Here is a 43,327-nt window from a genome sequence, read left to right as displayed (position 1 = left end):
CAAACGGAACGTCTTGACCTGTTTTGTCTGTCGCGGAAACGAAGTTATCTTCTGCTTCCCATTTATCACCCACATAAATTGTTGTATCTTTGACCTCTAACTGACTGTCATCACGGACATGAACGATTGCTTTCGCTTCTTTTGTGCCATTTTTATAGACAATTTCATAATCGCCTATTTTATCAACATTTACTGTTCCCTGAACATCAATTTTTTCAAACGGAACGTCTTGACCTGTTTTGTCTGTCGCTGAAACGAAATTATCTTCTGGTTTCCACGAATCACCAACATAAATCGTTGTATCTTTGACCTCTAACTTAGATTGGTCGGGTTTGACGGTCACATGGGCTGTTTCTTCTTTACCTTCGTAACTGTAAACGATTGGATAAACGCCTGCTTTGCTAGTATCAACTTGACCTGAAACAGTGATTTTTTCAAACGGAACGTCTTGGCCTGTTTTGTCTGTTGCTGAAACGAAATTATCTTCTGGTTTCCATTTATCGCCGACATAAATCGTTGAATCTTTGACTTGTAAACGACTGTGATCAATTGTTTTAGTTAATGGAATTTTTAGTTGGTTGTCTCCTTTGACCAGCTTAATGGCTTTTCCTGTCAAATACTCTTCATCCACGGAATATTCCTGCGGTACATTCGTTACTCGCAAAGTATAATCACCTGTCATGATGGCATCAAAGAAGTATTGACCTTTTTCATCTGTTGTAAATTCGGTTGCTGTATGCGTGACATTATCAATTAGTTCAAAAGAAACCTTCGCAATTGCTTGGTTTTCATCCTCTATGTTATGCGTATAGAATGTGGCAGTTGCTAAATAAACAATACCTTCCGCATCGCCTTCTGAGAATTTCAATGTGATTGGTGCAGTGGTGACTTTTTTCTTGTTAGCAGACATCTGGTCCAATGTTTCAGAGTCGATTGTTGTTTCTGTATAGATTTGGCCAGCGTTTGCAGAGACAGTATTGTATTCAATCGTAATGTTTTCTGTCAATGTATAGTCTTTAAAAATGACTTTCGCACCGTTTGTAGTCTTCTCTAATGAATAAGCATCTTCTGGCACGCCTTTCACGGTAATAGAATTCAAATCGATTTGAGCATTGGTTGTGCCTTTTGGTGTTAATTCAATCGTTGGATTTTTCACACGATGTGTTTTATTATCAATATTTTTTGTTGTTACTGTTGTTTTTGTTACATTTTTTAATGTTGGATTCGCCGCTTGTGTTGCACTCAAAATGTCTAACGCTTCATTTTGAACAGAAACCGAAGCAGACATTTCATTATTATTCGATTGTGGTTCTTTAGCTGTCCCTGTTATATAAAGAGTTGGCACGTCGATCCAGCCATTGGCGTTTTTATACTCAATAATGTAACGTTTGTTGGTTTTTCCAAAATCAAACGTGTAACTATTGGTATTTTCGTCAAAAGTAATCGTTGGATATCCAGGGCTGTTTGGTGTCATTGGTTTATCAAAGTATTGACCGCGGTCCCAGTATTGTGGATAAATTGAATCTACCTGATCGTTTGAAACATCATAAATGTCAAAAAGAACATCGGCGCCAGCTGGAATTTTTGTACGGACGCTTAGTGAGTCAAAAGAATCATTTCGTGCATTGACAAGGAATTGATTTTTACTACTTTGAAGTGTTCGTTCAGAACCACGCTTACTATTAGTAGTTACTGTCGTATCAACTGGAGTTAAACCTTCAGCACTCATTGTTATCGGTATCGTATCGACTGGGATACTTTTATCTTTTGGCAAACTATCTGGCACATAATTAAAACCTATTGGAATTTGGATTTCATTGGTTATTGGCGTAGTGAACTTAATAACTGAGCCATCTGACGTTGGCGTTACTGTATAATCCGTTCCTAACTTGTAATAAAAATAAATTTCTTTTGTAGCTCGTAATGAAAGATAGTTAGGATGCTTTACTTTAATTTCTAAATTTTGAATCGGTGTCTCTTTGCTTCCCATAACTGAGACAGTTGTTCTTGATGAATAGGCACCATTTTGATCATAATTACCCCAAGCAGTTTCAGCATTCAAAGGATTAACAACACTAATTGGTTCAATATATTGATCAGATACTAATTGAATGGCTTTATTGGGACCAATTACAGGTGTACTTAATGATAGATTGATATCTTTCTTGTCAAAATCCATTGTTAAGTCAGAAATATTTATTCTTAAATAGCTATCTTTTGTGGCCGTTAAGGTAAGCTTGCCACCTTCAGTTTTAATATCAAAATAGTCTTCCAATTTTACATTTTCATATAAAGGACCATACGCCGTAAATTTAGGATTCTTAATTTCTTGACCGTTGGTACTCTCTAATACGATTTGTTGACCCACTTTTGTTTCTGTTAACGTGCCATAAATTGTTACATAATATTTCCCTTTGCTTTGAAAACTGATATAGGACATACTACGCATTTCACGATCAGCAATTACTTTACTTGTTTGACTCGTCTTAGCAGTAAAATCGGTTGTTTGTTTAGTTCCTGTCGTACTTTTCAAAGAAATTGACCCAATTTTTGTTGTTGGATACTGCTGCGAATATAAGTAGTTATAGTCCGAAGCACTCTCTAAATAAATTGTTCGATTAATCGATAAAGAATAGGCTTTTTGTTGATTCATGTTTGGAACAGTTACAGCAATCCGCCCGAGTGAATTATCGCTTAATGTATAATCTTTGCCAGGTGTTAACAGGGTTTGCGTTTCTGGTAAAATTTGACCATTAATGTCGACATCGTAACTGAAAACTTGAGGTTCCAAGTTATCTTGTTTTCCAAAGACAGCGCCTGGCGTCTCTGTTGTTAATAATTCTAATGTTTGATTGCCAGTTAACGTCCGGTCTAAATTATAAAAAATTTCGCCATCTAACCCCGTCGTTCTGGTTCGTTCGTTATATTGAATTGGTTCCACTTGTTCATATAAATCAAACGAGTAGGTTTTTTTATTTTTTCCTGGAGTTTCAATTTTGATTAATGGTTCCGAATCTGTTGTTAGATAACTTTTTAGTTCTACTTTAAAGGAGGTATCCGAAACTCGCTGATTAAACGTAATACTTAATGTTTTGGTCGCCGCATCGACTGCCCAAGTTGCGCCAATGCCCGTCACATCTCCGCTAACAGTTGAATAACCTAAATGTTCTGGTAATTGAACTGTATAAACTGATCCAGGTGCATAACCTGTGTTTCCAACAGCAAATTGGAACGTAGCGGTTACCGGTGTTGTATTTAATTCGCGGTGAACCTCTGTTTGGCTGTATTCTGTTCCACCAATCGGCGCAAGACTCATACTGTCAAGTAGTTCATCTGTAATTGGCGCTTGAACATCTGGTAGGGCTTTTTCATTAAGTGAGGTGTCCTTGTCCTCCGTTGTTTGTTGTTCAGATGGTGTAGCAGCATCACTGGAAGCTGTTGTGCTCGCCTCTGTGGTTTGCGATTCAGTTGTTGCAGTTGGTTGATTCATTTCTGAAGTAGTCGTTGTTGCTAAAGGTAAAGATGGTGTTGAGTTCGATAACTCTGCCTCTTTTTTTGCTGTATCAGTGGTCTCTGTTTGTGCTTCTGTCGTTGTTACAGCATAGGCATTTACGGCAAACCCGAAATTTTGTGCGAGAAGTATACTCAACATCACAAAAGAAAAAGTTTTTTTCTTCATACTAATCCCCTTTCAATAAAATTCATATAACCTAATAATAGCTTGTTAAAAATGAAACAATTGATTAATTTTTTTTGAATCTTCGAAAAAAAAAAACAGCTTTTCATAAAAAAATACTTGGAAAATCAGCCACAATCACTGTTTTTCCAAGTATTTTTTTATGAATATTTGTAAATTATCGTTTCTTTTGGCGAAAAACGACCACGAAATAAACTGCAATAAACAATAACACTAAGAGCGAGTTACTATTTTTAATGAAAGTTAAAAATTGACTTGTTTGCATTGAAATGCCTTTGCCGCCAGTCAATTCTAATAAAAATTGTGTCGTACCACCTTTGCCTACTACAGTGACTAACATAAGCGCCATCAAAATAAATTGATGGAATAAACTCCCTTTTGTTTGTGTTGTATATTTGATAAGGATGCGGCTATCTTTAGGCAAATCTGTCTCTTGATAATATCGCCTAGCTAAAAAGCTGTTCAATGTGCTTTTGAAAAAACTCAAGAGAAACAGGCCTAAAATAGTCCACGAAGTAAGAAGTAATATTCCCAAACTTCCCGCCAGACCAATCATTGGTATGTTGTTTGACCATTGTTTCGTTTTACTAGCTGCAATCATTGCAAAAATCATCCCTAAAACATAAGGTAAATAGAGATAGATGCCCATATGAGCTCTGCCGTAAACCCCTGCAACATAAATGGAACCAAATAAAAATAAATAGTTCCCCACAATCCCGTTAATCAAGGTCGCAAGATTCATTTCTAATGATACTTTATATGCGCCGCGTTTGCCATAATGACTAACGAAAAGGACAGCCACCACAAAGAAACAGCAGGCGCCAACAATCGCATAATCAAATTCCACCGCATTCGTTAATAAGCGACCACTTCTTAATAAAAGTAATAACACAAAAAAGATAACAAACAGAATTAATTCTTTTCGTGAAACTTCTGCTGATTCTTCTTCTAGCTCGTTTAATGAAACAGGATAGCTCTTGATTGCTACTAAAGCAACCAGAAAATAGAGCGCGTACACCAATAACGCCAGTCCAATCTCAGTCGCTTTAAAAAATAAAGCGCCAAATAAAACAGCGGTCAATAAGACTGTCGTTAAAAGATTGCTGTGACTAATTTTTTGACCTTCTTCTTTCAAGAAAAAGCGAATTGATTGATTACTTGGTGGCAACAACGCCCCACTAAGTCCTAACAACATTCCTGAAATACTATAAAGCGGGAAAGAAAAAGCGCCGGCGATCCCAATTAAGGAGCCTGCCAAGCCTAACAATAGAGAAATCTTTAGTAGACCTAGACTAGTTAAAGACAAATTAATTCCTCGAACCAGAAAAATGCCTGTCATACGCAATGTATAAAATAAGACAAATGGTAAAATTGTTAGAAGGTTGTGTCCATCACTCAATTGAATGTAAAGTAAATAAGGCACAACAATAATCGTATTACTTAGTAAACTTAATGCTGTATTACCAAGACTTTCAATTTTTTTATTCATTTTGACCTCTTCTTTTATCTTTCATTTTCTATTATTTTTAGGGTAGCATTGTTTACTTTTTTTGTCCATAAAATAACAGATGTAGCAATTTCCTAATGTCTATTTTCCACTGTTACGTATAATAGTTAATGACGACTGCTTGGACTTTCTCTGTTCCGTTATTTATATACGTGTGTACTTGATTAGCATCAAAATACATAGCAGCGTCTTTTGGAAGAAGATATCTCTGACCGCCCACTTCAATAGCTAATGTTCCTTGAATAACCATGACATATTCTGTCGAACGTTTTGAATGCCCAACAGCTTGATACTTTTTCCCTGGATCTAATTCAAACTGAAAGAGTTCAAAATTTCTTTCCTGGTTGTCTGAGTAGTAATTAAAGACTCGATAGGAGTGATCTTCAGAATGTTGTGTTACCGTCTCAGTTTTTTTTACCACGGGATTTTCTTTAACATAGTCATCTTCTAATAAATACGTATACGGAACATTGAGTCCATTACTTATTTTCCAAATTGTATTTATGGTAGGATTAGTGGTTCCTTTTTCAATCTGCGAAAGCATCCCTTTACTCACTCCGGTTATCCCAGCTAGTTCATCTAACGTAAGTTTTTTTTCTTGTCTAATTTTTTTTAAATTATTGCCAATAATTGTATTAATCTCCAAAATAGTTGCTCCTTCTGTTTCTTTTTATTATCTAAAAGTTTAATATATTGAACAAAAGTATTCTTTATTGTATTATACAATATATATCTTAGTTGTTCAAAAGGAGTGGTTAATAATGAAAACGCTCATTCGCTCGTTGTGTCTCATTATCGAAGGTCTAGATTTTCAGACACACGTGTTTAAATTTTATACAGAAAGAAGGAAAAAAAGAGAATGAACCACCAATTAGATGCACGCACTGGCATTCGTGAAGCCTTGCCAACGGTTTTTGGCTATATTGGTATTGGCATTGCTTTTGGTATCGTAGGACAAGCAGCAGGTTTTTCCCCTCTTATTGTTAGTGCGATGTCGTTTTTTATTTTTGCAGGATCTGCTCAGTTTGTAACAGTTAGTATGTTGACTGGTGGCAGCCCTATCTTATCTATTGTGTTAGCGACTTTCTTAGTAAATGCGCGTATGATTCTTATGGGAATGACCATTGCGCCTTACTTTAAAGCCGAATCTCTCGGTAAAAATCTCTGGTTGGGAACCTTACTGACGGATGAAAGTTTTGCACTAGGAATGAATAAATTAAACCACACCAAAGGACGTTTAAGTTTTGAGTGGTTTAATGCTGCCAATTTGATTTCCTATGCGACTTGGTTTTTTTCGACGATCATCGGTGCCTATCTAGGGCGCTTTATTGCAAATCCTCAAGCATTAGGTCTTGAGTTTGCGGTCGTGGCTATGTTCATTGGTTTACTCTATCTGCAGATAATTAGTGATCGTTCCATGAAAATTGCTTTACAACTCATCATGGTCCTGATTACTTTTGGGTTGATGTCTATTGGTCTAATTTTTATTCCCAGTAATTTAATTGTCTTAGTTGTCACGTTAATCGGTTGTGGAATAGGAGTGATGATAAAACATGCCTTCTTCTGAGTATCTCTTTTTAACAATTTTAGGCTGTACCGTTGCAACCTGGCTTTCAAGAATACTGCCATTTTTACTTTTAAAAAAAATCAGTCTGCCGCAGAAATTATTAGAATATCTAAGTTTTGTTCCCATTGTGATTATGTCCGCCTTATGGTTTAGTAGCTTATTTGAACAAAGAATAGGGCATTTACCAAGCCTCAATCTTCCTTATTTATTCGCTTCATTTCCTACCATTTTAGCCGCAATACTCTCTAAAAACTTATTGATTATTGTACTGGTAGGCATTGCTTCATTTGCACTAATCCAAAATTTCATCTAAAAAAACAGACAGGCACTACCAGATGGTAGTGCCTGTCTGTTTTTTAGATGCCAGCTGCAGGGATCGAACCTGTGACCTACGCGTTACGAGTGCGTTGCTCTACCAACTGAGCTAAGCTGGCCTGAAACAAATCTATTATAGGACTTTCTACTTTATTTGTAAAGTCTGTTTGTTATTTATTTATACAAAATCTCTTTAAAATAAGCCAAATAGCGACTTTACAAACTTTTTTCTGAAAATGTGGTATAATAGAGATATCAAGAAAGGATGGTTTTTTGTATGTCAAATTTTAATGGTATGGTTACTCCTGTTGTTCCATCGGATGCTGGTAAGGATTTCGCCGTTGACACCCATGTTACTTTTCTTGTTCACGGACAGCCACAAACAGGCGTTGTTACGAAACAATTAAAAAATGCCGCTGTCGTCGAAATTGACGAAACGCAAAAAAACAATCACTTAATGGTGCATAGCAATGGTGTGATTGTTATTAATTACAAACAATTGAAAAAGATTTAATTCTTCAAGCGTGGGAAATTTCCCCCGCTCTTTTTTATGTACAGAATTGGAATACTTTCCAATTCGTCGGAAACTATAATGCTGTAATAAAAGCAAAAAAACCAAAAATAATTCCGGGAACATTAGCAAAAATAATGGACTTATCTCGTGTTTCTCCATCGTCTCCATATAACCCATGAATCGTCCAAAAAATACAATTAATCATTGCCACTAATGGTTGCGTCGGATTGCCTTTTTCCCCATGTAAATTTCCATAAATTTGTGGAATATATGAAACATACATCAAAACTGACATCACACTAGCAATCACAGCGATAGCGTGTAAGACTTTTTTATTCTTTTTCATAGCTCCTCCTTTGTTTTTTTATTTTTTATTATACACCTAGAAAAGTTCTTTAAGCAAAAGAAAACCGTTAGTAACCATAATCGGTTATCTAACGGTTTTTTGTTATTATTTTGTTCCGAATAAACGGTCACCAGCATCCCCTAAACCAGGAACGATATAGCCGTCTTCGTTTAAGCGCTCATCTAAAGCTGCTGTATAAATATCTACATCTGGGTGCGCTTCTTGTAAAGCTTTCACACCTTCTGGAACGGCCACTAGACATACAAATTTAATGTTGCTAGCACCACGTTCTTTTAATGAATCGATGGCCATAATTGCGGAACCACCTGTTGCTAGCATTGGGTCAACAACAAATAATTGACGACTTGCAATGTCTTCAGGTAATTTCACGAAGTATTCATGTGGTTGCAACGTTTCTTCATCACGGTAAAGTCCAACGTGTCCAACTTTCGCTGCTGGAATTAATTCTAAAATCCCATCAACCATGCCAATGCCGGCACGTAAAATAGGAATGATTGCTACTTTTTTCCCTGAAAGTGTTTTTTGTGTTGATTTACCCATCGGTGTTTCGATGACAACATCCTCTAAAGGCATATCCCGTGATACTTCATAAGCCATTAACATAGCAATTTCGTTGACAACTTCGCGGAAAACCTTTGTCCCACAGTTCTTTTCGCGAATCATTGTTAGTTTGTGTTGAATTAGCGGATGATCAATTACTTGAAATTTTCCCATATCTATTCTCCTTCATTATTTTATTCTTTCTTATTGTAAAACAAAAGAGCCTAGGACACAAGTTGAATTCCTTAAATCCTAAGCTCCGACTCTTATTTGTACAGAGAATCGCGCTTCAGCTATCCCTGATGTTAGTTATATAATGGATATTTTTTAGTTAGCGCTGCTACAGCTGCTTTGACTTCATCATGAACTGCTGTATTTTCTGGATCTTTTAAGACTTGAACGATTAATTTAGCAACTTCTACCGCATCTTCTTCTTTAAAACCACGTGAAGTAATCGCAGGCGTTCCAATACGGATACCACTTGTTTTAAATGGACTTAATTGTTCAAACGGAATTGAATTTTTATTGACAGTAATATTTACACTATCTAAAATAGCTTCTGCTTCTTTTCCATTTAAACCAAAACCTGTCACTTCAATCAGTAATAAGTGGTTGTCTGTTGCCCCACTAATTAAACGAGCTTCTGGCGCTTGATTGAAAACTTTCGTCATCGCTTGCGCATTTGCAATCACTTGCTGACTATATTCAGCAAAACTTGGATCCAATGCTTCTTTAAAAGCTGCGGCTTTTCCGGCAATCACATGTTCCAACGGGCCACCTTGAATGCCTGGGAAAATACTACTATTTACTTTTTTCGCCAATTCTTCGCTATTTGTCAAAATTAAACCGCCACGAGGACCACGCAATGTTTTATGGGTCGTACTTGTTACGATATCAGCATACGGAACTGGATTTGGGTGCAACCCTGAAGCTACCAAGCCTGCAATATGCGCCATATCAACCATTAACTTGGCATCTACTTCATCAGCGATTTCACGGAAACGTTTGAAGTCAATCGTTCGTGAATACGCACTTGCGCCTGCAACGATTAGTTTTGGACGATGTTCTCTTGCTAAAATTCGCACGACATCGTAATCGATTACTTCTGTTGAAGGATCCACTCCATAACTGACAAAATTATAGGTTTTGCCACTAAAGTTAACGGGCGAACCATGTGTTAAGTGACCACCAGCTGATAAATCCATCCCCAAAATGGTATCACCTGGTTCAACCAATGAAAGGTATGCCGCTGTATTGGCTTGAGAACCTGAATGGGCTTGTACATTCGCGAATTTTGCACCAAATAATTCTTTGGCACGATCGATAGCTAAATTTTCTACGATATCGATAAATTCACAACCACCATAGTACCGTTTGCCAGGGTAACCTTCTGCGTATTTATTCGTTAAAATACTTCCTTGGGCAGCCATAACTGCTTTTGACACAACATTCTCAGATGCGATTAGTTCCAAGTTATTTTCTTGGCGCTCTTCTTCTCTTGCAATTGCATTCCATAAATCTGGGTCATACGTTTTGTAATCCATTCAAACAACACTCCATTTTGTTTTCTTTTGTCTGATTGTATCATACTTCTGTGTCAGCTTCGTTACAAATACCTCTTATTTTTCAAAAAATTTTTGATTAGCTGATTTTTTCAAGCGATTCATGTAAGCAGTGCCTAAACCAGTTTCTGCAAATCCTTGCGCAAAAATCGTGGTAGCTCCTTGCTCATCTAACGCTCTTAACCCTGCAAATAGTTCTTTTGTGGCATTTTCAACCGTTTCTGCACCATAAGAATAAACAAATACATTTTCTGTATCTAGTTGTGCTGCCTGTTTATCACTTAAAAATAAGCCGATTTTTTCCTGTTGTTCTTTTGCTTGCTGAATCGCCGCTTGCCATTCTGCTGTTTGACCGCTTATAATCCAAACTTCCGCATCAGGAGAATAGTGTTTGTATTTCATCCCTGGCGCTTTGGGTGCTGCAGTTTCACTAATCAAATGTGTATCGATTTTCACTTGAGGAATAATGCTTTCCAACTGCTCTTTGGTAATTGCTCCTGGTCGTAAAATAACTGGCACACCATCTTCCGCCGTTAAATCTAAGACCGTTGACTCCACCCCAATCTGCGTTGGGCCATCATCTAATATGGCAGCAATTTTCCCCTGCAAATCATGATAAACATGCTCTGCAGATGTTGGACTAGGCTTACCAGAAGTGTTCGCACTTGGTCCGACCAATGGAACATTGGCTTGTTCAATCAAAGCTAAGGTCGCTTGGTTATCTGGCATACGAAAAGCGACTGTCTCTAAACCACCTGTTACTGTTTTAGAAAATGTATCGCTAGGCACATTAAAAATTAAAGTTAATGGTCCCGGCCAAAAGGCAGACACCAATTTTGTAGCGACTTCTGGTAAGGTCGCCACGTATTTTTTGACCATCTCAACGTTGTTCACATGAACAATCAATGGATTATCACTGGGGCGGCCTTTTACTTGGTAAACTTTTTTTACTGCCGCTTCATTTAAGGCATCGGCACCTAAGCCATAAACAGTTTCTGTTGGAAAAGCCACTAGCTCGCCTGCTTGAATGGCTGCTGCTGCTTGGGCTATTTCTTGTTTGGTTAATTTTTTTGTTTCCATTGCAAATCGCTCCTTCTAGAAAAGTGGCGACGAAGAACCTTAGTTACTCGGCTATCGCGAGGCGATCGTTGCCAGATAAATCTTTTTCAATTTTAATTGTTTTTTGTGGATAGGCGGCGCTCAATAATTCTTGGAGGGCCGCGCCTTGTTGAAACCCTATTTCAAAATAAATTTTACCGTCTGCTTTAAGCATCGTTTGACTTTCATGAATTAATTGTTGGTATAAAGCCAAACCGTTATTTTCAGCGAATAAAGCGGTTTTAGGTTCATACGTTCGGACACTTGCATCCATTAAATGCCATTCTTGTTCACTAATATAGGGCGGATTAGAAATAAGCAGATCAATTTTTTCAGAAGCAACTGGCTGTAAGCCATTCCCATGATAAAATTCGATGTCAGCACCTAATACTTTCGCGTTTTGTTTAGCGACAGTCAACGCTTCCTCTGAAAGATCAATGGCAATAACTCGCCAGTTGGGCCGTGCCAGTTTCAAGCTAATCGCAATGACACCTGTCCCTGTTCCGACATCCACGACCGTCAAAGGAGTATCTGGGTTGGCTTTTAAGCAACGCTCGACTAATTCTTCTGTTTCTGGCCTAGGAATCAAAGTATGTTCATTAACAATAAAGGAATGTCCATAAAATTCAGCTTGTCCTAGTAAATATTGTGCTGGGTAATCTGTCAATAATTGGGCTAAATCCGTTTTTAATTGTTCCTCTTCTTCTTTAGGCATTTCTTCTTGCATATGCAGGAGCCACTGCGTTTTATCCCAACCTTTACGTTCTAAAAAAACATAGTGAATAGCATAGCCTTCTTTGCCTTGCGCCTCTAAAAAAGAAGAAGCCCAGTTAAGGACTTCAAAGTAACGTTTAGCCATTTTGCATCTCTTCTAATTTCGATGTTTGATCATATAAGACTAATGCATCAATGATTTCATCTAATTTACCAGCAAGAATCTGGTCTAGTTTTTGGATGGTTAAACCAATACGATGATCCGTTACTCGATTTTGTGGGAAGTTATACGTTCTGATTCGTTCTGAACGATCTCCGGTCCCCACCGCCGATTTACGGTTAGCATCATATTCACTTTGTGCTTCTTGTTGAATTTGGTCATACACACGAGCACGCAAAACTTTCATTGCTTTTTCACGGTTTTTTAGCTGTGAACGTTCATCTTGCATTGCGACCACGATTCCTGTTGGTAAATGGGTTAAACGAACAGCCGAAGCGGTTTTATTGACGTGCTGTCCACCAGCGCCACTTGCATGATAAATATCGACACGGATATCTTTATCAGCTAATTCGATTTCGACTTCTTCGGCTTCTGGCATAACTACAACGGTTGCTGTCGATGTATGAATCCGTCCTTGTGATTCTGTTGAAGGAACTCGTTGCACGCGGTGAGCGCCACTTTCATATTTTAATTTTGAAAAGACGTTATCTCCTGAAATCATCATAATTACTTCTTTATATCCACCGATTCCAGTGACGTTCGCTTCTAAAACTTCCACTTTCCACCCTTGTGCTTCTGCATATTTCTGGTACATATTAAATAAGTCGCCAGCAAAAAGTGCGGCTTCATCGCCACCGGCTGCACCACGGATTTCCATGATGATATTTTTATCATCATTTGGGTCTTTTGGTAATAATAAAATTTTAATGCGGTCTTCTAACACTTCTTTTTCTTTTTTCAAATCAGAAAGTTCTTCTTTCGCCATTTCGGCCATTTCCGCATCTAAGTTTTCACTTAAAAGTTCTTCGGCATCGCTAATCCCTTCAACAACTTGTTTATATCGGCGATAAACCTCAACCGTCTCACGTGTATTAGCTTCTTCCTTCGATAATTCCATGAAACGTTTTGTATCACTAATGACTGCTGGGTCACTTAATAATTCGCCCAATTCCTCATAGCGATCTTCAATAGATTGTAATTGATCGTACATAGTGTCTCTCCTTACTGTTCTTCATTCACTGTTTTTGGATGAAAATAATGTTTGCGACAAACAGGATAGTAGGCTTCATTCCCACCAATTTGGACTTGATCCCCTTCATAAACGGGTTTGCCATCAATATAGTGCAAGTTCATAGTTGCTTTTTTATGACAGAACCAGCAAATCGTTTTTAATTCTTCTAATTTGTCTGCATATAAAAGTAAATACTTTGAGCCTTCAAATAATTCATTTCTAAAATCATTCTTTAGCCCAAATGCCATTACTGGAATATCTAATTCGTCAACAATTCGTGCAAATTCAATGACATGATGCTTGTTTAAAAATTGACATTCATCGACTAATACGCAAAAAGGTTTGTAAGACAAATCATTAATCAAGTCAAAGACATTGGTTTCTTCAAAAATTGGAATAGCATCTCTGCGTAATCCGATGCGACTGGATACTTTCCCGACACCATCACGTGTATCTAGTCCACTGGTCATCAAAACAACTGGTTTGTCTTGTTCTTCGTAATTGTGTGCTACTTTTAAGATTTCAATGGTTTTACCACTGTTCATTGCGCCATACTTGAAAAATAATTGAGCCATGTTCACTACACCTTTCCGTTAGTTCCTTACGTATTTTACTATATTTTCAGCAAAAAAGCAGTATTTTTAGCTAAAATGGTCGTGCATTTTTCTGAAAAAAACAGAATCTACGCCAAAGTCATTTTAGCAGGGCTTTTTATGCTCCAACTAATGATCCTGCTAGTATGCAATAAAAAAGCCCGAAATTGTAGTTATTTGACTACAATTTCAGACTTTTTAATGCTAGTTATTTTTGAGCAGAGGCAAATTCTGCTGATTGCGTACCTGCTTGACGACCATAAATGATAATATCGGCGATGGCATTGCCTCCGATACGGTTTTGACCATGTAAGCCACCTGTTAATTCACCAGCAGCATATAGACCTTTAATTGGTGTGCCATCTTCACGTAAAACTTCTGTTTTCGTGTTGATTTTCACGCCACCCATTGTGTGGTGAATCCCTGGTGCAATTTTAATTGCGTAGTAAGGCGCTGTGCTTAAGTCAGCTTCCATGCCAGTTGTCCGGCCAAATTGTTTGTCATCTTTGGCATTAACATCTTGGTTCCAAGTATCAATCGTTGCTTTCAATGTATCGGCAGGCATGCCAATTTTTTCAGCTAATTCTTCAATCGTTTCACCTTTTTCCACGAAACCTTTTTGATCATAGAAATCAATGGCTTTTGCACGGTCGCGAACGCCTTGGTCAAAGACTAAATAAGCTGATTTTTCTGGTAAGGCATTGATTGCTGCAGAAACTTTGTCACGTGTATCTAACTCATTAACAAAACGTTCTCCTTTTTGAGAAGCCAAGATTGCGCCTTCTCCACGAACTGCTTCACCAATTAAGAAAGCATCGCTTTGTTGAACAGTTGGGTGAATTTGAATTTCTTTCATATCCACTAACGCACCGCCAACTTTTTGAATCATTTGGATACCGTCACCTGTTGTGCCTTCTTGGTTCGTTGTAACATAGTTTTTCAATTCTGGTTTGTATTGTGTAATTAATTTTTCGTTGGCACCGAAACCACCTGTTGTGACAACGACTGCTTTTGCTTTAACTGTTTTTTCTTTATCATCTTTCATTTTCACTTTTACGCCATCGATTTGACCGTTTTCTTCAACTAAGTCTGTCACGTCAGCATCAACAAACAATGGAATTTTTTCTTCGCGAACGTTACGTACTAAACCGTCAACTAGATAGCCCCCAATTGCTGATCCGTCAGCAGGTCGGTGTGTGCGTTTTTCGCTCATTCCACCTGTAATCGTTAAATTGCTCAATGTAATTCCTTTTGTATCTAACCAATCAATTGCTTCAGCTGAATGATCAACAAAATAACGTAGTAATTCTTGATCGTTGGTTCCTTTACCACCTTTTAGTGTTTCTTCAAAGAATTTATCGTTGCTATCTTTAATGCCTTCTTTTTCTTGGAATTTTGTTTGTGAAGCATTCATTCCTGAAGACGATTTAATTGTATTCCCACCTGCAACAGGCATTTTTTCTAAAATAACTGGATTCATGCCAGCTTCTTTGGCTTGTAATGCAGCGGTCATCCCCGCACCACCTGAACCAACAATAACAACATCATAACTGTCTTTTAGTTCACTTGGATCTGTATAACCATTAGCAGAGGCACCAGATGTTGCTTCTGTTTTTTCAGAAGATGCTTTTGTTTTACCAGCGGCTTTTTCTTGATCGCTTGTACAACCTGTTGCTGCACCTAATAATAACCCTAGGGAAAGAACTCCCATTAACACTTTTTTCATTGTTTTCCCACCTTATAAACTATTGATTTCTACCAACACAATTTTTTATTTTTCATTTGAATAAAAATAACAGTTTGTTACATAAAGTGAACACATTCACATATCAACCGAAATAAAAAAGCTACCACTACTTTTTAAAGTTGTATCGTTAGACAAACTGACCAATTATTAATAAGTTGTTTGGGGAACAACCTATTTTTCTATTCTTTCATAAAATATCATGTTCTCGCTTGTTTGTGGATGTTTTCCAATTATTTCTAACGAATTTCTTATTTTTATTTGTCATTTCAAGGATTTTCTGGCAGAATTATTCGTTTGAGGCGAAAAGTTTTGGTATACTTAGTTTAATTAGAATTGGGAGGTTATCTAGTGAACCATACACGTTTGCTGTGGCTGGCACAGCGAAAAAGCGATCGATTTATTCGCAAAAATTTTTCATCTATTCAAATCATCGTCGCTTATTACATATTAATGACGGTTATTTCTTATTTATTGTTTTGCCTCCCTATTTTCAGAGAACCTGACTCGCATGTTCCTTTTATTGATTTATTTTTCTTAGCAATCAGTACAGTCAGTGTTACTGGACTCACCACAGTCGATATTAATTCGGTTTTTAATGATCGTGGGATTGTCTTATTGGAGGTTCTTTTCCAAGTTGGTGGCTTAGGGATTATGATGATTTCAACGGTCTTTTTTATTTTATCAAAACGGCGCATCACATTAAAGCAACGTCAGTTAATTATGACTGACATGAATCAGCCACGACTGAGCGGAATTGTTCGACTGATCCGCACCACTTTTTTGATTTTAATTTGGTTCCAAGTAATCTTCGGCTCGCTCTTTTCGCTTTATTTTTATATAAGTGGTTATTATACAAACTGGCGAGATGCGATATTTTATGGATTTTATCAAGCTATTTCTGCAGTGACTAATTCAGGCTTTGATATTTCAGGTGATTCAATTATTCCTTTTGCTCATGATTATCTCTTTTTACTGGCAATTATGTTCTTAATTTTTATCGGCGGAATTGGATTTCCCGTTTTACTGGAAATTCATGAGTGGTTACATTTTAAGAAAAAGAACTTTCGTAAGAAGAAACGAGGCTTGCCTTTCCGCTTCTCATTGTTTAGTAAAATTGCTTTGCTAGCGTTTATTGTTCTGTTTATTGGTGGGACTATTTTGATTTACTTATTAGAAAAAGATCACCTATTTTTGACAATGAATGAAAGTGGCCGTTGGGTAAGTTCGATGTTTTATTCGATGACTACACGAAACGCTGGCCTCCAAATTAATGATTTAGGGGACTTCCAAATTACAACATTGATTATTTTCTCTGTGTTAATGTTTATTGGTTGTAGTCCTAGCTCTGTTGGTGGTGGTGTTCGAACAACGACTGTTGCGATTATTGGCTTGTATTTGTTAGCCTTTTTAAAAAGTGAAGATGATATTAGCGTCTTTAGCCGTAAAATAGATGACGATGATGTCAAAAAATCGATTGTCGTCTTCATGTTATCTTTGATTATGTGCTTTTTCGCTGTCGTCTTTTTGTCAGCAACTGAAAATCTGCCCTTGATTTCAATCATTGTGGAAGTCGCTTCTGCCTTTGGGACAACCGGTCTTTCTTTGGGCATTACAGACGATTTAACAACAGTAGGTAAATTAATGATTGCCTTATTAATGTTTATTGGACGTATTGGTATGCTTTATACCTTAATGATTTTTGTACCAAAAGAAACACGTGACTTAGGCTACGAATACCCTTCAGAAAAAATTATTATTGGATAAAAAAACAAAGCCTCTCAAGGAAGAGGCTTTGTTTTTTTATTTTTTCATATGTGTGGCTAGTTTGTTATAACTTTCAGAGCGTTCAATTGCATCTTCTTTAGTTTTATCAAGTAAATGTTCGACTACTTCTTGATTCTCTTTAATTGTATGCAACGCAGAGTAACGTGTTTGTTTTTCAAGGAAATCACGCATTTTGTCAAAATCTGTTTTCTTGTAGTCAATGACCATCGGATCTTTGCCTTTCTTAACTAACTCTGGATTATAGCGATAAAGTGGCCAATAGCCAGATTCAACGGCTTCTTTGGCTTGATCTAACGTCCGAACCATTCCACCTTTGACCCCGTGATTAATACATGGGGTATAACCAATGATAATTGATGGGCCTAGGTACCGCTCCGCTTCGTCAATTGCTTTAATCGTTTGCATTGAGTTTGCGCCTAAAGCCACTTGTGCAACATAGACATTCCCATAAGTGATTGCCATCATCCCTAAATCTTTTTTAGAGGTATGTTTCCCACCCGCTGAGAATTTGGCAATGGCTGAAGCTGGTGTAGCTTTAGATGTTTGTCCGCCTGTATTGGCATACACTTCGTTATCCATAACAAAAATATTAACATCTTCCCCACTAGCAAGAACATGATCAATGCCGCTAAACCCGATATCATAGGCCCAGCCATCGCCGCCGACAATCCATTGACTCGTTTTCACTAGTAAATCTTTTTGTTCGTAAATTTTTGTTAAAAGTGGATCTTCATCGGCTTCTTCACTTAATGCTGCCGCTAGTTTGGTGGCTCGCTGTTGTGTTCCTTCTCCTTCAGCCATGTGTTCCAACCAATCATTTAACAAGGCTTGAAGTGAATCTGATCCGACGTTTTTAGCAAGACTTTCTTCAACCAGACTAGCTAAATGTTGACGTTTCGTTCGATTGGCAATATACATACCATAACCATATTCCGCATTATCTTCAAACAGCGAATTACTCCAAGCTGGTCCTTGGCCACATTCGTTCGTTGTATAAGGCGTCACCGGTGACGAACCACCCCAAATTGATGAACAGCCTGTTGCGTTAGCAATCATCATTCGATCACCAAATAGTTGCGTCAACAACTTAATATAAGGTGTTTCGCCACAGCCTTCACAAGCACCTGAAAATTCCATCAATGGCTGGTTAAATTGGGAACCTTTAACAGAAAGTTTTTTGACTGGGTTGGCTTTTTGTTTAAGAGTCATCGCAAAGGCCCAATTCATCGCTTGCTCTTTCTGAGTTTCATAAGGTTTCATTAAAATCGCCTTGTCTTTCACGGGACATGCCTGAACACAAAGACCACAACCTGTACAGTCTTCTAAAGAAACTTGGATACGATACATCAACCCATCTGTGCCACGCATTTCGCGCATGGCAAAACCTGCAGGTGCTTCTTTCAGTTCTTCTTCATCCGCTAAAAACGGTCGAATAGCCGCATGTGGACAAACAAAGGCACATTCATTACACATCGTACACTTATCCATTTGCCACTCAGGCACTTCTAACGCAATGCCACGTTTTTCATAAGCCGCAGTGCCCATAGGAATGGCACCGCCCTTCATTCCGTTTTCAATCAAATCTGAAACGGTCAGCTGATCCCCTTCTTGACGATTGATTGGTTCTAAAATATTTGTCACAAAAGCTGGAGCTTCCGACTCTTGATTTTCTGGTTCTAAAACAATGGTTGCCCAATCTTCTGGAACTACGATTTCTTGCAGCGATTCAAAAGTAGCATCAATCGCTTGGTAATTTTTTTCAACAATTTCCATTGATTTTTTTCCATAAGTCTTTTTCACTTCTTCTTTAAGTAACGGTAAATATTGCTCTTTCGTTAAAATATCTGTTACTTCAAAAAAGGCAGTAGACATCACTGTATTGATCCGACGGCCTAAGCCTACTTTGCGAGCTAACTCAACCGCATTGATAATATAAAATTTGATTTGGTGCTCCCCAATATATTTTTTTAACTTAGCCGGTAATAAACGATGAACCTTTTCTTGATCCCAAATAGTATTCAGTAAAAACGTTCCGCCATCTTTTAAACCTTTTAACAGGTCGTATTTATGCAAATAGGAAGCATTATGACAAGCGATGAAATCTGCTTGTTCAATTAAATACGTGGAAGTAATTGGCTCTTTACCAAAACGCAGATGCGAAACGGTTAAACCGCCTGATTTTTTAGAATCATAACTAAAGTAAGCTTGTGCATAAAGGTCGGTATGATCTCCGATAATTTTAATCGCTTGCTTGTTTGCTCCCACAGTTCCGTCAGAACCAAAGCCCCAAAATTTTGCTTGGAAGGTAGTATCTGGCGTTAAATCTAAAGTAGGTTCTTCTGGCAATGATTGATAGGTTACATCATCAACGATCCCTACCGTAAAGCGTTGTTTTAATTCTTTAAATGGCAATAACAAATGGTCATAGATCGCTTTAATTTGATTAGGCGCTACGTCTTTAGAACCTAACCCATAACGTCCACCAATCACAATTGGACGATTTTCATGTTGATAGAGAGCGCTTTGAACATCTAGCAATAACGGTTCCCCTTCGGCTCCTGATTCTTTTGTTCGATCTAAAACCGCAACCTTTTCTACTGTAGCTGGTAATTTTTCAAGAAGGTTTTCGGTAGGAAATGGACGATATAAATGAATATTGATAAAACCAACTTTGCGTCCTTGTTGATTGAGATAATCGACTGTTTGTTTGATTACTGGTGAAGCCGACCCCATTGAAATAATGACTTCTGTTGCATCTTCAACCCCATAATAATCGGTTAAATCATACGTTGTTCCACGAAGATTGTTAATTTTTTTCATGTATTTTTGAACAATTTTTGGCATTTCTTCGTAATTTTTATTGACTGTTTCTCTTTGTTGAAAATGAATGTCAGGATTTTGAGCGGTCCCTGAAACAGTGGGATGATTAGGATTCATGCCTCCCATTCTAAAACGAGTTACAGCTTCCTGATTCACCATTTCTTTCAGGTCATCATAATCAATCACTTCGATTTTTTGTAGTTCATGGCTCGTTCTAAAACCATCAAAAAAGTTTACAAAAGGTAAACTACCTTCTAAGCTAGCTAAATGAGCAACTGCCGACAAATCCATTACTTCTTGGACACTCGATTCTGCTAACATACAAAAACCTGTTTGGCGGGTAGCCATCACATCGCCATGGTCACCAAAAATACTCAATGCACTTGTCGTTACTGCCCGAGCCGCCACGTGGAACACAGAAGGTAGCAATTCTCCTGCGATTTTATACATATTGGGAATCATCAACAGTAAACCTTGTGAAGCAGTATAAGTAGTGGTTAACGCACCTGTTTTTAACGAACCATGAACTACTCCCGCTGCCCCAGCTTCTGATTGCATTTCAATAACTTGAACTTTTTGACCATAAATATTTTTTAAACCACTTTCCGCCCATTCATCTACCAACTCAGCCATTGTTGAACTTGGTGTGATAGGATAAATAGCGGCAACTTCTGTAAACGCATATGAAATATAAGCCGCTGCGGTGTTTCCATCCATTGTTTTTTTCATTTTTTCACCTTTTATCTTTCCTAAACATTGCTTGTGACTGTTGTTTTTTGTGTTTTGACATACTGATCAATTGCATTAGCTGCGATTTTCCCAGCGCCCATCGCTAAAATAACGGTGGCAGCACCTGTGACTATATCGCCCCCGGCAAAAACGCCAGGTATTGAGGTTGCTCCTGTTTTAGGATCAGCTTGAATGTAACCCCATTGGTTTAGTTCTATTTCTGGATATGTTGATAACAAAACTCGATTTGCCCCTTGGCCAATTGCCTCGATTACTGCATCAGCAGGAATGGTAAACGTGCTGTCTGGAACCGGTTCTGGCCGTCGTCTTCCAGACACATCTGGTTCACCTAAAACCATTTTGATACATTCAACACCGGCTAGATTTCCTTGTTGGTCATCTAAATAAGCAATTGGATTCGTTAACCAATAATAGTTAATTCCTTCTTCAAGGGAATGGTGGTATTCTTCAATTCTTGCTGGTAATTCTTCTAACGAACGACGATACACAATGTTCACATTTTCAGCGCCTAATCGTTTGGCTGAACGAGCGGCATCCATTGCAACATTCCCGCCGCCAATCACAACAACATTTTTAGCACGTTTAATCGGTGTATCATATTCTGGAAACTCATAGCTATGCATTAAATTGATTCGTGTTAAAAATTCACTAGAAGAATAAACCCCATTTAAACTAGTTCCTGGGATTCCCATAAAATTTGGTGCCCCTGCACCAACCGATAGATAACAGGCATCAAACTCTGACATTATTTCTTCCATCGTAATCGTTTTACCTACTACCACATTGGTTTCTATTGTTACACCTAAGGCTTCAATACTCGCAATTTCTTGTTTAACAATTTTTTTCGGTAATCGAAATTCAGGTATGCCATAGGTTAATACGCCACCAGCTTCATGAAGCGCTTCAAAAATAATTACTTCGTAGCCGAGCTTTGCCAAATCCCCCGCAACTGTTAACCCAGAAGGACCAGAACCGACCACTGCGATTTTCCCTTTTGTTGGTTCCGCTGTTTTTTTTGGAAACATGTGATTTTCTAATGCCCAATCGGCAACTAAACGTTCTAATTTGCCAATTGCCACTGGTTCAAAGTTTTTGGCTTTCCCTAATTTACAAACTTGTTCACATTGTTTCTCTTGCGGACAAACGCGTCCACAAATAGCAGGTAAATTCGTATATTTACTTAAAATATTGGCTGCTTGTTCCATGTTTCCTTCACGAATAGCTAAAATAAATCCAGGAATATCAATCATCACGGGGCATTTAGCAATACAAGGTGCATTTTTACATTGTAAACAGCGAATCGCTTCTTCTTGCCCTTCTGCTAATGTATAGCCTAAGCAAACCTCTTCAAAATTATTCTTTCTGATAGTAGGTGCTTGTTCCGCAATCGGTGTTTTTATACGACTTTTTCTAGCCATTTTTCTCCACCTGCTCTTTCAAACGATCTGTAAAGCAAACTGCTTCTTCTTCCTGATATTGCTTCATTCGATTAATGAATTCATCCCAATTTACTTCATTGCCTTTAAACTCAGGTCCATCAACACAGGCAAATTTCATGGTGCCATCAACAGTGACCCGACAACCGCCACACATGCCTGTTCCGTCAATCATAATAGGATTCAAGGAAACATAAATTGGTAATTGATGTTTTTCAGCTGTCAAGGTACAAAATTTCATCATGATGCTGGACCCAATCGCCCAACTGCACGCTACAGATTCACGTGCAATAACTTCTTCCATCGCTTCTGTTACTAAACCCTTTTTACCTAATGAACCATCATCCGTTGTAATGATTAGCTCATCTGAATAACGACGGCATTCTTCTTGTAACAGAACTAACTCAGCTGTTCGTGCTCCCAAAATCGTAATCACTCGGTTGCCTGCTTCTTTTAAAGCCTTGATAATTGGATAAATAGCCGCGATACCAACCCCGCCACCGACAACCATCACCGTTCCATATTGCTTCACTTCTGTGGGCATACCTAAAGGTCCAGTGACATCTAACAAAGAGTCGGAAGTTTTAAGTTGGGAAAGTGCAGCTGTTGTCTTACCGATTACTTGGAAAATAATTCGAATACTGCCTGCTTGTGGATTTGTCTCCGCAATCGTTAAGGGAATCCGTTCTCCCTTTTCGTCAATTCTTAAAATAACAAACTGTCCAGCCTGAGCATGTGTCGCTATTCTTGGCGCTTCCAGCCAAAAGTCAAATGTATTACTAGATAATTGAGTCGACTGAAGAATATTAAACATTGAAATACCTACCTTCATCATTCCTTTTCATTCTGACTCCTACTTTCTTAAACCTTTAGGCAACGCTATCAGATAAAGTTGTGGCAACACTTTTAACAAATGTTTTTAGCATTTCGATGTCTTCTTCTTCTGCATTGTTTTCAATTTCAACTGTTTCAGCTACTTTTTTAGCACCAGCTTTTTCAAAAGCTCCTACAAAATCATGCGCTGATTTACAGAAAAATTCACCATATTCACGATCACCGGAACCAACAACGCCAAATGGCTTACCTGTTAAATCCTTTTCAGTTAATTCATCAAAGAAATCTTCAAATTCAAAAGGCAGTTCCCCATCACCATAAGTATACGTTGCGATAATACAAGCATCTGCATCATCAAAGAAGTCTACATCAACTTCTGAACACTCTTCACGTTCTACTTCAACTCCAGCTTCTTGAAACTGTTCTTCCAAAATCTCGGAAATTTCTTCTGTGTTTCCAGTCATACTTGCATAAACAATTTTTACTAGTGCCATCTTCATTCATTTCCTTTCTTTTTCCTAAATATTTCAATGCATTCAAATGCAATTGTAACCCCTTACATTAATTCCTAAAAAAATAACTTTTACAAATGATTTTATTCACAAACTAATCTAAATAAGTATGTACTCTTCCCCTTTCGAGATAGAGTATTTTTTACTACGTCTTTACTATACCACATTCCAAACCTTTTTAACAATATTTTTAAGGTAAAAAAAATATTATTTAGGTTCTTTTTTATAAAACGTTTTTCCTTCTTCCAATCATAAAAATTGCTTCTAAAACCGCTCCCCCTAATGCACGAGCTTTGTCGGAAATCGTCAAGCAATCGACTTTCTCAACTGGTCGAGGATCTACATCTGCACACTTCAACCCTTGATAACAGGTTACCTTTTCTGAAATCAATCCTCTCAAAGTCCCTGTCAGAGGCGAATAAACTGGAACCTGATCGATAAAGAATAATGCTTCCCCTTTCAACACGAGATCCCCTATGTTTTTAAGGTGGGTAACTTGTCCTGAAGCAGGGGCATGGACAACTCGTTCCGCACTTTTTCCGCCAATTTCACCTGGAATACCTGTATTAGGTAAAGCTGTTCCTTCAAAGTATAAACGTCCCAACCTATGGCCACGCATTGTCTCAATCACAACATCGACATCTTGCGGTGCTGAAAAGCCTGGTCCTAAAGCAATCGTAATCGGTGCCATTCCTCGATGCGTACCTAAATTTTTCTTAGCCAAAATCGCATCGATAACAATCAGTGGTTTCAATTGTTGAATAGCACTTGCTGTTTGATCGACAAAAACAGGCAGCTTATTTTGCTGCCAACATTTCGCGCAATCCTTTAATGAAGTAATTCGAACAGCAACCAAATCTTCCACTCTTTGTTCTTTCTGGAAAATAGCATCACAAACTGAAACAGTCCGCCGAATGGCCAGAGGACATTCTGTTTCTAATACTAGTATTTTAAAGCCAACGTGCCATAATTTTTGGATAACGCCTGTCGCTAGATCACCCGCTCCGCGAACAATCACTAATTTTTCTTGGATGTTTTGACTGATTTCTCCCATAAAATAAGTCCTTTCTCTAATTCCATATTGCAAGCAATAATCTTGTCTAATTTTTCAAAACAGCTTTTGGGTAATTGAAGACAGACATTCATTGCTTGAACAAATTCTCTTCGCGTATGGGTTTGATTTAAACACAAAATTCGTTGGCCTTGGCTCTCTTTAAACAATCCTTTTGGATGAGCAATCAGTTGAGCTAACAATGTTTCTGTGATTGGTTCTTGTAGTTGCGCATCGGTTAATTCCAAAAAAAGCGGCAACCGATGAATGGTCGTTTCATCTATCTTTTGACCAATCACAGAAATCGGAAGCACACCAATTGTGGTGGTTGTTTCTTTTAATATCACGGGTTCATAAGAGGACCAGCCTTTCAAAGGTCGTTGTTTGGACCCATCCGCTTCTAAAAAAACTTTCGTGAAGTGCTGAAACAATGTTTGAAACGAGGTCATTGCAGGCATTGTTAGTTTTGTTTGGTTGTTGATAGCGGTTCCTGCTAAAGTGATTCCGCAGATATTCGGCGTTATTTTTTCAAAATGGTTCGTATAAAAATAATCATACAATTGACGTTGGGGAAACCCAATTTTTGTGGTTGTACTAACCAGAACAGCTTCTTTTCGATATGTTTTTGCTAGCGCCCACATTAAGCTTGTTTTCCCACCACTACCAACAATTGACACAATCTCCTTTCCTTGTAAATCAAAACACTTTTTTAAGGACTCCACAGTTGGTACCTCCTTTCCCCAAGGTCATTTTTCACAGAAAAAATAGAGGCTACGCGTACTTTTGCTTCTTCTAAAAAACATACACTGTGAGTTATTTCCGCTTCATTAATGAGTAAACCGATCCCACAGCCATCCGTCAATGATGGTGGCAAAGTAAAGACGCGAACAGCCACCTTTCTTGTCAACAGTACTTGTTCTGCCTGAACAGCATAATGTGTATTCGGAAAGGTTAGCAAATACTCCATCTTTTCACCTTCTTTTTTGTTAAAGCGTAATTACTTTAGCCGCTTGATTCATCGTTTCAACAATTTCATACATATTAGTAATAGAGCCGATAGCTAAGGTGTCTGTTAAATGATAAAAATCTAAACAGGCCCCACACGTTTGAATCGTGGTTCCCTTCTCCGCTAATTGTTGCAAATCAGCTAAGGTATTCGCTGCTTGATTCGTTAAAAACGCCCCTCGATTAAAGAATAATAGCTGTGTAGGAACAGTTTCTGCTTCTGATAATGATTGAAGATAACTTTTCATTAATAGTCGTCCTAGCTGCTCGTCTCCAGTACCTAATTGATCGGAGCCAATCGTAATTACTAAATCTGTTGCTGACTGACTTGTTTGTTGCGTCGCTTCTTCAGGTACCGTAATTTTGACAGAGAAAACCGTGGCTTCTATCTGCTTCGCAGTCAAAGTGGCCTGTTTTTTAGCAGCTAATTTTTTCAAATTTTCAACAGCTACTTCGTTATCGACTAAAACTTCGATAGTGCCTCCAGCTAAACCTAACTCCGCCAAGGCTTTTTTTGTTTCAATCACAGGTATTGGGCAAGGTTTTCCCAACGCATCTACTAATTTCATATTTGGCCCTTCTCTCTATAAAAGTACTACTGCTTGTTGTTCTTTTGGCAGAACCTCGCCAATAATTTTGGCAACAGGGTCCTCTTTTTGAATAGCTGCTAAACAGGCTGCCGCTTCATCAGCAGCGACACTAATTAACAGTCCGCCAGATGTTTGTGGATCAAACAAAAGTTCTTGCATTTCCATAGAAATTTTTGAATAATCGATTGTCGTTCCGATTGTTTGGCGGTTTCTTTGCCCAGCTGCAGTGACTAAACATTCTGCGGCGTAGGCCAACGCTCCTGTAATGGTTGGTAATGCTTCTGTATCAATCAGTAATGTTACCTGATTATCAGCCATTTCTTTTGCATGAATTAATAGACCAAACCCAGTCACATCAGTACAAGCATGTACTGCGTAGGATCGAGCATTTGCAGCGGCATATTTATTTAAACGTTCCATCGAATCTTGTGCGATTTTTTGTTCCGTCTGCTTCGCTAATTGCCCCCGAACAGCCGCTTGAATAATTCCTACACCTAATGCTTTAGTTAAAATCAAGACATCCCCCACCTGTGGCGTATTATTATGCCACAATTTTTCTGGATGAACTTCTCCAGTTACCGCTAAACCATACTTGGGTTCATGGTCATAAATCGAATGGCCTCCCGCCAGTAAAGCACCCGCTTCCTTTAATTTTAAGCTGCCACCTAAGAGCATTTGTTCCAACCATTCTTTTGACATCTTTTGTGGAAAACAAACAAGATTTAGCGCATAAAGGACTGTTCCGCCCATGGCATAGACATCGCTTAAAGCATTAGCGACCGCAATTTTTCCAAATGATAACGGATCATTGACCATTGGTGAAAAAAAATCAACCGTTGAAATCAAAGCTTTTTCAGGCGTTAGTTGGTAAACCGCGGCGTCGTCGGCATGTTCAAATCCGACGAGTAGCCGCTCATTTGCCGGTGTTTCGGGTAAGTGTTGCAATAATTGATTCAGTACACGGGATTCAATTTTTGCCCCGCAGCCACCTGATGTACATTGTGATAAAAAATCCATGCTGTCCGCTCCTTCTCAAATTAGTAGTTCTTGTAAAGCGTGAATTGTCCAAGTAATTTCTTCAGGCGTTGTCTGCCAACCAAAGCTAAAACGTAAGGTGCCAGTTGCTAAAGTCCCAGCTGTTTCATGGGCTAATGGTGCACAATGTAAACCTGCGCGCGTCATAATGCCATATTGTTCTGCTAGTTGCTGTGCCACTACTGTTTCTTCCTGATTCCACAGTGTGATAGAAACAACAGGGACAGTTTGTGCCACGTCCTTGGTTCCTAAAATTGTGACAGGTAACCCTGATAAACCATTTAAAAAATTCTGCATTAAGGTTCGTTCGTGCTTTTGAATCGCTGCTAAACCAATTTTATTCAACTCTTTAACAGAACTATTTAAGCTTAGAATACCTAAACTGTTTAACGTACCAGCTTCAAATTTATCTGGTAAAAAAGAGTGTTGATCAAAGGAATTAGAGTGGCTACCAGTGCCGCCCGTTATCAGTGGCTTAACCGCTTCAGCCCCTCGCTCACTAAAAGCTAACCCACCAATACCTGCTAATCCATATAAGCTTTTATGTCCAGTAAAGGCTAACACATCAATGGCCATCTGGGTCATTTTTATTGGTAAAAATCCCGCCGTTTGAGCCGCATCCAAAACAGTTAGTAATCCTTTCTGGTGGGCCCATTGAAAACATTCTTCAATGGGTAAAATGGTGCCTAAGACATTGGATGCGTGTGTCATCACCAAGGCTTTTGTATTCGTTCGCCAGGCTCGCTGAATATCTTCTACATCTAACAGGCCAGTTTTTTGACAAGCAACATACGTCACTGAAATGCCTCGTTCTTTCTCAAGTAAGTGAAGCGGTCTAGCTACTGCATGATGTTCTAACATAGTCGTAATCACATGGTCGCCAGGTTGTAAAATCCCCGCTAATGCAAGATTTAAGGAAGTTGTTGCGTTATTCGTAAACGTAATCTGAGCCGCACTGGGTGCCTGAAAAAAGTCTGCAAACAATTGACGTGTCTCTAAAAGAGGAAGCCCCTCTCTAAGCAAAGGGGCATTTCTTCCGTAATTCATGAACTGATTTTCTGCTAAATAGGCAGTCAAAGCCTCAATGGTTGCTGGAAATTTTTTATAGGAAGTCGCTGCATAATTTAAATAAACCAAATCCTTCATACGATTTTCCTCTCTAACTATTGGTTTCTTGAATTAATTTTCTGTACTCTTCTGGCGTATCGATATCTTTTAAACGGCCAGGAGTCGCTATTCTCAGCATCTGAACTGCTTCTGGAAAGCGTTCATAAATCATGCGTCCGCCTTTTTCACCAGTCAATGTTAATAGTTCTTGTCGAAATTGATTACCGAATAATACTGGACTACTAGGACAGCCATCTTTTTGTAATGGCACTACAATTTTATTTCTCTGACATTTATCTAACACAGGTTGTAGCATTTTAGGTGTTAACAATGGTTGATCACTAGGTAAGTATAAATAGCCAGCTCCCCGAGCTTGTTCAGTTCCTAAACGAATACTGCTACTTTGCCCTTCTTGCCATTGATGATTGAGAATCAACTGAATGTTCTTAGGTAAAGGAAACGCTGGCTGATTCTCAGGCGAAACAACTAAAATCCGTTCTAATACGTCTAATTGATTCACTAAGGTTAACGTGTGCTCTAAAAATGTTTTTCCTTGATATTTTAAGAACAATTTATTTTGGCCCATCCGTTGTGAATTGCCCGATGCTAGAATAATGACACTAACGAGTGACATGAGTTGTCTCCTTTTATCTTTTTTTCTTTTGATAAGGGGTATTTTCTAAAGGCAGACTTGGTCGGAGCTGACCATCCAAGGCAAAATATGCGCCTGCTAAAGCTGGTGCGGTAGGGATCGTTGCTAACTCACCTACGCCTTTAATTCCATAAGCTAAACCTTCGTGAAGATTGTCAGCATGAACCAAAATTGTTTCGATTGGTGGTACTTGAGTGGCGTTCACTAATCCTAGCGTTGCATATTTTGCTTTAACATAGCCTTCTTCTAAGGCAAATTTTTCAGTTAAAGCATACCCCATGCCCATCGCAATCCCACCTTCAATTTGACCTTCAGCAGCTCGTGGATTCACCACTTGCCCCATATCATACGCAGCCACAAATTTAGCTACTTTTCCTTTGTCATCTAGAATAGCTACTTCAGCAGCATAACCATAGCCAGCATGACTAACTGGACTTTTTTTATCATTAATTAACGGATCCGTTTTCGCTGAATATTCCCCATAAAATTCTTCACCTTCCAAATCACTTAAAGCACGTCCCATATCAAGCTCATACCGTAATTGCATTGCCGCTCTTCTAGTTGCTTCTCCTGTGAAGAGTGACTGCCTCGAAGCCGTTGTCGTTCCTGAATTCGGTGTTCTTCTCGTATCAGGGGCTTCCGCAACAATCATTTCTGGTGGTAAATTTAATGTTTCACAGGCAATTTGCGTCGTAACGGTTGCCATTCCTTGACCGATACAAGCAGCACTTGTGCGGACATGTATTTTTCCTTCTTCAACAGAAATAATACAACGCCCTGTATCAGGTAGCCCCACACCCACGCCACTATTTTTAAAGAAACTAGAAATTCCAGCAACTTCCGCTTGTTCATAGACGTCTTTAACCGCTAACAAGGCTTCTTTTAACGCCGCATTTTTCGAGACCAATTGTCCATTCGGTAAAGTATCTCCTGGGGCGACGGCATTTTTAAAGCGTATTTCCCATGGTGATAGTCCGACTTTTTCTGCTAACAAGTTTAAATTACTTTCAATTGCAAAAGCCGTTTGGCAAACACCAAATCCACGAAATGCACCTGCTGGCGGATTATTAGTATATACAGCAAACCCTTCCACATCAATCGTTTGATACTTGTAGGGACCTGCCGCATGTGTACAAGCCCGTTGCAATACTGGTCCTCCTAAAGAAGCATAGGCCCCAGTATCCGCATAAATCACTGCTTTCATTGCAGTTAAATTGCCTTCTTCATCACAGCCGGTCGTAAAGTCCATTTCCATGCCATGGCGTTTGGGATGAACCATCAAACTTTCTTCACGGCTTAGCAGTACTTTTACTGGTTTCTTCAATAACCAAGCGGCTAAGGATGCATGATGCTGAACACTCATGTCTTCTTTCCCACCAAAACCACCACCAACAAGTTTTGATTGAACATGAATTTTTTCCTTGTCTAGTCCTAACATCCGAGCCACTTCCCGTTGTTCATCATAGATACTTTGACCCGCACTAAAGAGTAAAATGCCCTCACCTTCAGGCTGTGCAATCGCACACTCGGGTTCCATGAAGGCATGTTCGTTAATTGGTACGGAATAATGTTCTGTCACTACAAACGCAGAATTTGCTAATACTTCATCTGCGTTGCCACGTACCAAGTGTTCATGAGACAAGATATTGCCCTTTTCATGAATAGCTGGTGCACCTTCTGCTAAAGCAGCTTCACAAGAAGTAAGCGGTATCATTTCTTCGTAATCAACTTCCACTAAATTTTTTATCTCTGGTAAGGTTTCTTTTCTTTTTGAAACAACGAGTGCTACTGCATCCCCAACATACCGTGTTATTTCTCCTACTGGAATCATTACATCCCAATCGGAAATAAATTCTAAATGACCAATTTTATTATTTCCTGGAACGTCTTTAGCTGTGAACACAGCCACACAGTCAGGATGCGCCAATGCTTGGGTACTATCGATTGATAGAACTTTTGCGCGAGGATAGGCACTCCGCAAAGCAGATGCATGAAGCATTCCTTCTATGTCAATGTCATCTACATAAATCCCTGTTCCTAAGGTTTTCTCCACTGCATCGACCCGTTGGAAGTCTTCCCCTAATTTACCATTTGAATGTTCTTCTGGAATGCTCGTTTCTTCACAAAACATTTTAGCAGCTAACTGAATGGCTTCTATTATTTTCACATATCCTGTACAACGACAAATGTTTCCTCGTATAGCTTTCTGAATGTCTTCTTTTGTGGGTTCGGGTTTCTTGTTCAATAATCCTTGTGCCGAAATAACCATCCCAGGGATGCAATACCCGCACTGAACTGCACCCGTTTTTGCAAACGCATAAGCATAGACATCTTTTTGCCGTTGGCTTAAACCTTCGATTGTCGTGACTTCTTTGCCAGCTAATTTTTCTAGAGTAAACAAACATGCTTTGGAAGCCTTTCCATTTACTAACACCGTACATGCACCGCAAGAGCCTTGGTTACAGCCATCTTTTGTTCCAGTTAGGCCCAGATCCTCCCGCAAAAAGTCCATTAATTTTTTGTTTGTTTCACAGGTTTCACTTTGACCATTTACAATAATTGAATACATTTCTTGCACCTCGATTTCTGATATAGTTTAGTGTTCAATCACCTAGATTATACCACAAATCTTCGTTCTAAAAATTATTTTTTAGTAAAAAAACTTTTTTATTTAACTTAAAGGTCCTCATTATTGATAGCGCTGTTGAATTAATTCTCCCGCGATGCTAATCGCTAACTCTTCTGGTGTTTCGGCTGCAATATCTAAGCCAATTGGCATGAAAATTCTTTCAATTTCAGTCATTGTATAACCGACCTCTTTTAACCGTCGAACTTGTGAAGCAACTTTGTGTTTGCTCCCCATCACACCAATATATTTGGCTGGTGTTTCCAATAACTGTTTGGCAACGATGAAATCAAAATTGTGTCCTCTGGTAATTACTATACCATAATCGTCCGCCGTTATTTCAATAAACGCAGCTAAATTTTCTAAAGGAATAACCCGTAGTTCCTCAGCTTGTGGAAAAGCTTGTGCCGTCAAAAATTCTGGACGATCGTCCACTACAACGCAATAAAACGATAAATAGTTTAAAATAGGTACCAATGCGCGTGCGACATGTCCACTTCCAAAAATATATACTTTCCCTACTTGGAGGATTGCTTCTGTTAAAAAAGTTGTTTCCTCTTTTTGCACACAATGGATACCTTTAGGTAGCAAACTTAATTCCCCCTCCCAAGAAGTGGAACCAATCAATTCGCCTGTTTCACTATAAAAGGATACTTTTCCTAAATTGTTTTGATCTAGTTCAGTCATTAACCAACCTTGTTGATTATTTTGAAAATGCGTTTCTATGGACTCACACAACTCTTTTAAAAATGGCGTTTCCCATGAAAGATAATGGAAAAAAATCGTGACATTTCCGCCACAGACCATGCCTAAATCAGCAATATTATTCGGGGCTAAAATAAATTGACGTTGTGCATTTTCTTTCTCAAGAAGTAGCTTTTTTGCCACTTGTTCAGCCTGAAATTCAACCGCCCCACCACCAACAGTTCCGGCTATTCTACCTTCGGCGGAAACCAGCATTCTAGCCCCTTGACTTCGTGGTGTAGATCCTGAACTTGTACCAATCGTTAATAACATCGTGTCTTGCTTTTCCAATATTGCCTGTTTCAAACGCTGAAATACTTCTCTCATTTCAGTTCCTCCGATACTACATCCTGTTCTTTAAAGATTTCTTCAAAGCATGCCTCTACCTGTTGATACACTTTTTTCTCAAATAAAAGATATTGATCAATCAACTCTTTTCCTTGATCCGTAACAATTGACCCGCCACCATTACAACCACCAACACTTTTGATAATTAATGGAAAAGATAGCTCTTCTTCAGCTACCCGCACAATCCGCCATGCCTTATTATAAGACATTTTCATCTCTTTTGCCGCTAAGTTTAGTGACCCAGTTTGCTGAATTTTTTGTAAAACTTCGACAACGCCAGGACCAAAAAAGTTCCGATCTGTTTTTAATTTTAAGTTTAGGGAATACGTAAACATCTTCTCCTCCTTTATTCGTTCATTTTTTTATAGATAACGTAAGGGAAAAAGGATACGAAAGCTTACTCACTTTCGTATCAAAAAAAGCAATCTTTACTCAAGTGCTACGCGCTTTTTTGGTTTTAAAATGACATTTAAAAGGACTGCTACCAAAGTGGTTAAGATAACTTCCGAATTACCGAAAATCGTTGTTACCCAAGTTGGAAAACCAGCTAAGCTTCCAGTAGACAATGTGACACCAATTCCAAATGCTAGAGCTGTTCCGACAACCCCAGTATTTCGAGGAGTCATTTCCTGCGAAGCAATCATCCGAATACCTGTCATAGAAATAGAAGCAAAAACTGAAATCGTTGCGCCACCAATTACCGCATAAGGAATCGTAGTTAATAATGCAGCTACTTTCGGAACAAAACCAGCAATTAATAATATAACTGAAGCGAAAACCAGAACATATTTATTAATCACTTTTGTTACCGTAACCAGACCAACATTTTGTCCAAAAGTTGCCACTGGGATTGATCCAAATAAACTGCCAATAAAGTTAGTGAAACCACTCCCCATAATTCCGCCAGATAATTCTTCATCCGTTGCATCCCGATCCATTGCCCCAACCGTTGTTGCTGTAAATTGACCGATGGCTTGAACAGCATCAACAATAAACATTACCACCAGCGTAAAGATAGGTACCAGTTGAAAATCCAGTCCAAAATGAAACGGGGTAATTAGCTGAACGATTTTAGCATTTTGAACTGGCTCAAAACTAACCATCCCTAAAGCTAAAGAAATCAAATAACCAATAACCATTCCGTTTAAAATTGCTGATAACTTCAAAAATCCTTTTGCAAAATAATTGAAGTAAAAGACAATCGCAAAGGTTAATAATGCAACTAACCAATTCCGGGCTGAACCAAAATCAGCACTACCAGCTCCTCCTGCCATATACTTAATCGCAACTGGAAACAGGGATAGCCCAATACTTAAAATAACCGTTCCTGTTACTAAAGGCGGAAACAACACACGGATTTTTTTAATGAACAAACCAACAATAATAACAAGAATACTGCCAACTAATTGGGAACCAAAAATTGCTGCAATCCCAAAATCAGCTCCGATGGCCATCAAAATCGGTACATACGCAAAACTTGCCCCCATCATAACTGGTAACCGTGAACCCACTTTTCCAAAAATAGGGAAAAGTTGAATTAACGTTGCAACTGCTGAAAAAATCAATGATGTTTGAATCAAAATAGTCGTATCACTAGGACTTAATTGGCAAACTTTGGCAATCATAATTCCCGGTGTGACAATCCCTACTACTGCTGCGACAACGTGTTGCAATCCCATCGGAATTGCTTCAGAAATTGATAGTTTCGCATCATATTCAAATAATGCTTGCTCTTTTTTTTCATTCATAGGATCGTTTCCTTCTTCTTTTTATTCTAAAAGGATTGTTCCCCTTAATCAGTAAAGAATGCAATCCTTTTTCCCTCAGAAACATCTTAAAAATTATCCTTTGACAGCAACTGCTTCAATTTCAAATAAACCATCTTTTGGCAACTTGGCTACTTCTACACAAGAACGTGCAGGCAAAACTTCTGAAAAGTAATTCCCATAGATTTCGTTAATTTTGCTAAAATCAGACATATGTTGTAAAAACACCGTTGTTTTCACAACATTATCATAGGTCATCTCGACCTCTTTTAAAATCGAACCTAAATTGATAAAAGCTTGTTTTGCTTGTTCTTCCACTGTAGTCTTCATTTCGCCCGATTGCGGATCTAATCCTAGTTGTCCAGAAATGTACAACGTATTTCCCGCTAAGACAGAATGTGAATAAGGTCCTACAGCAGCTGGTGCCTGTGCAGAATTAATCATTTTGTTTGTCATCGTTTTCCTCCATTCTATGATTCTTTATTTTCAATTAAAGTCCCTGTTTTTCCAGATAATCCTTCTTTGGCTTTTTCTAATAACGTAATCAATGTTTTTCGACCTGGCTTAGATTCAGCAAACTTAATCGCTGCTTCAACTTTTGGTAACATTGAACCTGGAGCAAACTGACCTTCTTGCGCATATTGTTTCATTTTTTCTGTTGAAACATTCCCTAAGGCTTCTTGATTTTCTTTACCAAAATTAATACAAACTTTTTCAACTGCTGTTAAAATCACGAGCAGATCAGCATCTACTTGTTCAGCTAGTCGTTCACTACAAAAATCTTTGTCGATGACTGCATTTACACCTTTTAGTCGGTTCCCTTCTTGAATGACTGGGATGCCACCACCGCCGCCAGCAATGACTGTTTGGCCAGCATCAACCAATGTTTGAATCGTGAGAAGTTCGACAATATTTTTTGGTTTAGGAGAAGCGACGACTTGGCGATAACCACGGCCAGCATCTTCCATCACTTGTATATTTTTTTCTTTGACTAATTGTTCTGCTTCTTCTTTTGTCATGAAGCGGCCAATTGGTTTCGTTGGTTTTTTGAACGCCGGATCATTTTCATCCACGACCACTTGAGTGACTATGGTGGTGACGGCTTTACTTATATTTCGCTGACGCAACTCTTCTTGTAGCGCATTCTCTAAATCATAGCCAATGTAACTTTGACTCATGGCTACGCACATGGATAACGGAACAACTGGATATTGTAGATTATTAAAGGAAAATTCTTCCATAGCTAATTGAATCATCCCCACTTGAGGACCATTGCCATGAGATAAAATAACTTCATATCCTGCTTCAATCAAATCTGCAATCGCTTTGGAAGTCTGTTTTACGGCAGTCATCTGCTCCGTCAAATTATTTCCTAAAGCATTGCCACCTAAAGCTACTACGACGCGTTTGCCCATTGCTTCACCTCATTTTCTGTTTTATAAAAAGGACGATGCTTTTTCTTTTTCACAACGAGTTTTCGTATTAACTGTCTGTTGTCGTTGCATGAAGTCAACGCACATGACTAAGCGTTCTTGACTCGAGACAATCACACATTCATGAATAGACTTGGGAAGGTCTTATTTGTTCATGTTGAAGAGGCAACTTCTAATGATTCATTGTGTAAAGAAAAAGCATCTGTCTTCATGCCAAATTCATTATTTTACTTCTCTTGGTGTCGCTTTATCCGCTAAGTCTGTTAAAGTTTTTTGCGGATTTTTTACTTTACTTAAGAAAATCATAGCCGCAATAACATACGGTTTGTAGCTAGCTTCTTTGTAAAGTTCGACCCGATAACGATCGAAAACAGAAGCTTCCACTTCGCCTTCTTCACAACTTACGCCAGTAATATCAGCTGGTAGACAATGCATATACAAAGCTTTGCCGTCTTTCGTTGTTTTCATCAATTCTTCTGTACATTCCCAATCTTTGTGCTTTTTATTTTGAGAAAGTAATTCTTGTTCTAATTGATCAATTCCTGCTTGGTCACCATTGCCATATAATTCAGTTCGCTTTTCCATTGCCGCAAAAGGTGCCCAGCTTTTCGGATAAACAACATCCGCATCTTTGAATGCTTCTGCCATACTATTCGTTTTAGTAAAGTTCCCACCAAATTCTGCCGCATTTTTCTTCGCAACTTCTTCTACTTCTGGCATAATTTCATAACCTTCTGGATGTGCTAAGACGACATCCATTCCTAAACGGGTCATTAGACCAACAATTCCTTGAGGAACAGATAATGGTTTTCCATAAGATGGTGAATACGCCCAAGTCATGGCAACTTTTTTCCCTTTCAGGTTTTCAATACCACCAAATTCATGAATTAAATGCAACGCATCCGCCATTGCTTGCGTCGGATGGTCAATATCACATTGTAAATTCACTAACGTTGGGCGTTGTTCTAATACCCCATCTTTATATCCTTCTTGGACAGATTCTGATACTTCGTGCATGTAAGCATTGCCTTTACCAATGTACATGTCATCACGAATACCAATGATATCAGCCATAAAAGAAATCATGTTTGCTGTCTCACGAACAGTTTCTCCGTGAGAAATTTGACTTTTTCCTTCGTCTAAATCTTGAACTTCTAAGCCCAAAAGATTACACGCTGAAGCGAAACTAAAACGTGTTCTTGTAGAGTTGTCGCGGAATAAAGAAATCCCCAAGCCACTATCAAAGATTTTAGTTGAAATATTATTTTCTCTTAAATAGCGTAATGTATCGGCAACTGTGAAAACAGCTTCTAATTCATCTCTTGTTTTTTCCCAAGTTAGGAAAAAGTCATTTTCGTACATTTTTTCAAATTCTAATTTATCTAATTTCTCAATATATTCTTTAAACGTTTCCATTCCATCTGCTCCTTTTTTCTTGTCTAATAATCCTTTACTTAACCACAATAAACCGTTGGTAATGCCGCATAAACGGCTGCACAACGAACCAAATCATCTTTCCAAGTTTTTTCATTTGGTGCATGTGCTTGTGCTTCCGCCCCTGGCCCGAAACCAATACAAGGAATGCCATTACGTCCCATAATTGAAACGCCATTTGTTGAGAAGGTCCACTTATCTAACAATGGGCGTTCTTCACGCATTTCCACTGTTTCTACAGAGCCTTTCCGTGTTTCTCCATAGAGATTTTTATGCGTTTCCATCAAGGCTTTTGTTACATCATGATTTTCTGGAATGACCCACGTTGGGAAATAACATTCAATTTCATAAGTTAAATCAGTATAAGAAGGACGATCATAGTTGTACATTGAAACCGTCACATCATCTCCATATTTTTTAACAGCTGGTAAATTGCGAATTTCTTCTAAACAACTTTCCCAAGTTTCTCCAGCAGTCATTCGACGGTCTAGTGAAACGGTACAGCCATCCGCAACAGCACACCGACTTGGTGAAGAATGGAAAATTTGCGATACAGTCACCGTACCACGTCCTAAGAAACGGGCTTCTTGCCACTCTGGATTGTACTTAGGATCTAACATACGAACTAAACCACGAATCGCTGTGCTTTCTGTATCTCCATTGTTGTTTAAGGCACGAACATCTTGTAAGATATCCGCCATTTTGTAAATGGCATTATCTCCACGTTCTGGTGCTGAGCCATGACACGAAACGCCTTTGACATCAACTTTAATTTCCATGCGGCCTCGTTGACCACGATAAATCCCACCATCTGTTGGCTCTGTTGAAACAACAAATTCTGGACGGATACCGTCTTCTTTGATAATGTACTGCCAACATAAGCCGTCACAGTCTTCTTCTTGGACAGTAACTGTTACTAAAGCAGTATATTTTTCTGATAATAGACCTAAATCTTTCATGATTTTAGCGCCATAAATAGCCGAAACAATCCCGCCTTCTTGGTCAGACGTACCGCGACCACCGATCTCAGTTTCTGTTTCATAGCCATCGTAAGGATCAAATTTCCAGTTACTCATTTCACCAATTCCGACAGTATCCATGTGCCCATCAAAAGCAATTAATTTTTCACCAGACCCCATATAACCAAGTAAATTCCCTTGAGGATCAATGTCAATTTTATCGAAACCTAATTTTTCCATTTCGGCTTTTGCTCGCGCAATTTTATTGCCTTCTTCTGCACTTTCTCCTGGAATTTTGACAAGGTCTCTTAAAAATTTGACCATATCTTCTCTGTAACCTTCTGCTGCTGCATTTACTGCATTAAAATCCATTCCTTTTACCTCCATAAAATTTTTTTATAATTGTCTGGATCAGTGTCCCCTTCGGTAGAAAACATTAAAACGTTTGACGTCTCATCCAGTTGCAATGCCTCACGTAATTCTTGATAGTCGGGATCTTGCATCACTGTAGCTACTAAGCCCATTGCTACTGCCCCAGATTCGCCTGATACAACTTGCGGATCCCCTTTTAATGGCGCGCCCAACATACGCATTCCTTTTTCAGAAACCCAATCTGGTGCTGAAACAAAGAAGGATGTATGATTTTTTAGAATATCAAAAGAAATCGTATTAGGTTCTCCACATGCTAAGCCAGCCATAATTGTCTGTAAATCACCATCGACAAAGCGAATTTCTCCGTCTTTTTTAATTGCTGATTGATATAAACAGTCAGCCGCCTGTGCCTCAACTACGACCATAATCGGTGGGTTTTCTGGAAAAGCATTAGCAAAATAACCAATCACCGCCCCAGCTAAACTGCCGACACCAGCTTGAACAAAAACATGACTAGGTCGTTCAGAGCCAAATTTTCTTAATTGTTGAGAGGCTTCTAACGCCATCGTTCCGTATCCTTGCATAATCCAAGTCGGAATTTTTTCATATCCGTCCCAAGCGGTGTCTTGAACCATGACACCGTTTTCAGTTTCTTCGGCCATTTTATTAGCCATTCGCACACATTCATCGTAATTAACTTCTTCGATTGTGACGGTTGCGCCTTCTTTTTCAATATTTTCTTTTCTCGTCTGTGTTGAACCCTTCGGCATGAGTACAACTGATTTTTGGCCTAATTTATTCGCAGCCCAAGCGACTCCTCGTCCATGGTTGCCATCAGTTGCTGTAAAAAACGTAGCTTGTCCAAAAGCTGATCGTAATTGATCAGAAGTTAATTCATCATATGTTAGTTCCGAAACATCTTTCTTTAATTTTTCGGCAATATAGTTAGCCATGGCAAACGAACCACCTAAGACTTTAAAAGCATTTAAACCAAAGCGATAAGATTCATCTTTAACAAAGAAATCATTTAACCCCAGATACGCGGCCATATGATTCAATTCTGCTAATGGTGTTTCTGAATACTGTGGAAAACTTTTGTGAAAAGCCAAAGCTTTCTCAATTTTTTCTTTAGACATCAGAGGTAAGTACTTATCCTCCGTCTTCGGCATTTCATTTGCTGTCCATTTAATTTTTTCCAAAAATACTTCTCCTCCTTCTATTTTTAAGTTGCTTTACGAAAAACAAATTTTCCTTGATTTGCCAAGATGACTTGCCCAGCTTCAGCAACTTTTTGACCTCTTAAATAAACCATTCGAGCCTGTCCTTGTGTTTCAAATCCTTCATACGGCGTATAATCGACATTTTGTAACTGCGTTCTCGCAGCAATCACGCCGGTTGTTCTAGGATCCCAAACAACTAAATCGGCATCACTGCCTTCTTGCACCACACCTTTTTGTGGATACATCGAGAATTGTTTAGCAATATTTTCAGAAAGCAGAGCAACCATTTTTTCCAAGGTGATTCGGCCCTTCGCCACACCTTCCGTGTAAATTAATTCTGGTCTCGTTTCAACACCTGGCATCCCATTGGGAATTTTACTAAAATCATCTTTGCCAACTGTTTTTTGTCCGTGAAAATTAAAACTGCAGTGATCTGTCGATATTGTATTGATTGCCCCCTCTTTAATTCCTTGCCACAAAGCCTGTTGATCCTCTCGTTTGCGTAGTGGCGGTGAGCAGACATATTTTGCTGCTTCAAAATTAGGCGCATCATACAAGTGATCATCTAGTAAAAGATATTGAGGGCAAGTTTCTACATAGACTGATTGTCCTCTTTGACGAGCCCGTTCCACCGCTTCTAACGATCGTTTTGTGCTTAAATGCACAATATTAACCGGCAAATCAGCCATTTCCGCTATCATCAAATATCTTGCTACCGCTTCTGCTTCCACAGCCGCCGGTCTTGATAACGGATGATAGTGCGGGGCTAACTTTCCTTGAGAAACATATGATTGGATTAATTCATCTACTAAATCACCATTTTCACAATGAACGCCTAACATTCCATTAACTTTTTTTATTTCCTTCATCGCTTCAAAAATTTCCGCATCTGTGGTCCGTAAGTTATCATAAGCCATATACATTTTGAAGGAAGTAATACCTGCAGCAATCATTTCCTGAATTTCAGCAGCTATCGTTGGTTTCCATTCAATCATGGACATATGGTAAGTATAATCACATGAACTCTTGCCTTCAGCCAATTGATTCCAAGTAGCTAAACAGTCTTTCAATGAGCCGCCTTTATTAGGTGTAGCCATATCAATAACCGTAGTCGTACCTTTGGCCACCGCCGCTTGGCTGCCAGTAGTAAAGTTATCCGCCGTACTTAACGAACCTTTGCCATTATTTAATTCCAGATGCGTGTGCGCATCAATAAAGCCTGGTAATACATAACACCCCGTAACATCCTCAATCTGAGAATTTTCTACTGGTAAATTTGCCCCCATCTCTACAATTTGCTCGCCGTCAATTCGAATATCCAATTGACGACGATTATATGCAGATACGACGGTTCCACCTTTGAGCAGAATAGACATTTATTTATCCCCCAGTCGTAAATTTCCTTTTATGCTTGCATACAATAAGCATATTCTTCAATCATAGTTACCATTAATGCGATTAAATCTTCTGGTACATCTAATCCTTGATCCGTTAATTGAATTGTTGACACCGTTCCCCATAGACGCAGTAAACAAATTTTATCCACAGGATTTTGAACATAGAAACCTGAATTAGTACTGTCATAAAAATCAGCTTCACTGTTAAATAAGGTAAATTTGTCTTTGTAAGGGGCACTTGCATAAGGGCAAAATGTTTCACAGTTACCACATTCGTTACACATCCGATCAACATGGACAATTTGTGGTTTTCCTTCGACATACACAACAATATTTGCTCGGTTTGGACAGACATCCATACAAGATTCACAAATTGTGGAGCATTCTAAGCAACGACTAGCTTGACTACAAGACATCTCGTCTGTTACAAGGATACCTCGTTTGTTTCTAACAAATGCAACATCACTATTTAAATTATCTTTTTCATAGTGATGATTGTGGACAAGACAAATATTATTTGCCGCTTTTGTTGCATCAGCGATTGCTTCAACAATTGTGGCTGGTCCTAAATTAGCGTCACCAATGACATAGACGCCTGGTATATTTGTTTCCAATGTTTCTTGATTTGAAACGACTTTCCCATAGTTGTCTGTGTGAATGCCTAATGCTTGGTAAAATTCTGTATCTACTTTTTCACCAACAGCGGCAATCACTGTATCAGCAGGAATATCAATCATTTCTCCTGTACCAATTGGACGACGGCGTCCAGAAGCATCTCGTTCACCTAGGACCATTTTTTCACAAGTTAATTGTTGATTTTCATGTTTAATTGGCGAAAGTAATTCTAAAAAGTCAACGCCATCTTCTAAGGCTAAATAAAGTTCTTCTTCATCTGCTGACATATTGCGTTTATTCCGACGATAAACCACTGAGACTTTTTTAACACCAGGTAATGTTGTGGCTGCACGAGCACAGTCCATAGCTGTATTTCCGCCACCAACGACGACAATCTGTTCTCCATAAGGATTAATTGTTGGATTTTCTCGGTTTGCTTTTAAAAATTCTAACGAATTCAATGCTCGACCAGATTCTAAACGAAGGACCCCATGTTTCCATGCACCAATGGCATAAATAACATTCGTATAGCCTTGGTTTTTCAATTCTGCCAATGATGGCGCCTCTTGTCCTGTACGGAATTCGGCTCCCATAAATTCCGCTAACTGAACGTCTTTTTGAACAGATTCCATAGAAATTCGAAATTCTGGTACAATCTGGCTACAAACGCCCCCAATTGTCTCGGATTTTTCAAACACAGTAACAGGCATGCCTTCACGTGCTAATAAATACCCAGCAGAGATCCCTGCAGGGCCTCCACCCACAACAGCTGTTTTAGGTGCATTTTCTTTTGGCTGTGGCTTTTCTAGTGTCGTCAATAATTCATCATAAGCATGTTCAGCTGCTTCTAACTTCACTTCCCGAATATGAATAGATTCTTCATAAAATTGACGTGTACATTTAGTCATACAAGGATGTGCACAAATGGTTCCAGTAATAAAAGGCAATGGATTTTTATCGACAATTACTTGCAAGGCCTTTAAATAATTACCTTCACTTACATAACGAAGGTAAGCAGGAATATCCTGATTGATTGGACAACCACCGTCACTTCGACAAGGAGCGATATAACAATCTGTTAGTGGAACTGTTTTTCTTAGTTTGGTACTTTCTGGTAATTTAATTGATTTTTGGTAACGTGCTTGTGTTTTAGCTTTCTCAACAACTTGAGCTAATTTATCCAAGTTGACATGAACCATCTGAGGATATTCTGCTGCGCCCAATACATTAGCAACTTGATTCATTCGTTGATAGCCACCAGGTTTCAACAGCGTCGTTGCCATAGTGATTGGCCAAATCCCAGCATCAAATATTTCTTTACTATTGAAAATATCTGCACCGCCAGAATAAGAAATTTGTAGTTTCCCATCAAATGCTTCTGAT

Annotated in this window: 37 protein-coding genes and 1 tRNA gene (1 of these 38 only partly in view); 4 read left to right on the top strand and 34 right to left on the bottom strand. The window is 38.7% G+C overall.

Annotated features, from left to right (window positions below; genetic code table 11):
- From fss2 to HMPREF2810_RS13685, 3 genes are all read right to left on the bottom strand, one after another.
- Nucleotides 1-3,679: fibrinogen-binding MSCRAMM adhesin Fss2 (gene fss2, locus HMPREF2810_RS13695; protein WP_070635621.1), on the bottom strand; the 3,679-nt coding region annotated here is incomplete at its 3' end.
- A gap of 175 nt (nt 3,680-3,854) precedes the next feature.
- Entirely contained in the window at nt 3,855-5,186 is a 1,332-nt protein-coding gene (locus HMPREF2810_RS13690; RefSeq protein ID WP_002384185.1) for a hypothetical protein, read from the bottom strand.
- A gap of 112 nt (nt 5,187-5,298) precedes the next feature.
- Nucleotides 5,299-5,850, bottom strand: coding sequence for a helix-turn-helix domain-containing protein (locus HMPREF2810_RS13685; RefSeq protein WP_002384184.1), 552 nt, complete (start codon nt 5,848-5,850; stop codon nt 5,299-5,301).
- A gap of 213 nt (nt 5,851-6,063) precedes the next feature.
- Here HMPREF2810_RS13685 and HMPREF2810_RS13680 point away from each other — a divergent pair, with 213 nt between their 5' ends.
- Both HMPREF2810_RS13680 and HMPREF2810_RS13675 read left to right on the top strand, forming a co-directional pair.
- Nucleotides 6,064-6,771, top strand: a complete 708-nt coding sequence (locus HMPREF2810_RS13680; RefSeq protein WP_002379698.1) for an AzlC family ABC transporter permease — start codon at nt 6,064-6,066, stop codon at nt 6,769-6,771.
- Nucleotides 6,758-7,084 (top strand): AzlD domain-containing protein, encoded by a 327-nt coding sequence (locus HMPREF2810_RS13675; RefSeq protein WP_002398013.1) that lies wholly within the window; start codon nt 6,758-6,760, stop codon nt 7,082-7,084. The genes HMPREF2810_RS13680 and HMPREF2810_RS13675 overlap by 14 nt, the downstream gene beginning before the upstream one ends.
- A gap of 48 nt (nt 7,085-7,132) precedes the next feature.
- Here HMPREF2810_RS13675 and HMPREF2810_RS13670 read toward each other — a convergent pair.
- Nucleotides 7,133-7,205: transfer RNA gene (locus HMPREF2810_RS13670), tRNA-Thr, on the bottom strand.
- Nucleotides 7,206-7,363: 158 nt separating this feature from the next.
- Between HMPREF2810_RS13670 and HMPREF2810_RS13665 the strand changes: the two genes are divergently transcribed.
- On the top strand, nt 7,364-7,600 hold the full coding sequence (locus HMPREF2810_RS13665) for a hypothetical protein (RefSeq protein WP_002381528.1): 237 nt from the start codon (nt 7,364-7,366) through the stop codon (nt 7,598-7,600).
- Nucleotides 7,601-7,673: 73 nt separating this feature from the next.
- Here HMPREF2810_RS13665 and HMPREF2810_RS13660 read toward each other — a convergent pair whose 3' ends face one another.
- From HMPREF2810_RS13660 to HMPREF2810_RS13625, 8 genes are all read right to left on the bottom strand, one after another.
- On the bottom strand, nt 7,674-7,946 hold the full coding sequence (locus tag HMPREF2810_RS13660; protein ID WP_002356625.1) for a membrane protein: 273 nt from the start codon (nt 7,944-7,946) through the stop codon (nt 7,674-7,676).
- A 105-nt stretch (nt 7,947-8,051) separates the two neighbouring features.
- Nucleotides 8,052-8,681: a uracil phosphoribosyltransferase gene (gene upp / locus HMPREF2810_RS13655; RefSeq protein WP_002356624.1), complete on the bottom strand. Its 630-nt coding sequence runs from the start codon at nt 8,679-8,681 to the stop codon at nt 8,052-8,054.
- A gap of 131 nt (nt 8,682-8,812) precedes the next feature.
- Nucleotides 8,813-10,051: a serine hydroxymethyltransferase gene (glyA, locus tag HMPREF2810_RS13650; protein WP_002356623.1), complete on the bottom strand. Its 1,239-nt coding sequence runs from the start codon at nt 10,049-10,051 to the stop codon at nt 8,813-8,815.
- A gap of 75 nt (nt 10,052-10,126) precedes the next feature.
- The gene (locus HMPREF2810_RS13645; RefSeq protein WP_002384182.1) at nt 10,127-11,149 is read right to left on the bottom strand and encodes an L-threonylcarbamoyladenylate synthase; all 1,023 of its coding nucleotides are present in this window, start codon (nt 11,147-11,149) and stop codon (nt 10,127-10,129) included.
- 43 nt (nt 11,150-11,192) lie between these two features.
- Nucleotides 11,193-12,026, bottom strand: a complete 834-nt coding sequence (gene prmC / locus HMPREF2810_RS13640; RefSeq protein ID WP_002384181.1) for a peptide chain release factor N(5)-glutamine methyltransferase — start codon at nt 12,024-12,026, stop codon at nt 11,193-11,195.
- Nucleotides 12,019-13,092: a peptide chain release factor 1 gene (gene prfA, locus HMPREF2810_RS13635; RefSeq protein ID WP_002384180.1), complete on the bottom strand. Its 1,074-nt coding sequence runs from the start codon at nt 13,090-13,092 to the stop codon at nt 12,019-12,021. The genes prmC and prfA overlap by 8 nt, the downstream gene beginning before the upstream one ends.
- 11 nt (nt 13,093-13,103) lie before the next feature.
- The gene (locus HMPREF2810_RS13630; protein ID WP_002356618.1) at nt 13,104-13,688 is read right to left on the bottom strand and encodes a thymidine kinase; all 585 of its coding nucleotides are present in this window, start codon (nt 13,686-13,688) and stop codon (nt 13,104-13,106) included.
- Between the two features lie 226 nt (nt 13,689-13,914).
- Nucleotides 13,915-15,432: a flavocytochrome c gene (locus tag HMPREF2810_RS13625; RefSeq protein WP_002356617.1), complete on the bottom strand. Its 1,518-nt coding sequence runs from the start codon at nt 15,430-15,432 to the stop codon at nt 13,915-13,917.
- Between the two features lie 369 nt (nt 15,433-15,801).
- On the opposite strand from HMPREF2810_RS13625, the gene HMPREF2810_RS13620 reads away from it, so the two are divergent.
- Nucleotides 15,802-17,217: a Ktr system potassium uptake protein D gene (locus HMPREF2810_RS13620; RefSeq protein ID WP_002385738.1), complete on the top strand. Its 1,416-nt coding sequence runs from the start codon at nt 15,802-15,804 to the stop codon at nt 17,215-17,217.
- A gap of 36 nt (nt 17,218-17,253) precedes the next feature.
- Here HMPREF2810_RS13620 and nifJ read toward each other — a convergent pair whose 3' ends face one another.
- The 22 genes from nifJ to ygfK all read right to left on the bottom strand — a co-directional run.
- Nucleotides 17,254-20,787 carry a pyruvate:ferredoxin (flavodoxin) oxidoreductase gene (gene nifJ / locus HMPREF2810_RS13615; RefSeq protein ID WP_010815213.1) on the bottom strand — a complete coding sequence of 1,178 codons (3,534 nt, stop codon included), beginning with the start codon at nt 20,785-20,787 and terminating at the stop codon, nt 17,254-17,256.
- A 20-nt stretch (nt 20,788-20,807) separates the two neighbouring features.
- Complete coding sequence (gene gltA, locus HMPREF2810_RS13610) at nt 20,808-22,226, bottom strand: NADPH-dependent glutamate synthase (protein ID WP_002384176.1); 1,419 nt, start codon at nt 22,224-22,226, stop codon at nt 20,808-20,810.
- Nucleotides 22,219-23,076, bottom strand: coding sequence for a sulfide/dihydroorotate dehydrogenase-like FAD/NAD-binding protein (locus tag HMPREF2810_RS13605; RefSeq protein ID WP_002384175.1), 858 nt, complete (start codon nt 23,074-23,076; stop codon nt 22,219-22,221). The genes gltA and HMPREF2810_RS13605 overlap by 8 nt, the downstream gene beginning before the upstream one ends.
- Nucleotides 23,077-23,113: 37 nt before the next feature.
- Nucleotides 23,114-23,578 (bottom strand): flavodoxin, encoded by a 465-nt coding sequence (locus tag HMPREF2810_RS13600; RefSeq protein ID WP_002384174.1) that lies wholly within the window; start codon nt 23,576-23,578, stop codon nt 23,114-23,116.
- 235 nt (nt 23,579-23,813) lie between these two features.
- Nucleotides 23,814-24,644 (bottom strand): selenium-dependent molybdenum cofactor biosynthesis protein YqeB, encoded by an 831-nt coding sequence (gene yqeB, locus HMPREF2810_RS13595; protein ID WP_002384173.1) that lies wholly within the window; start codon nt 24,642-24,644, stop codon nt 23,814-23,816.
- Nucleotides 24,608-25,363: a selenium cofactor biosynthesis protein YqeC gene (gene yqeC / locus HMPREF2810_RS13590; RefSeq protein ID WP_002384172.1), complete on the bottom strand. Its 756-nt coding sequence runs from the start codon at nt 25,361-25,363 to the stop codon at nt 24,608-24,610. Before yqeC ends, yqeB begins: the two co-directional genes overlap by 37 nt.
- Nucleotides 25,351-25,608, bottom strand: a complete 258-nt coding sequence (locus HMPREF2810_RS13585) for a putative Se/S carrier protein (RefSeq protein ID WP_002367121.1) — start codon at nt 25,606-25,608, stop codon at nt 25,351-25,353. Before HMPREF2810_RS13585 ends, yqeC begins: the two co-directional genes overlap by 13 nt.
- Nucleotides 25,609-25,627: 19 nt before the next feature.
- Nucleotides 25,628-26,215, bottom strand: coding sequence for a sulfurtransferase-like selenium metabolism protein YedF (yedF, locus tag HMPREF2810_RS13580; protein ID WP_002367122.1), 588 nt, complete (start codon nt 26,213-26,215; stop codon nt 25,628-25,630).
- Nucleotides 26,216-26,230: 15 nt separating this feature from the next.
- The gene (gene selD, locus HMPREF2810_RS13575; RefSeq protein WP_002384171.1) at nt 26,231-27,253 is read right to left on the bottom strand and encodes a selenide, water dikinase SelD; all 1,023 of its coding nucleotides are present in this window, start codon (nt 27,251-27,253) and stop codon (nt 26,231-26,233) included.
- A gap of 15 nt (nt 27,254-27,268) precedes the next feature.
- Nucleotides 27,269-28,417 (bottom strand): selenocysteine lyase SclA, encoded by a 1,149-nt coding sequence (sclA, locus tag HMPREF2810_RS13570; RefSeq protein ID WP_070635620.1) that lies wholly within the window; start codon nt 28,415-28,417, stop codon nt 27,269-27,271.
- 13 nt (nt 28,418-28,430) lie between these two features.
- Nucleotides 28,431-29,012, bottom strand: coding sequence for a molybdenum cofactor cytidylyltransferase (gene mocA, locus HMPREF2810_RS13565; protein WP_002356598.1), 582 nt, complete (start codon nt 29,010-29,012; stop codon nt 28,431-28,433).
- Nucleotides 29,013-29,025: 13 nt separating this feature from the next.
- Nucleotides 29,026-31,599, bottom strand: a complete 2,574-nt coding sequence (gene xdh / locus HMPREF2810_RS13560; protein WP_002384169.1) for a selenium-dependent xanthine dehydrogenase — start codon at nt 31,597-31,599, stop codon at nt 29,026-29,028.
- A 120-nt stretch (nt 31,600-31,719) separates the two neighbouring features.
- A complete protein-coding gene (locus HMPREF2810_RS13555; protein WP_002384168.1) occupies nt 31,720-32,727 on the bottom strand; it encodes an XdhC family protein in 1,008 nt (335 codons plus the stop codon).
- Nucleotides 32,724-33,083 (bottom strand): winged helix-turn-helix domain-containing protein, encoded by a 360-nt coding sequence (locus tag HMPREF2810_RS13550; protein ID WP_002356595.1) that lies wholly within the window; start codon nt 33,081-33,083, stop codon nt 32,724-32,726. The genes HMPREF2810_RS13555 and HMPREF2810_RS13550 overlap by 4 nt, the downstream gene beginning before the upstream one ends.
- Nucleotides 33,084-33,176: 93 nt before the next feature.
- Nucleotides 33,177-34,496: a nucleobase:cation symporter-2 family protein gene (locus tag HMPREF2810_RS13545; RefSeq protein ID WP_010815215.1), complete on the bottom strand. Its 1,320-nt coding sequence runs from the start codon at nt 34,494-34,496 to the stop codon at nt 33,177-33,179.
- Nucleotides 34,497-34,589: 93 nt separating this feature from the next.
- Nucleotides 34,590-34,970 (bottom strand): RidA family protein, encoded by a 381-nt coding sequence (locus HMPREF2810_RS13540; RefSeq protein ID WP_002362244.1) that lies wholly within the window; start codon nt 34,968-34,970, stop codon nt 34,590-34,592.
- Nucleotides 34,971-34,984: 14 nt separating this feature from the next.
- Nucleotides 34,985-35,929 (bottom strand): carbamate kinase, encoded by a 945-nt coding sequence (gene arcC / locus HMPREF2810_RS13535; protein WP_002384165.1) that lies wholly within the window; start codon nt 35,927-35,929, stop codon nt 34,985-34,987.
- Between the two features lie 240 nt (nt 35,930-36,169).
- Entirely contained in the window at nt 36,170-37,363 is a 1,194-nt protein-coding gene (gene ygeW, locus HMPREF2810_RS13530; RefSeq protein ID WP_002359643.1) for a knotted carbamoyltransferase YgeW, read from the bottom strand.
- 38 nt (nt 37,364-37,401) lie between these two features.
- Nucleotides 37,402-38,727, bottom strand: coding sequence for a YgeY family selenium metabolism-linked hydrolase (locus HMPREF2810_RS13525; RefSeq protein ID WP_002362247.1), 1,326 nt, complete (start codon nt 38,725-38,727; stop codon nt 37,402-37,404).
- Nucleotides 38,718-39,911: a diaminopropionate ammonia-lyase gene (gene dpaL, locus HMPREF2810_RS13520; protein WP_002356589.1), complete on the bottom strand. Its 1,194-nt coding sequence runs from the start codon at nt 39,909-39,911 to the stop codon at nt 38,718-38,720. Before dpaL ends, HMPREF2810_RS13525 begins: the two co-directional genes overlap by 10 nt.
- 23 nt (nt 39,912-39,934) lie before the next feature.
- Nucleotides 39,935-41,308, bottom strand: coding sequence for a dihydropyrimidinase (gene hydA / locus HMPREF2810_RS13515; RefSeq protein WP_002376596.1), 1,374 nt, complete (start codon nt 41,306-41,308; stop codon nt 39,935-39,937).
- A gap of 29 nt (nt 41,309-41,337) precedes the next feature.
- Nucleotides 41,338-43,327, bottom strand: partial view of a putative selenate reductase subunit YgfK gene (gene ygfK, locus HMPREF2810_RS13510; protein ID WP_002384163.1) — the 3' portion only. 1,016 nt of this gene lie beyond the right edge of the window; 1,990 of the gene's 3,006 nt are visible here — the last part of the coding sequence; the start codon falls outside the window, past its right edge — the gene reads right to left on this strand; the stop codon is at nt 41,338-41,340.

The sequence above is a fragment of the Enterococcus sp. HMSC078F03 genome (assembly GCF_001811595.1).
In the GTDB taxonomy this organism is placed as follows: Bacteria; Bacillota; Bacilli; order Lactobacillales; family Enterococcaceae; genus Enterococcus; species Enterococcus faecalis.
Note: the sequence above shows the minus strand (reverse complement) of the source record. Positions and strands in the feature narration are given on the sequence as shown.

Coding starts and splice junctions, on each gene's coding strand:
- HMPREF2810_RS13675 (WP_002398013.1), top strand. CDS start 6,758: ATGCCTTCTTCTGAGTATCTCTTTTTAACAATTTTAGGCTGTACCGTT.
- selD (WP_002384171.1), bottom strand. CDS start 27,253: ATGGATTTTTTATCACAATGTACATCAGGTGGCTGCGGGGCAAAAATT.
- HMPREF2810_RS13605 (WP_002384175.1), bottom strand. CDS start 23,076: ATGAAGGTAGGTATTTCAATGTTTAATATTCTTCAGTCGACTCAATTA.
- prfA (WP_002384180.1), bottom strand. CDS start 13,092: ATGTACGATCAATTACAATCTATTGAAGATCGCTATGAGGAATTGGGC.
- HMPREF2810_RS13630 (WP_002356618.1), bottom strand. CDS start 13,688: ATGGCTCAATTATTTTTCAAGTATGGCGCAATGAACAGTGGTAAAACC.
- glyA (WP_002356623.1), bottom strand. CDS start 10,051: ATGGATTACAAAACGTATGACCCAGATTTATGGAATGCAATTGCAAGA.
- HMPREF2810_RS13585 (WP_002367121.1), bottom strand. CDS start 25,608: ATGGAGTATTTGCTAACCTTTCCGAATACACATTATGCTGTTCAGGCA.
- hydA (WP_002376596.1), bottom strand. CDS start 41,308: ATGTCTATTCTGCTCAAAGGTGGAACCGTCGTATCTGCATATAATCGT.
- gltA (WP_002384176.1), bottom strand. CDS start 22,226: ATGGCTAGAAAAAGTCGTATAAAAACACCGATTGCGGAACAAGCACCT.
- arcC (WP_002384165.1), bottom strand. CDS start 35,929: ATGGGCAAACGCGTCGTAGTAGCTTTAGGTGGCAATGCTTTAGGAAAT.
- sclA (WP_070635620.1), bottom strand. CDS start 28,417: ATGAAGGATTTGGTTTATTTAAATTATGCAGCGACTTCCTATAAAAAA.
- xdh (WP_002384169.1), bottom strand. CDS start 31,599: ATGTATTCAATTATTGTAAATGGTCAAAGTGAAACCTGTGAAACAAAC.
- HMPREF2810_RS13545 (WP_010815215.1), bottom strand. CDS start 34,496: ATGAATGAAAAAAAAGAGCAAGCATTATTTGAATATGATGCGAAACTA.
- HMPREF2810_RS13690 (WP_002384185.1), bottom strand. CDS start 5,186: ATGAATAAAAAAATTGAAAGTCTTGGTAATACAGCATTAAGTTTACTA.
- HMPREF2810_RS13540 (WP_002362244.1), bottom strand. CDS start 34,970: ATGACAAACAAAATGATTAATTCTGCACAGGCACCAGCTGCTGTAGGA.
- HMPREF2810_RS13550 (WP_002356595.1), bottom strand. CDS start 33,083: ATGTTTACGTATTCCCTAAACTTAAAATTAAAAACAGATCGGAACTTT.
- HMPREF2810_RS13680 (WP_002379698.1), top strand. CDS start 6,064: ATGAACCACCAATTAGATGCACGCACTGGCATTCGTGAAGCCTTGCCA.
- upp (WP_002356624.1), bottom strand. CDS start 8,681: ATGGGAAAATTTCAAGTAATTGATCATCCGCTAATTCAACACAAACTA.
- prmC (WP_002384181.1), bottom strand. CDS start 12,026: ATGGCTAAACGTTACTTTGAAGTCCTTAACTGGGCTTCTTCTTTTTTA.
- mocA (WP_002356598.1), bottom strand. CDS start 29,012: ATGTCACTCGTTAGTGTCATTATTCTAGCATCGGGCAATTCACAACGG.
- HMPREF2810_RS13600 (WP_002384174.1), bottom strand. CDS start 23,578: ATGAAGATGGCACTAGTAAAAATTGTTTATGCAAGTATGACTGGAAAC.
- HMPREF2810_RS13645 (WP_002384182.1), bottom strand. CDS start 11,149: ATGGAAACAAAAAAATTAACCAAACAAGAAATAGCCCAAGCAGCAGCA.
- ygeW (WP_002359643.1), bottom strand. CDS start 37,363: ATGGAAACGTTTAAAGAATATATTGAGAAATTAGATAAATTAGAATTT.
- HMPREF2810_RS13665 (WP_002381528.1), top strand. CDS start 7,364: ATGTCAAATTTTAATGGTATGGTTACTCCTGTTGTTCCATCGGATGCT.
- HMPREF2810_RS13555 (WP_002384168.1), bottom strand. CDS start 32,727: ATGAGAGAAGTATTTCAGCGTTTGAAACAGGCAATATTGGAAAAGCAA.
- HMPREF2810_RS13525 (WP_002362247.1), bottom strand. CDS start 38,727: ATGGAGGTAAAAGGAATGGATTTTAATGCAGTAAATGCAGCAGCAGAA.
- nifJ (WP_010815213.1), bottom strand. CDS start 20,787: ATGAAAAAAACAATGGATGGAAACACCGCAGCGGCTTATATTTCATAT.
- yqeB (WP_002384173.1), bottom strand. CDS start 24,644: ATGGGAGAAATCAGTCAAAACATCCAAGAAAAATTAGTGATTGTTCGC.
- HMPREF2810_RS13660 (WP_002356625.1), bottom strand. CDS start 7,946: ATGAAAAAGAATAAAAAAGTCTTACACGCTATCGCTGTGATTGCTAGT.
- HMPREF2810_RS13625 (WP_002356617.1), bottom strand. CDS start 15,432: ATGAAAAAAGTGTTAATGGGAGTTCTTTCCCTAGGGTTATTATTAGGT.
- yedF (WP_002367122.1), bottom strand. CDS start 26,215: ATGAAATTAGTAGATGCGTTGGGAAAACCTTGCCCAATACCTGTGATT.